This window comes from Leucobacter sp. NPDC015123 (assembly GCF_043080205.1).
GTDB classification, from domain to species: Bacteria; Actinomycetota; Actinomycetes; order Actinomycetales; family Microbacteriaceae; genus Leucobacter; species Leucobacter aridicollis_A.
Map to the genome: position 1 here is coordinate 1 of NZ_JBIBVH010000002.1, position 56,770 is coordinate 56,770.

Here is a 56,770-nt window from a genome sequence, read left to right on the forward strand (position 1 = left end):
GAATTCTTCTGAATACCTCATCGTGTAACTATTCTCCTGTTCCCCACCCGCTCGCACGAAGTGGACAAGAGTCAATCAAACCTTCAGCAGACCCCAGCACCCGGATCCGTACCCGGGTCAGTGCCAGGGTCCGTACCCGGATCAGCGCCAGGGTCCGTACCAGGATCGGTACCCGGATCAGTGCCGGGGTCCGTGCCTGGATCGGTACCCGGCTCCGCACCAGGATCCGTACCCGGATCGGTACCCGGCTCCGCACCAGGATCCGTACCCGGATCGGTACCCGGCTCCGCACCAGGATCCGTACCCGGCTCCGCACCAGGATCCGTACCCGGATCGGTACCCGGATCAGCACCAGGATCTACACCCGGCTCAACACCTGGGTCAGAGCCAGGATCGGTGCCGGGGTCCGTGCCCGGATCAGTACCCGGGTCTGTACCTGGATCAGTACCGGGGTCCGTGCCCGGATCAGTACCCGGGTCTGTACCTGGATCAGTACCGGGGTCAGTACCCGGATCAGTGCCCGGGTCCGTACCCGGATCGGTGCCGGGGTCAGTACCCGGATCAGTACCGGGGTCAGTACCAGGATCAGTACCTGGGTCCGTACCAGGGTCCGCACCCGGATCCGTGCCCGGATCGACGCCCGGATCCGTACCAGGGTCCGTGCCCGGATCCTCAGCGAGCGCCTTCACTGTTGAGGAACCGAGTTGCAGTGCGACAGCACCGTTGGCGCCGACATTCGGGAGGACGCTGACGTTCAGCGCACGAACCGTGAACGATTCGGCTCCGAGGTCGCCGCCAGGCTCGTTAAACGGCGCTTCGGTGGGCTGCTGGTTGATCGTAATATTTGCGACATTGCGGAGTACCGGACCGAGACCGTCCGTCAAGAGGCCCGACACGACCGGAGAAACCGCGCCCATTACGAGTGGCTGCAGGTTGTCAACCACTCCGTCGATGACGCCGCCAAGAACGCCACCGATGCTCGTCACTGCGCCGTTGAGGGCGTTGATGATCGGCTGAAGGACCGTCCCGACGGGGATCCCAGCGACATTGATCTGGCTGGTGTCGACGATGGGAGCCGCGTGGCCAGGCTGCTGTACGAACCCGCCGAGTGAACCGCTGATGGTCACGGGCGCGTCTACCAACGCACCAACGATCGGCAGGCTAATATCCGCCTGGATCGAGACGTTGAGTGCGAGATCGTAGACGCCCTCTCTCACGGTATCTACGATCTTCGAGATAGCAGATTCGGGACCGTTGCCCGTGAGCGCATCCGTCACGCCGTCGAGGATCGCGTTGACAGTGTCGCCGTGCAGCACCTCAGTGTTGGTCGGGAGCGAGCTCAGGCTTGCGCCGCCACTCCTATCGATCACGAGCGAGGCGAGGTCAACGCGAATTGATCCCGTGCTGAGATCTACGACGACGCTGTTGTCGGTGTTCGCCAACGGCTCCGCAAGGAGTTCAGTGCGTACGCGGTCAAGTAGCGGCGCGATGTCGATCGAAGCACTGTTCAGGCTCGCATTCGTGAGCGGCAGTGCGTCGATGGTGTTCACCACACCGCTCAAAATCGTCTCGATGCCGCCACCGGCACCAAGCAGGTCTTGGATGGGCTTAAGCGCGACTCCGAGGGTCGTGTTAACTGAGTCAACGAGACCTTCAACCGCCGGGCTGTGTACGTCGAGCTTGAGGTCCGTCAGCATGTACTCGCTGCCGACAGTGCCAGCGTTCGAGCTTGCTCGCGATCCCAGCGCTCCGATTTGGATCGAGGCCTCATCAAGCAGCGCGTTGACGGCGTCGGCGCCGATGATTTGGGTCAGAAGCTGGCTTGCGTCAAGTTTTGCGAACCCGTACCCGCCGTTAGCCGCGGCGTCGACGTTGAGTGAGCCATCGGAATTGATGAGGCCTGAAGACGCCACTGACTCCGTGACGGAGGGTGAAGCACTATAGCTCGAGATCGCTCCCAGGTTGCCAAGCTCGAGCAGGCCGAGGCCGCCCGGCGCGGGCTTGATGAGCGGGAGTGAGAGGGTACCGAGTTGGATACTCCCAAGCCCGTTCAGCACGCTGAGGTTTAGCGGGTCGGCGACCGGGCCGACCGTGTCAGGGAAGGACGACTGAGTGTATGCCGCCCCAACGACATCCAGTCCGAGTCCTTCAAGCGCGATCCAGTGCCCGTGAGCTGCCGAATCCTCCGTGGCCTCCCGTGTGTCTGCGAATGCAGCCGAGCTGCTAAAGAGCACCGGCCCGGCGACCATGGCCGCGGCGGTGATGAGAGCTAACGGTCTCGCGCGCGACGGACCTCTCCCAACGACTTGTGGTGGTTTCATGCTTGGCGCCCCTTCTTTCTTCTTCAACGAAGGAGGTCGATGGCACATACATGACGCTGCGCTGTGTCACGCACCGCCAACAACCTCAGGTGTCGCGAGCCTATGACGCCGCAGGGTGCGTCTCCACGAATCTCCGCAGTACTGAGGTTTTGTGCACGAACTACTGAGGTGTGAGTTCTGGAACGCACATTGGGGGTGTTGCGGACACCCACTCATTGGATAGTGTCAGCACAAGTCGCGCTGCGTCTCTTGATAAGTAGTTCTGAGCTCAACAGGGAGTTTTCTAGGACATGCACCATAAGACCGTGTTCCACTCGGAACAGCTCGAGATTGCCTCCGAGCTGTTGAACCGCGGTGAGCTCGTTATCATCTCGGCTCCAACAGGCAGCGGGCGAACTCATTTCCTTGCCGGCCTCCAATCCCGCATCGCCTCGCAGCAGTCCTTCATCGTAAGCACGACACTCCCCCACGCTGCCGAGCAGCTACGCGCAGTCCCTCCGTCGGCGACGATCCTCATCGATGCACTCGAACACGCGGACGCAGACTTCCTCGAAGCGTGGGGCGAGCGCGTCCAATCCGCAGAGTCCAGCGCCGCGGTGATCGACCCTACTGGTTTTGACAGCTCGTTCCGTGGTCTGCTCTCTGGGTCAGCCAAGCTCTTCGACACTGTCGATACGGTGATGGACGGCGCAACGAGCATTGGTCTCCCCCGTCTTGCCGATGACGCACTCGCCAGACTGCTTCACGAACACAGCACCGACGTACTCGATTCCGGCATGCTGCACGCAATTACGCGGCTTGCAGACGGCCGCCCGAAGTGGGCGCTCGCCTTGCTCGAGCTCGCAAAGGTCGGCGGAGTCGCTGCGTTTCCTCGGCCCGAGATCCTGACCTCCCAACCCACCGGTCTAGCAGCTTCTGCGCTCAGGAGCGTCGCACGAACAGTGAGAGATCTCCCGCCCGAGTCCGTCGCGGCCGCGGTCCTACTGTCGCGGTTTGACCCACTGGATCTGAAGGGTATCGAGGATCTGGTCGGTAGTCACCACACCGAGCTCTTGCTTCGGCAAGGCATTCTCGCGTCAGTCGGCACGCGTTCGCTCTATTACGTGCCACCGTTCGTAGCATCCGCGATTCGCGACCTAGCACCGACAGATGCCCTCACCGTCTTCGAAGACACGGCGCAAGAACGGCTGCTTGCAAAGTACTCGCTCGGATTTCCACTCTCGGTGAGCGACGCCGTGTTTTGTAGCCGCCCGTTTACCGCAGCAAGACCGCAGGTGGCCGAGAAGTACTCGTCGCTACGAAGCTCACTGATCGAGAAGACAATTGTCGAGCTCATTGACTTCGGCGAGGAACAGCTCGCAAGATCGCTACTGCTCCGCAGCACCGACACGCAAGTGCTGTTGAGCCCAACGCTCCGCGCCGCTGTCATCGGGGCACTTGTCGGCCCCGAAGCGGGCCTCTCCCACATTGGGCCGCCGCCAGAGCACGATTCAAACGCCTTTGTCGGCTGGCTGGGCGTGCACTCGAGGCTGAGCGAGCTCGCCCTCACCCCGTCGGCACCTGAAGACATCTTCCCAGCTGACCGAGCAGAACATGATCTCGAACGGGTCGTGTGGCTCTTCAACCGCTCAGCAATGCTCACCTCCGAACAAGTCGCGTTCCTTGAGCAATGTGGCCGCAGCCACGCTGACACGACCACGGGGATGCTTGCAGACACACTTGTGAATCTCGACGCAGCTACAAAAGGGGAGCTCTCCCCCGGTTCGTGGATCGAGCGCGCGGGCCCCGTCCCTCGCACATCGTCACAAACGCTCACCGAACTCCCGCATACATCTGGAATGGTGCTGCTTTCCCAGGCGCTGACCTGTTTTGTGCTCGGCAAAGGACCCGTGTTCGCTCCCGAGTTCGTCGACATTGCCCGCCGAAGCCCACTCTATGAATTCCACGCACGATGGCTTCGCCACTACGAAGCGTCGGCTACGGCGCTCGCCTGCGGAGACCTCATCCGGGCACACCGCGAATGGGGACTCCTGATTGGCACCGCCCCTCACCTCATCCCGTTGCGAGTCGAGGCGCAGCTGAACTCGATCCATTCGGGTCTTGGTCACGCCGCTTCGCCTGTCGCAGCCCTCGACACACCCGACGTGGCGGCTAATGATTCAGAAGCACAGCTGAGGCTCTTCATGTATTTTGCGGGCAAGCACGCAACTCTTGCGCAGCATCACTCGATCCCGTTGGCCGGCGACCGAACCGCACCACTCATGTCTCTCATGCGCGCACATCTCACCGCTGCCGCAGCCGAGAATCCCCGCGAGTTGGCCCGTATCGCGGAGGTGTTGCGGCAGCGTCGAGCATGGGCCCCAGCCCTCTACGCTTTGGGCCAAGCGCGGGAGATTTTCCTAAGCCGGAGATCTGGCGTTGCCGCAACCGAGTGCGCAGAACAAATTGATGAGCTGGAGCGGGAGATTGCGCACACCGTGCCAAGCTACCTGCGACGTAGCACCCTCACAAGCGACTATTTGCACCTCACCGCGCGCGAGCGTGAGGTTGCGGCGCTCGCCGCTGAGGGACTCGCGAACAAAGCGATTGCGGCCCGGCTGCACTGCAGCATTCGTACCGTGGAGTCACATATTGCCCAGGCACGCGCGAAGCTCGGGGCTGCGTCGAGAAAAGACCTCGCGAACTATCGGTCGCTGTTCGAAGCCTAACGCACCTTCGTGAGGCGCCCGGATTGACCAGCGGGACGAGGGCTGTACGCGCCTCTACGCCGCCCCTGCGAAACCCTGCTGGCGCCACGCCTCGTAGCTCGCGATGGCCGCACAGTTTGCGAGGTTCATCGAGCGCGGGCCAGGGAGCATCGGAATCCGGAGGCGGTCAGTAATCGCCGGGTGGTCCAGGATTTCCTGGGGCAGCCCGGTGGGTTCTGGCCCGAAGAGCAGCACGTCGGTCGGCTCATACGCAACGTCAGTGTACGGCCGAGTTGTTCGAGCTGTGAACGCGAAGACCCGTGCGGGCGCGAGCGCTTCAAGCGCTGCCTCGAACGAATCGTGCAGGTGAACGACGGCGAGATCGTGGTAGTCGAGCCCTGCGCGCTTCAGTTTCGAATCCTCGAAATCAAAGAGCGGGTTCACGATGTGGAGCTCAGCCCCAGTGCCTGCCGCGAGGCGAATCGTGTTGCCGGTGTTGCCAGCAATGCGGGGCTCAAAGAAGAGGATACGAGTCACCCAGACAGAATACTCCTCGTGCGCGAAACAGCATCCCGCCGCGCAGCCCGAGATAGACACAGCACTAGAATCTGATCATGAGTCGCAGCACCGCAGAGACTGTCCGAGGGTTCCTCACCGAGGTGCGTAGCGGGGCGTCACCTGAACGCGCCGCGCACTACATGGCAACTACCGTGCTCGCCCATCAGGTGCGCGCCGGGGCGCGCACGACGCTTGAGCGCGGCGCCGCCAACTACACCGAGCACGTCGAAGAAATGCTCGAGATGTTTGGCCCATTCGAACTCGTCGTCGACGAACTGCTTGTCGACGGCGACCGCGCCTACGCAAGGTGGATCCAACGGGGCCATCACGTTGGCGACATCGACGGCCACGCGCCGACAGGCAGGCCGATCGAGACTATCGGGAGCGCCGTGTATCGCGTCGAGGGCGGCTACATCGTCGAGTACTGGATTCAACAGGACGCCGCGGGGCTCGCCGCCCAGCTTGCAGCTGCCGGGGCCTAAAGGGCCATCCAGCAGTACAGCCCAGCGCCCTCCTCGGCTGCCCGCCGCGCCAGATCGCGCCAGTCCCGCAGCATCGGAAGCAGCTGTTCAGGATCGCCGCTCCCCCAGAATTCCTCGGTCTGCGACCAGGGACCGACAACCTGAGCAAGCTCGTCGTCTGATGCGGAGGCGAGCGCTTCGGTGAAAGCATCAGGCATAGAGACGACCCACGCGCTCTCGTCATCGGGGTCGCTGACGAGTCTTGCCCAGGACTTCTCGGCCACGATCTCGTCGTAGTCTCGCCCGGTGAGGAGGGCCAGCAGCGTTCCAGCCTGCACCGTGGCATCGACTGCGTCGACGGCGGGGAGCCCAGCTGGTCCCTCGCCAACGGCCGCAGCCGCGGCCTCGTGTGAGTCGGCGATGAAGTACGTGTTGATCACTCCCATGAGAAGCCTCTCGTCAAATATTGTCCGCGACGACTGCGCCGTCGGGTGATTCGATACGCCAGATCAGGCCGTCGTCCTGAGCGGGGAGGAGCGGCCGCAGCCAGGTGGCTACGGCCGCTACCAGTGCATCTTCGAGGTCATCACGCGACCACCCAGCTGGTCGGCCTGGCACCTCGGGCACCCAGCCAAGTTCCCCCCAGAGGACTCCAAACAGCTGGCGTTCGTCGTCGAAGCGGCGATCGAGAGCGAACCCGTCGCGCCCTTCGAAGCGTGCCCACACGTCAAAGGGCCCTTCGCCGTCTTGATCGACGAAGACATTAATGACGATTGCATCGGCGCTGGCCGTTCCGCCTGCGCCGTCACCTGCTGAGGAGGTTGCGGCGCTGGCGAAGCGTTCGAGCCTTGCTCTCACAGTGTCAGAGCGTACTTCGAGCAGCGGGTACAGAGCAGTCTCGTAGTCGCGCTGGTCCATGCTGCCAGCGTAGCGCGGCGGCTACCTGCCCGCCACGAGCATGTCGGCGAAGCCCGCGACCTTCAACCGCAGCGTGTCGATGCGCTGCGCCCGAGCCCTAGCGACGTCAAAGCCCTCGTATGCGGGCGGCGGATCGTTGCGCACATTGCGGGAGCATTGGAACTCACGGCACAGCAAGATTCCCACAGTGCTGCCCTTTCGGCCGGCCTCGCCGGCTCGCTTCGCGGCCCAGAACACGACCTCGTTCGGTAGCCGAACGTCTTGGCACCAGTTGCACATGGCCCGCGAGCGCGGTGTCGCCTCTGCCTGGGTGAAGGTCACGCCAACAGGGTCCCCGCCGAATGTCGGCAGCACTGCATAGGCGCGGCGCACATACTTCGGGTCGCGCCAGCCGTAGAAGTCGAGCTCGGCCCAGTCGGCGTCCGTCAGTGTTTCGAAGCTCGCCGGCAATGAGAGCTCCTTCGTCTCTCTGCGCGATGCGTTGACGAACGATGAACGAATGAATGATTCTGTGAGGGGTTGCATGAGTCAGCCTTTCGGGTACCAACCGCACGAGCGCGGAAAAGTCCCCAGAGTAATGAGAAATGGGTGCACTAAACCCGCGGCGGGTGAGCGCTCAGCGCTCCCGCCGCGGGGGCAGTGTAGTCACTCACCGTCAGCAAGGGCTTCGCTGACGACCTCCTGACGCTGCGAATACAGCTCTCGGTAGCTCATGAGTTCGAGTGTACTCTCGCGGGCTACTCCACGCTCTCAGCTTCCTGCTCGTTTGCCTTTGCTGCACGGACGCGAGCGAGACGCCGGCGCACTGCCGGCCAGAACACCGCGAGTACCGCGACCGATACGAGGCTTGTCCAGACCTGCGTTCGGGTACCGTCGCCACTCACGACCATGATGACGACAATGCCGATCACGGCAAGGATGACGAGGATTCCCAGCCACGGGTGAAGCCACATTTTCAGTTCTAGGCCCGCGACCTCCTCTTTTGACATTCGCTGCCGCATGCGAATCTGAGTCGCCGCGATGAAGGCATACACGAACAGTGCAACCAGACCGGCCGAGTTCATGATGAAGTCGAAAATGCCAGACTCGGGTGCGGCGAAGTTCACGATGACCGCCGCATAGCCTCCGAGCGTCGACGCGATGACTGCTGCGATCGGCACGCCATTGCGCGAGCGCTTTGCAACAATCGCAGGTGCATAGCCCTGCTCTGCGAGCGCTGCAAACATGCGCGCTGCCGAGTAGAGGCCCGAATTCAGCACCGAGCAGACAGCCGTTAGTGTGACTGCGCTCATGATCGCGCCAGCAGCCGGGATGCCGTAGAGGGTGAAGACGTGCACGAAGGGGCCTTCGACCTGCGGGTCGGGCAACTCGTTCCACGGGACGATGACGACGATGAGGAACACCGCGCCGACGAAAAACAGCAGGATTCGCCACACGACAGTCGTCGTTGCTTGCCGCACGCCCTTCGCTGGGTTCTCTGATTCAGCTGCCGCCATCACAGCGATCTCAGTGCCGAAGTACGAGAAGATCACGATCGCGACGCCAGCGATGACTGGCCAGATTCCGTTCGGCGCGAAGCCACCGTGCTCCCACAGGTTCGGCAGTGAAAACGTCCCACCAGGCCAGAGCCCAAAGGCGAAAAGTACGCCGACTCCGAGGAAGACGACGATTGCGACGACCTTGATACTCGCAAGCCAGAACTCCACCTCGCCGAATGATCGAACGGAGACAACGTTTGTCACCGTGAAGATGAGCATCATCGCGATCGAGAACACCCACTCGGGAACTCCGGGCATCCAGCTGTGGAGGATCGCCCCGCTCACGACCGCTTCGAACGCGATGACGCCGACCCAGAAGTACCAGTACAGCCAGCCGACGAAGTAGGCTGCCCAGTCGCCGAGGCCAACCCTGGCGTACTCCATGAAAGACCCTGTGGTTGGGCGAGCCGCCGCCATCTCGCCGAGCATGCGCATCGCCAGGAAGACAAGCACTCCACCGATCAAGTAGGAGACGAGTGCGGCAGGGCCCACCGATCGGATGACGTTGCCGGAGCCGACGAACAAACTCGCGCCGATGATTCCGCCAAGCGTGATCATCGTAATGTGGCGCGAAGCCAGCTTCCTGGACTTAGCGGTGCCCTTGCCAGGCACCACCTGTGCTACTGAGGTCGCTGGTGAAACCGGCTTGTCGTAATTCGCTCGCATACCTGCCCTATCGTCGCGTCTCTGCGGATGCACACAGGCTACGCAGCGCACCGATTCGCGCTAAACGTAGTTCTGCACAGTTCTGCGGTCAATGTCGTGCAAACCCATCTTCGCTGCGAATTCCCTTGCCTGGTGCTTCGCTGCCAACCGAATCCGATGTGCCATGGCACAAGGACGGCGGTTTCCGGGTACGAGATTTCCCCTATTTCGGGGGGGGTCAAGCCCTCCCACGGCCCGTGAACTGCGGAGCGGGCCCCGCCCAGCCAGTGTTGGCCGCGCGGAGCCCGCCCCTCAGATCGCAGGTCTCCTACTGAGTGCGCCGCATGCGCATCAGTACTAGCGCACCGCCCGCGAGGAGGGCGAGCATGGCCGCGCCAGCGCTCAATCCCAAGGCCAGCGGGCTCGCACCTGAGTGAACGAGTGGGTCGCCGGGCTTCTGGTCCGGGGTCTCAGTGGAACCGTCGCCGGGGCCTGGCTTGGGGTTGGGACCACCGTCAACACCGGGCTCGGTCTCCTTTTCGTAGGTCACAGTTCCGACTGCTGATCCTCGATCACCAATTACTGCGTGCGCAGTCGGCTCTGAAAGTGTGAGGGTCAACGATCGTTCCCGGACATCAGATGTCATCTTTGTCGTCGAGATGGTGACTACCTTGTTCGTGGCATCTCCCGCAGACCACGTCACCACCTCATCGACCGCCTCAAAGTGTTCGCCAGCAACCGCCGTACCATCAACGGACCTAACCCGAACGCTCGCTTCACCCGTCCACGGGTCCAACTCCGCGTCGGTGCGCGACAGCGTAAAGGTGAGCGCATCACCCGAGGCGACGCGGGCGTCGCCTCCAAACGCAACCACCGTAGTATTCGGAACCGCCGATTCGAGCGTGACCGTGGCCGAACTCCGATCGGCGACCACGTTGAATGCGCTCGGCTCTGGCTGCAAGAGCTCAACCTCGAAGATTCGCTCTGGGTCGCCCGCCGGCACCGCGAATGACTCGATCGTCACAGTTTTCGGTGCCGCATCGCCAGTGGCCCAGGTGAGCCGTTCTGAGTAAGCAGCGTAGTGGATCCCCGCGAGCGCCGAGCCATCCTTCGTCGCAACAAGCACGCTCGCCTCCCCCGTCCATGGGTTCACCGCGGCGTCGTTCCGGCTGACCTCGAACGAGAAGTCAGTGCCTGCGCGCCCACGCTGATCTGCGCCGATTGTAAAGGACGTCGCGTCTGGCTGGGGATAGGTGATCGTCAAGCCGCTCACAGCGCGTGGGGCAGGCTTCGCATATGGCTCAGGCGGGTCCGCGGCTACCACCCGAAGTGCCAGGACGCGGTTCGAGTCGCCAGCGCTGCCAGGAGTCACCGTAATTGTGAACTCCTTTGCCGCAGCGTCACCCCGTTTCCACGTGAGGGGCACAGTCGCCGAGTAGTCGTCGCCATCCGTCGCCATCGGGTCGTAGATCTTCACCGCAACCTTGGCGTCGCCCGTCCATGGGTGGTGCATGCTGTCGGTCCTGGTAACTGTGAAGGTGACGTCCTGCTCGCCGTCGCCCGGAACGTGCCCGGGCTGCTTGGCTGCCGCCCGAACAAGCTGTGGCTTGCTGATAGAGAACTCTGAGGGCTCAGGCTGCGGATAGCTGATCGTCAGATCAGTGGTGAAGCCCCCGCCCAGTTCAGTTACGTTTGCGGGTGTGGGATCAGAGAGTTCGACTGAGAGCGCGGCCTCGTCGGTTCCAGCCTCACCGCCGAGAACTCTCACGCGCACGGATTTCTCCGTCGCAGTTTCACCCGGCGCCCAGGAGACCGTCGTATCGAGTGCCTCATAATGTGTGCCGGCCTTCGCGGTTCCGTCCACGGTCCGAACGCGGACACTTGCTTCACCCGTGTACGGGTTTTCTGCTGCGTCGGTGCGCGTGACGCTGAACTCAACTTCGACGTCGCCATCAGCGACAACGTCTTGGTCCTCGCTGATCTCAAAGAAACTCGTGTTCGGTTGCGGCACGGTGATGTCAAACCGCTGCGTCATGGCGTTTCCAAGCGCGTCCGCGACCCGAATTTCGAAGGTCCAATCTCCCGACACGTCGGGCGTTCCAGTCAGCGTGACGCCATCTACAGTCAGCCACGCGGGAACGTCGCCGGAAAGCGTCATCTCGGCCATTGGGAAGCCATCAGTAAACGTTACGTCGCGATACCACGCCTCGCCGAGCGGAACCGTCGCACTGTCCTCGCTCGTGATCGAGCTCCACACAATCGGCATCGCAACCGTACCGGTGAAGCGATCGTTCTTCTTGCTTTCCTCAGCGAACGTGTACTCGAGGTCGGGCCAGGCCTTGATCACCTCGATCTGCATGAGCGGTAGTTCAGGGTCAGGGATCGGCGCGAGGTTACCCCCGGGGGCAGGGAATGAGCCATCGCGCTTCGCAAGCTGTCCGGTTGCATCGTGACGGAACATCTTTGCGCCCCTCGGCACATACTTCGCTTCGCCCGTGACCTGCTGCGCGGTCACCGCGAACGCTCCTGTCGCGGCCGCCTCGGGAGCCTCTTGGAATCCTTCGAGCGACGAGATCGCATTGCCCAGAGCCTGCAGACTTGTGAGGCCTGTGAGGCCGAAGAGCGGTTCAAGTGAGGTCGCACCGATCGCATTCATGTGAAGCCGCGTGAGCTCGGGTTTGTTTCCCAATGCACCGAGGTCGTCACCAATATCGGAGTTGTAGTTCACCTCAAGGGTGCGCAGGCTTGCCATCCCTTCGATTCCGTCGAGACTCTGTAGCTTTGCGTAGTCGAAGCTCAGGTTGCGCATCTGAGTAAGTTTCGAGATGGGCTCGAGCGTCGTGATATTCGTATACCCGGCACTGATGTTCGTGATCTTCACCAGGTCTGACAGCGGCTCAAGCGTCTCGACGGCAGTTTTGTAGACGCTGACTGACGTCAGTGACGTGAGCTCGCGAAGGGGTGAGAGATCGACGAGCAGCGGGTTCTGCGACGCCGTAAAGTCGCGCAGTGTCGTGAGGCCGCGAAGCGGTGACAGGTCAGCGAGCGTTACGTTTCGTGAGACGTCGAGTTTGTTCAGTTTGGCAAGCGCGCCAAGCGGTGCTAGATCAGAGAGATCTGGGTTCCCGGTGAGGCTCAACGTCGTGAGTCCCGTGATGTTCCCGACGTCGGCGAGTGAGGCGTTCGTGACATGCGCGTCTGTAAGTGTCAGGTTGTTTAGTTTCGGCATCGCTGCCGCAGCCGCGAGCGAGCCAGCCGCAGAGAAGTCGTGCGCTCCGCCAGCAAAGAACATATTGGTGATCTTCTGGGCGTGCTCAATGCCGCCAAGTGATGTCACCGCAAACTTGCTGCTACATGAAAGCCCAAAGATCGTGTTGAGCTCCTCATAGCTGACGGGCTCACTCGGAGTTCGACCGCCTCCGAGTTTCTCGTTGACACAGGCGAGCAGTTGGTCGTCCGCAAACTGCACGAAGTCACTTTGAGTATCCCCGTCGTCGGCGAGCGCGGGCGATGCGCCCAGAACTGCGACGCCGCCAACCATAGCGAACGCCGAAATACCTGCGAGCAGTCTCAGAACCCTCGCTCGACGTTTCATTGGTCCTGGATCTGCCAGCGCGCGCACTATCGCTCCCCCTTGCTGTCTGTTCACTACGTCATGAATGCGTCGGCCAGCAGCGCGATCGGAAGAGCCCTCGCAAACGCTGGGTTTCGACGACACAGGAGGCCAAATACAGGCGCCAGCCTATCCACAAAAAATGTAGGGGTCTAGTGTTTTGTGTGCGAAAATTAAGCGCTTTCAGGGAATTCACTATGCACATTCCCCGCATCCCGACCGCCATAACCACGGCAGGCTCGCGGCAACGGCGCCCAGGCATTCGAAGAGTCGTGCGCTCCTTCTCGCAGACCGTACAGCTAGGCGAAAATCGCCTCGTAGAACGCACGAAGCCCCGGCTCAGCACCCTCAATGATTTTTGCGCCGGCGCGGCCGTCGGCTCCCCTCGTCTCGGCTGCGCTGCCCCATATGGCATAGAGCGCGTGGCGCCACGCATAGTCATCCGATGGCTCGCCCCGCAGGGTCGCGGCGAGCGCCGGGACGCCACTCGGGCCACTCGCCTCGCCAACTCCGCGGAGGGTGAGAAGCGCGGTCAGGCTGCGCTCATTCGCGACAAGCGCTGGGTAGATCTTGCGGTGCTGCAGCTCTTGGATGTTCCCGGCGCAGGCGAGTAGATAGGCGAGCCCGGTTTCGTCGAAGCCGTGTGCCTCGATGTACCCGGCCAGAAAGTGCCCGTGAAGCGACTGGTGCTCACCGTCGACCTCGCCAAGGTAGTCGAGCACGAGCGGCGTGAATTCAGTACCGCCAGTTGCGGCCTCGGCGATCCCGAGCGCGAACACAGCGAACGTTCCCGGCATCGCGCAATTCTCGCCCTCGAGGTTCGTGTACCAGTCGTACTCACTCATCGCAGCCCGCGCGTAGGCCGCAATCGCTGGCCAGAGTTCGGGGTAGCCGACGGCGCAGGCGAACAGCTGGTTCACTGACTTTCTCGGCAGCTTGTTCACCGGCAGGTATTGCTTTGTCGGTCCGCGGAACTCGAGAGCGTAGGAGCGTGGGAAGTCCGTCGTGTTGAGGAGCCTCGTGAGGTAGCCGAGCACCGCCGCGTAACTTGCGGCGTTCTCATGTTTCACGGCGATCTTGATAGTCGCGAGTGCATCGTTCGCCTTCGCGGTCACGCCCTCGGCTTCGCCAGTCCCGAGGAACGCGGCGAGCTCCTTCGGCAGTTGGCCTGTGCCGTGTTTCTTCAGGCGTGCGGGCAGGCTGCTGCCAAGCTTTGTCACCCAATCGAAGATGCGGTTCGCACTCACAGACGCGTAGCTCGGGCCGTGCTTCAGTTCACCAACGGCGACGTAGCATGCGAACTCGAAGAACGACTCTGGCAGGTGACTCACATCGACGTCGTCGCGCAGCTGCCAGTCAGGGCTCCAGTCGTTACCACGATTACCGAAGTAGGGCGCACAGAGCCGCTGTTCAACCCACTGGGTCAGTGTGAAGGTGATGTCGTGCCACCCGAAGAGTCTCCGCATGCGCTCCGCGAAGGCCTGCGCAGCGGTCGCATCAAACTCGGCGGCGGGTACGAGACCGAGCGCGTACTCAAGCAGCGCGCTGCCAAGGATCTTCTCGCCGTCAGTTTCGAACCCGTGCCCCCTGCTGAGCTCCACCCGCCTCGCGGTGCCATCGTTGACGGCCTGAACCGTGCGCTCAAACACCGCCCGCGCATGCTCATCGCGGAGAGCATCCTCGAAGACCAGGTACTCGATGCCAGCCATATGCACCGCCGCCTTCTTTCATGTGGCGCTCGATGTTTATCTCTCGGGGAGCGCGAGGTGAATGAGTGGGTAGGGACGCCCGTCACCGTCGAGCTCACTGCGTCCAACCTCGGCGAAGCCGCGGCTCACATAGAACCCGTGAGCGCCTGGGTTCTGCTCGTTGACGGCAACGCGGGTCATACCGAGCCGCTCGATCACATGGGCGAGCAGCGCGCTCCCCACCCCGGTGCCTCGTGCTGCGTCGTCGACGAATAGCATCTCAAGGCTGCCCTCGGCTACTCCCGCGAATCCGACTGGCACACCGTCACGCTCGGCAACAGCGAGCGTCACAGCAGGGAAGTAGGCATCCGCAAGGTTTCCCTCGATCCTTGCAAAGTCTTCCTCAGCAAGGAAATCGTGGGTTGCCCGCACGGCGCTCCGCCAGATACTGACTAGCGCCGAGTACTCCTCGGGCCCGCGCGTGGGGCGAATCACCTGACGCGCTTCGCCGTCGTGCACGGTGAGTTCAAGTTCAACGAACGCTGCGATGAGAGCACGGTAGGCGCTCTCGACAACGTCGGGCGACGCTCCGTGCTCGGCTGCCAGCCCGCGGACCTTGTGGATGACCTGTTCGACACGGTCCGGCGCCCGCACCGCCTGCTCATCGGTCTTCATCAGCCCCGCCGCTTCAACCCAGCGTTGTCGCCGCGCAATGAGCTCGACGATTTCGCCGTCAAGCTCGTCGATGGCTGCGCGCACTTCTGCGAGCGTCGGGGTCTCTTGAGTGCTCATCGATCCAGAATATCGCGGCTACTCTGCCGGGGTAGCGCTGACGCTACCCCGAAGCTCGCGCGGGGGCCATCGTCCTGTCGGCAGATTCGGGAGTGAATGGAGGGGTGACGATTTCCCCGCCTCCGGCCGAACTGCACAACCCGACAGTCTCAGTCGTGATCCCTATGCACAACGAGGCCAGAATCATCGCCCGCTGTCTCCGGGCGCTCGCCGGGCAAAGCGAACCAGCCGACGAAATCATCGTTGTCGACAACGCATGCACCGACGGGAGCGACAGGATCGCGGCGCGATTCCCCGGGGTGCGCGTCGTGACTGAGCCCAGGCAGGGAGTGACGTTTGCGCGAACCGCCGGATTCGACGCTGCGCGCTCAGAGGTCATCGCCCGGATCGACGCCGACACCGTCGTGCCGCCAACATGGATCGCGCGCATCCGCGACGACTTTCGCGATCCCACACTCGATGGGCAGGGCGGTGGCGCCGCTATCGCGGAGCTCTCCCCCGGACCACGGCTCTGGTTCGCGTGGTGGTATCGGGGATTTCGGTTGTGGCACCAGCGCAGCATCGGGGTGCGCCCCATGCTGTATGGATTCAACAGCGCGTTTCGTCGGCGGGCCTGGCTCGAGGCCCGCCAGCTCGTCGGGCACGGTGACGACCTGGTGAGCGAAGACGTTGATGTGACGATCGCGTTGCTGCGCACCGGGCACCGGCTGCGGTACGCTCCTGACCTCATCGTGCAGGCGCGCCTGTTTCGCTCGATCGATGGGAAAAAGCTGAGTCGGTACTACGAAACAGACAGCATGACGCTCGCACGGCACCGCTACGGGAACCAGAGGAGATGGGCGGGCCGCGCAACGTGAGTGCGGGCTGGGTGCGCTCCCCCAGGTTCTGGGTCAGCGCGGTCACTGTGCTGCTCGTGGCGATGATCGTCGCAGCTGCTTGGCCGACGCTTGTCGACGCCGCCCGCAGTCTTCCGCTCGTGAACCCTGGAGTGATGGCGCTTCTCGTCCCAGTGCAGCTCGCGAGCTTCGCACTCACCGGCGAGGCACTGTTCTCGTACCTTCGCGCTCGAGGCGAGCTCCACGGGTTGCGCCCGCTCACCGCGATGAGAATGTCACTCGAGTTCAACTTCGCGAATCACATGCTGCCATCGGGCGGCGCTGCCGGCATCACTTACACGAGCTGGAAGCTCGCGAGCCTGGGGGTTCCTGCAGCAAAGGGCACGCTCGCGCAGCTTGCACGCTTCGCAGTGACGTTCCTGTCGTTCTGCATCTTGTTGCTTGCCGCAGCGGCGTGGCTACTCGCCAGCGGCACTGGAACCGCGGCAGTACTCTGGTCGGCCGCGGGCGTCGGCGCACTCGCACTTGGCGCAACGATTGGTGGCGCACTGCTGCTGCAACGGAGGCGCGCACTGCACAGGTTCGCTGGCGTCGTTGTGAAGGTCGCGAACTGGGGCGCAAACATCGTCGGTAGGCCCGCCGGCGTGCAGACGGAAAGTGTTGTGCGTTTCTTCGACGGGCTGCATGTCGAACTGCGGGAGATCCTTCGTGACCCGCGCGCACTCCGCACCCCGTTCACCTTGTCATTTCTCGTGCATGCATGCGATGCCGGGCTGTTCTGGATCGCCCTCGCCGCTTTCGGCCTGCACGCCGACCCGGCGCTCGTGTTTGTCGCCTACGGGCTCGCGACCGTGACGAGCATGGTGGTGACGACCCCCAACGGCGTCGGCGTGTACGAGGTCGTGATGATCGGCATGCTCGTTTCAGGAGGACTCCCCGACTCACTTGTGGTTGCGGCGGTCACGCTTGCACGGGCGATTCTCCTGCTCGGCACGATCATGTTCGGGTGGGCGTTCTACCAGCACAGCGTGGCACGGAGTGGACGGCGAGGGCCCTGAGAAGCTAGTCGTGAACGGAAAGGCGTGCTCGCGGCAATACTAGATATGCGCACTAACGAGAGCACCGACGCGGAGATCACCGACGGGGAGATCATCGCGCGATCCAGAGACCGGCCAGACGAGTTCGCTTTGCTCTACAGGCGCCGCGCGAGAGCAGTCTTCAGCTACGTCGCGTCGAGGCTCAGCGCGGAGGCGGCCGAAGACATTACGAGCGCAACGTTCTTAGTGGCGCTCGAGCGGCTCGATCGCTTCGACGCCACCGTCCCAAATGCGCTCCCCTGGCTCCTCGGAATCGCGACGCGCCTCATTCGCCGACACCGTCGCGATGAGATCGCCACATGGAAGGCGCTCGCGAGGGAGGGTGCCGCTGCAGGGTTCGACGGGAACGGCGATCTGATCGACATCTGGCGGCCCGATGTCGATGCTCATATTGACGCCACGAACGCGGTGCGACGCATTGCTGGGGCCGTCGCTTCCCTGGCGCAGCGTGACCGCGACGTTCTCGCTCTTACCGCCTGGTCGGATCTCGATTCCGCAGGCATCGCCGACGCACTCGGCATTCCAGAGGGCACCGTGCGGTCTCGACTGCATCGCGCCCGTCGAATTCTCCGCGCCCATCTCGACGCGGACAGCACTCGTAACTCGGAGGAAGATCATGGACGAAATCGACGTTCTGCGCTCGATGCGCAGTAGCAGTGGTGAGCCGGAGCCTGAGGCGCTCATACGCGGGCAAGCGCGGCTCGAGAGGGCCATCACGGAACGGGGCATCAAGTCGAAGCCGCCACAGAGACGCGCAGTCGGACGACGCGCACCGAAGTTCGTCCTCGCCGGCGTCGCGGCGGCCGCCGCCATCGGCATCGGGGTCACGGCGCTGTGGCCCTCCCCCAACGCCCCCGCAGCACAGGCCTCTGCGGTCCTCGCTGACGCTGCCGACCAGGTGCGCACGGGCGGCCACACTATTTCCGCGGGAGAGCTGCTACGCATCCAGGAGACTGACGAGACGCTTGGGGAGGTGTATCCCGCCGGGGCGGCCATCGAGACGCCCGGCGAGACGATCAAGTACCGCGCCGTCGAGACCGTCGTGACGCTGGTACCGAGCGATCCAGAGGGCGACTGGATCGTTAGGCGAAGCGGCAGACAACTCGTCGAGATCCTCGACGACCTGGGCAATCCCAACGCCGAAGAGGCCGTGCGCCAAGACCTCGCACACGGCCCCGGCGCGTCCGAGGAGGTGTGGCCGGCTGGGGTGATGCCTGGCGGCGACAGCAGCCCACTTCGCACCGACGCCCCAACCGAGAAGAGTGCGCTGCGCGGCTTCATCCTCTCCGATACCGCCCGCCAGGAATCGGACGAGTCCGACAGGATCTTCGAGTGGCTCCTGCCCGTGCTGAGCAATCCGGCGGCTTCGGTTGAACTGCGCGCCGCAGGGTTTGAGGTGCTCGCCGATCTCGGCACGCTCACGGCGGAGCCGGCCGCACAGAGCCGGGGAAGCCAGGTGGTGAGCTTGTCCACCCCGGATGGCGAAGCGCGGCAGGATCTCGTGTTTAACGACCGCAGCGAACTTGTGCAGGTCCGGACGATACTGACGGGCAAGTCCTCGTGGTTCCCGAGCCTCGCGCCGGGCACGGTGCTCAGCTCGACCACTACCGAAGCGAGCGTCGTGAAGGGCTAAAGCCTCCAGGCGACAAGAAGCCCCTCCGAGGAGGGGCTTCTTGTTGTAGTGCGCGATTGCGGCGGCGCCGAGCCGTATGGCGCGGCGTTAGCGTACGAGCGGCTCCGCTGGCTGCGCTCGCCGCACGTCCTTCGCGAAGAACGGGAAGCAAAGGTTGAGCAGCGCTGTCGCGACAACCATCCCGACGAAGCCGAGAACGTAGTCGCCGGTTGAATCCTTCACGAGTCCCATCACATACGGGTAGACGAATCCGCCAACGATGAAGCCGATTCCGAGCACGAAGCCATTGACTGCGCCAGCCATGCGCGCGGGCACCGACTCGGTTGCGAGCGCCAGGGCGAGAGGCATTCCGGTGTAGACCCCGAGGCCGACGAGCGGGAGGCAGATCGCTGCGAACACGTAGTTGCCTGAGGCAATGCTGACGGTGAGGGCACCCATGAAGAGCGTCATGGCGAGGCCCGCGAGCAGGATCAGGTTCTTTCGCTTGCCGAGGCGGTCCGAGATGAGACCAAAGATGATCGATGTTGCGACACCGGCGAGCACGTAGCAGGAGGCGAAGAAGCCGGCCGCCGTTGTCGACCAGCCTGCGTCCTCGATAAGGATCGTCGGCATCCAGACGGCCACTACTGCGAAGATTCCCCACTCGCCGATAAAGAAGGCAGCTGCGACCAAGACGTTGCGGCTGAACAGCCAGCTGACAGCCGACCGGCCGCTGGCGTCTGCTTCCTGCGCGGCCTCCTCGGCCGGGGCCGGCGGAACGTCCTTCAGGAAGAGCGCGGCGATGACAAGGACAATGATGAGGAAGACGCCGCCGATTGTCGAGCCGGTGCGCCAACCGAACGCGACGAGCACGATCGCGAACAGATAGAGGGCGAAAACCGACCCGATGCCATCGGTCGTGAACATGACGCCGAGCGCAATTCCGCTCTTGCGCTCGCGCTCGAACCAGTTAATTGCCATCGTGTACGGCCCGACGAACAACAGCCCAACTCCGAGGCCGCTGATTGCGCGGCCGAGCATGAGCATGCCGTAGTCAGGCGCAAGCGCGAAGACGAACTGCCCGACGATCGCGGCGACAAGGCCAACGAGGATGATCTTCTTGATTCCGATCCTGTCGCCGATCACTCCGGCGAATGGCAGGATGATGCCGCCGACGAGGGCGGTAATCGAGGCGAGCAGGCCGGCCTGGCTCGCGCTGAGCGACAGCTCTTCGGAGATCTCGAGCAGGCTCGGGGTCCATCCGATGTAGGGGATGAAGCAGGCGATGAGAACCAGGTAGGACAGGCTCAGCATCACCCACTTGGTTGTGGGGCTCGTCTTAGTCATGAAGGCGCACTTTCCATCTCGGCATTGAGAACAAATTCAACAACGAATTTGCATAGAGAACAGCAACCAAACCATTGGCTTGCTGCCAGAGCAAAACAATATAGCTAATCTTGCTCATTCACAAGCCCAAGGTCACGAACACTGGCGCTGGGACCAAAAACGCAGCCCAAACTCCGCGCCAACAGCGCCCATCGCGCAGGTGAACTCGCCCAAAACGCAATGAAGCCCCTCCGAAGAGGGGCTTCATCCAATGGCGACCCTGACGGGACTTGAACCCGCGACCTCCGCCGTGACAGGGCGGCGCGCTAACCAACTGCGCTACAGGGCCATTCATGTTTTTCAATTGTGCCTTGCTCGCCGCACCCCTCGCCCACAAAACGGGCAGGGAACGGGTCTGCAAGAAAAGAACCCCCACGAGTAGAAGCCTCATGAGGGTTCAGCAGCGGTGTAATACTCCGCTACGTGGCTCCGACCGGCATCGATCCGGTGACCTTTCGATTTTCAGTCGAACGCTCTACCAACTGAGCTACAGAGCCAGACGATCGTTCGAACTGGGTGACCAACTCTGGCAATCGCCGTTGGAATGAAGAAACCCTTCCTTAGAAGGGCTCCTCAATCCAGCGACCCTGACGGGACTTGAACCCGCGACCTCCGCCGTGACAGGGCGGCGCGCTAACCAACTGCGCTACAGGGCCATTCATATTCAATTGTGTTCGGTATAGTGACCCCAACGGGATTCGAACCCGTGCTGCCGCCGTGAAAGGGCGGTGTCCTAGGCCGCTAAACGATGGGGCCGAAGCAATTTCTTGCCTTGCTACCGAGATATGAGCTTAGGGCACGAATGCCGCGAGACGCAAATCCCGGCGAGCAACCGGTATCCCTGGCGTGTCGCAGTTGCGCTCCCGCCACCCGGAAAATCTCGCGTCTACCCGCCGAGGGCGCGCTGTACCCGGTTGAGTGAGATGTTTTCGAGCAATTGCACACCGTCACCGGTGCGCTGCTCAAAGTGGTACCCCATCTTTCCCTGGCTGAGCATGCCAATGAGGTACGGCTCGTTCGCATTCCACATGATCCATGTGGGCTGCCCCTGCATGTTCGGGCCGAGGAAAGTGAACTCAATCGCCTGCTGCCCGAACCGCTGAATGTGCGGCATCAACCGATCCGTAGGGAGCGCTAGGACCTTTTCACCTTGCCGTTGCACCTCACTCATGGCCTGATCCTATCGAACAGACATAAGAATTTCGATGAAGAAACGCTCAGCCGCGCACTCGCGTGCGCGGCTGAGCGTCGTTTCGTGAACTCGCAGCTAGGCGCCGGCGTAAAACGCACCGATCGCTCGGGCGAGCCCATGCAGGTCATCGACGTGCGCAAGTTCGCGTGCTGAGTGCATCGACAGCAGCGGAACGCCGACGTCGACGGTACGGATCCCGATCCGTGTCGCCGTGATCGGACCGATCGTCGAGCCGCACGGAACCGTATTGTTCGACACGAATTCCTGAGTTGGTACTCCCGCCGCCTCGCAGGCGCGCTGCCAGAGCGCGGCGCCGTGCGCGTCACTCGCATAGCGTTGATTCGCGTTGATCTTCAGCATCGGCCCCTTACCCGCGAGCGGGCGCACGTTCGGGTCGTGCTTTTCCTGGTAGTTCGGGTGCACCGAATGCCCGGCATCTGCGGACACACACCACGACGCTGCGAGCGCGCGGGCGGCCTCATCCGGCGTCGCACCGAGTCCAGCGCGCAACCTGACGAGAACGTCCTCCAGGAAGGGTCCTGCGGCACCAGAGCGTGTCTCGGAGCCGAGCTCCTCGTGGTCAAACGAGGCGAACACTGAGATCGTGCCGGGCGCTGGCTCAGTTTCGATGAGCGCGACAAGGCCCGCGAACGTTGAACTCAGATTGTCGAGCCGTGGTGATGCGAGAAACTCCGCATTCACTCCGATCCTGCTCGCCGCTTGCGTGTCATATAGCCGCACGTCGGTGCCCGCAATGTCGTCTTCCCCAAGACGGCCCGAATCGAGAGCCAGTTCAGCCGCGCTTGCGCGGTCGAAGGGTTCCCCTGGCTGCGGCAGATTCGCCGCGGCCGCGATCAACTCCATCACCGAGGTGTCGGGCGCGGAAACCGCAAGGATCGGCTGCGTGTGGCGCTGCCGATCGAGCGTCAGGCCCGAGTTCGCGTCGCGGTCGAGGTGGATCGCGAGCTGCGGGATGCGAGCGACGGCCTGCGTGCAGACGAGCCGCTCCTCCCCCGAGCGGGTGACGATGCGCCCCGCGAAGCCGAGGTCTCGGTCGAGCCAGGAGTTGATGAGCGGGCCCCCATACACTTCGACGCCCGCCTGCGACCAGCCTGCGGCCGTGAAGTCAGGCTGCGGCTTCAACACGAAGCCGGGCGAATCAGTGTGCGCTCCGAGCACGCGCACGGGGCTCGTCGCGGAGACGCCCTCACCCGCACGCCAGGCGATGATCGCCCCGTCGCGCACGACGACGCCGCGGGCGCCGGATGAGACCGGCCCCCACGCGTCGTCTTCGGCGAACTCGGTGAACCCCTGGCTCACGAGCATCGCTGCCGAGAATCGCGCCGCGTGGTACGAGCTCGGCGATGATCCTACGAAATCGATGAACTCACTGATGTATCCGTCGCGACTCTCAAGCAGCGTCTCAGCCATTGCACTAGTTCATCTCGCTTGACTGCGGAGCATCGGTCGCTGCGGGCGCAGTGAATGCTGCAGCGAGCTCGGTGAGCAGGCGCGCGCCGAAGCCTGTCGAGCCGGTCGATCGCCACAGGTCGTCGCTCGCGACCTCCATCGTCGGCGCGATGTCGATGTGACCCCACGGCACGTCGGCGACGAACTCATTGAGGAACAGAGCAGCGAGGATCGCGCCACCGTACGGGCCACCGATATTCGACAGATCGGCAACGTTCGACTTCATCTGGTCTGCGTAGCGGTGATCAAGCGGCATCTGCCAGACGCGCTCGTCGGTGAGGTCCGCCGCGGCCGCGAGCTGAGCCGCAACCTCGTCGTTGTTCGCGAATGTCGCCGCGGTGCGGAGCCCGAGAGCCGCCATCGCGTTGCCGGTCAGCGTCGCAATGTCGACGATCGCGTCCGGACGATCAGTCTCCTCGGTTGCGAGCACGAGGCCGTCTGCCATGACGATGCGGCCCTCGGCGTCGGAGTTCTTCACCTCGATGGTCTTGCCGCCGCGGATCGTGAGCACGTCGCCGATCTTCGTCGCGGTGCCAGAGAGCATGTTGTCGGTGCACATGAGCCACCCGGTGACCTTGTTCGTCACCCCGAGCTCGCGCAGGCCGAGCATCGCCGAGAAGACGGCGCCCGCGCCCATCATGTCCATCTTCATGTCGCCCATCGACGTCGGCGGCTTCAGGCTCACGCCGCCCGAGTCAAACATGATGCCCTTGCCGACGAGGCCAAGGTGCGGGGTGTTCGCGGTAGCGCCCTCCGGTGTGTAACGCAGCTTGATCATGCGCGGCTCGTCAACCGAGCCGGCGTTCACGCCGAGCAGGCCGCCGGTGCCGAGCTCGACGAGCGCGTCGCGGTCAAAGATCTCGACCTCCAGGCCGAACTCGGGGCCGAGCTTCGCAGCAATGTCGGCGAACTTCTCGGCTGTAAGGTGCCGCGGCGGTGTGTTGCCGAGGTCACGCGAGAGCGAAGCTGCGCGTGCGAGCACGAGCCCGCGATCTGCACCCTCCCGGGCTGCAGCCTGATCCGCATCGGAAACGCCGAGGGTCAGCGTGCTGAGTGCAACATTCTTCGCCTCGCCCTTCAGCGCCTCAAAGCGGTAGCGAGCGAGCACAGCACCCTCAGTGGCGGCGAGCGCAGCGTCGCGCGCGCTCAGCGTGTCAGAGGTCACGCTGGTGAGGTCGAGGGCGAGCGCCGCGGACTCACTCGCAGCACGGGTGAAGGAAGCGACGGCGTTGCGAAGCTCAGCCGCCGAGGTGATGCCCTTACCTGTGCCGACGAGCACGCAGAGCGTCTTGCCGGGGAGGCGAAGCGTCTGGCCTGCCTTCCCGGTGAATCCGGCGGCCGCAAGTGACTCGCGGGTCTGGCCGTCGAGGTGATCGCATGATGGCAGATCCCCCTCGGCGGCGATCAGGCACGCGCGGACTGGCGCTGCGATGACATCGGCGACGGAGCCGATGACAACGTCAGTTGTCTGCGCGAGCGAAGGAACAGGATCGAAGGATGGGTCAATCACTACACTCATGACCCCAACCCTACTCTCTTGCCTCCTCCCAGAGCCCGACCTCCGGGGCCGCATCGATGCGGGCGACGTCGGGAAGGGTCGGGACCCATGTAGCAAGCGCGTCGGCCCACGCCCCGATGTGCGCCGACGCGAAATGATCGGCGTACCAACCGGCGTAGAGCTGCATCCGCACTTGCACCCCATCGAGCATGATCCGCACCGTGCGCACGCCGTAGCTCGCTCGGTCGGTGAGGATCGCGATCCCCCGCCCCGCCGCAGCGTGCGCCTGCGCGAGGCTCGTGGCTCGCATCTCGGTGATGTTCGCGCGCCCAACGCCTGCGCGGGCCACTGCGGTGTCAAATGAGGTGCGCGCAGTGTGGCTGCGGTCCATGCAGATGAGCGGGTATTCGATCAGCTCGGCGACCTCGACACTGGGCCGGTCGAAGAGAGGGTGCCCGGGTGGGACGTGCGCGGTAATACCGACTTGGGTAATGAGCTGTGAGGCCCAGGTAGCCGGCGGCGCGAAGGTTGAGATGCCGAAGTCTGCGCCGGTTGCCTCCACCCGGTCGAACACCTCGGCGGGGCTTGCGGCGATCGCGTCGACGAGCGGTAGCGCGGCGCCGTGGCTAGCGCTGAAGGCCGCGATCGTGCGTTCAATTGTGGTTGACTGCGCGACGGCGGTGAGCCTGACTTCGGCCGGGTCGGCGAGCGAGGCGACAAGCCGTGCCTCGTCGGCACGACGCAAGAGGTCTCGCGCCATTTCGAGGAAACGCCTGCCTGCGTGGGTGAGCTGGAGCGCGCCGCGGCCGCGTTCGAAGAGCGCCGCTCCCACCTCGCGTTCGAGGGCGGCGAGCTGCCGCGAGACCGCGGGCTGCGAGACGTGCACACGGGAGGCGCCGCCCGTGACCGAGCCCTCCTCGGCCGCCGCGACAAAGTACCGGAGTACGCGCAATTCCACAGTATGCCTCCAATGCATAGAGATCGTGCTTTTTAGATATTAGACGGCATAGCAATTTGGCTCTACATTCGATGAGGTCGCACCTGACATCCCTGACTACAACGGAGAAGCACATGTCAACACCTCGCTCGTCTGTCGAGCTCGAAGCCCACGCGAAGAAGGCGCGGTTCGCCGCTTTTCTCGGCACCACCGTCGAGTGGTACGACTTCTTCATCTACTCCACCGCGGCCGCAATCGCTTTCGGGCCAGTGTTCTTCCCTGACCAAACCGCTGGCACCGCACTGCTGCTCTCGTTTGCCACGTTCTGGGCAGGCTTCCTCGCTCGCCCGATCGGCGGCATCGTCTTCGGCCACCTCGGTGACAAGTTCGGCCGAAAGAACACGCTCGTCGCGACGCTGCTCATCATGGGTATCGCGACCTTCTGCATCGGAATCCTGCCAGGCGCAAACCAGATCGGCGTCTGGGCCCCGATCCTGCTCGTCGCCCTGCGCGCGCTGCAGGGCTTCGCGGTCGGCGGCGAGTGGGGCGGTGCCGTACTCCTCGCTTCCGAGTCGGGCAGCAAGAGTAAGGCGATCCGCGGCGGCATGTTCGTGCAGCAGGGGTCCCCGGCAGGCAACATTCTCGCCACGGCGGCGTTCGCGCTCGCTGCGCTGCTCCCCGCCGAGCAGTTCATCGCGTGGGGCTGGCGCCTCCCGTTCCTCTTTTCGGCAGTGCTCGTGGTCATCGGCCTCGTGATCCGCGCGCGCCTCGACGAGTCCCCCGAGTTTCTCGCGCAGCAGGCGAGCCGCGAGGAGATCAAGGTGCCGATCGCCGAGCTCTTCAAGCACCACTGGAGGCAGGTCATTGCCGGCGTGTTCGCGAGCGCAATCGGCATCGGCATGGCGTACTTTGTGAGCGCGTTCATGCTCGCATACACCACAACCTCGCTCGGCATCGACCGCGGCATCATGCTCAACGTGCTGCTCATCAACGCCATCGCACAGTTCATCTGGCAGCCCATCGCGACCCGCATCGCTGAGAAGGTCGGAAGCGCGAAGTTCATGGCGTGGGCCCTTGCTGCGCAGGCGATCCTCGTCATCCCGATGTTCCTGCTCGTAAACACAGGCAACGTCGTCGCAATCGCGGCCGGCATCATCGCCTCGACGATTGCTGGCTCCGGCTACTACGCCGTGCTCGCTGGCTTCCTTGCGCAGGCATTCCCCGTCGAGGTCCGCTACACGGGCGTCTCGTTCGCTTACCAGGCGTCCTCCACCCTCATCGGAGGTACGACGCCGCTGCTTGCGCAGTCATTCCTCGTTTCGATGGGATGGCAGGGGGTCGCGGGCTTCAACATCGTGCTCGTCGGTCTCACGATCGCCGGTGTTCTCGCGCTCGCGTCGCTCACCGGGTTCACCGCAGCTCGCGAGCGCGAGCAGCGCGCAGCCGACGCCTGACCCTGTGGGGTGCGGGGCCGCTTCAGTCAGCTCCGCGCCCATCCCCTCCGCCGCGCCCAGGCCCCGGGGCCCGCCCCGCTGGGTTCGCTCAGCCCCACCCGTTCGCACTCGCAGCCAAGGAGCATCATGCGCATCGATACCATCCTCGAGAACGCACGCATCACCACAGTCGACGCCCACCGTCCGCACGCAAGCCGTATCGGAATCTGGAATGGCCGCATCGTCGGCGTTGACGAGGAACTCGACGGGCTCACCGCCGACACCCGCGTCGACCTCGGCGGCGCCCCAGTAGTGCCGGGATTCAATGACGCACACTTCCACTTCTCCATGCTCGGGCTCGAAATGACGCAGCTCGACCTGTCCCCCGAGCGGGCGCCCACGCTCGATGCGCTCTACGCGCGAATCGAAGAGTACGCGGCGACGCGGCCAGCGGGCGCGTGGGTCCGAGGTCAGGGGTACGACCAAAACAAGCTTGGCGGCCAGCACCCCGACATCTCGGTGCTCGATAGGATCGCCGGCGGCCGCCCTGTGTACCTGCAGCACAACTCGCATCACATGGCCGTGGCCAACACCGCCGCGTTCGCGCGCGCCGGGCATTCGGACGTCACCAGACTCTCCGCGCCCATCGGTGGCAGCCTCGGCATCGATGAGTCCGGCAGGTTCACTGGCTTGATCCAAGAACAGGCAATGTCGCTCGTCGCACACCTGTTCCGCCCGGTGCCGCAAGAAGACCTCGTGGAAGCACTCGGAGCCGCGTCGCAGTGGGCACTCAGGCACGGGATTACGAGCGCGACTGAGCCGGGCATCGGCGGGACGACGATCGGGCACGGCCCCGCAGACATTCGCGCGTTTCAGACCGCATCCGAGCGCGGCATGCTCCGCACTCGGCTCACGCTCATGCCATACATCGACGCCCTACACGGGCTCGGCCCGATCGGCGGCGGCGATGGTTGGGGCATCGACCTCGGCATTCGCAGTGGGCTCGGCGATGAGTGGCTGCGGGTCGGACCCGTGAAGGTACTCAGCGACGGTTCCCTTATCGGCCGCACGGCAGCGATGTGCTGCGACTACAGTGACACCCCTGGTAACGCTGGCTACCTGCAATGGGAGCAACAGGACCTGCACGACAAGATCGTCGCGGCGCACGTGAACGGCTGGCAGGTCGCGGCACATGCAATCGGCGACCGTGCGCTCGACGTCGTGCTCGATGCGTTCGAGGCCGGGCAGCAACAGGTCCCGCGGACCAACACCAGGCATCGCATCGAGCACGTTGCCGTCGCCTCCGACGCCCAGGTCGCGCGGATCGCGGCCGGCGGTCACATCCCCGTGCCGCAGGGCAGGTTCATCTCCGAGCTCGGCGACGGCTTCAGAGCGGCCCTCGGCGCCGACAGAGTCGAGCTCGCGTACAGGATGCGCAGCTTTGTCGAGGCGGGAGTCGAGCTCCCTGGCTCCACAGACGCCCCTGTGGTGCCAGGCGAACCGATCCTCAGCCTGCACGACATGGTGAATCGTCGGTCTGGGTCGGGCGCCCCGATTGGGCTCGGCGAGGCGCTCAGCCCCGCCCAGGCCATCCGCGCATACACGTACGGCTCGGCGTACGCGGTACACGAGGAGCAGCGAAAGGGTGCCCTCTCGCGCGGCAAGGTTGCTGACCTCGTCGTCCTCTCCGACGATCCGGCCGCGGTCGCGGCAGAGCGAATTCGCGACATCGAGGTGCGCGCGACGATGGTCGGCGGCGAGTTCGGCTTCGATGCCGCGGGCGAACTCGCGGCATCGTAGACGCCCGTCCCGCGGCGCAATACTGGCCCCCACGAGTAAGTCGTGGGGGCCAGTATTGTTGTGCGGCGGCAGCCTGCTGCAAGAGCCACAAACCGAGTCCGGCTGAGCGAGAGCTACGCGACCGAGAGCGCGGTCACCGGTGACACCCGCACCGCGCGCCGCGCGGGGGCGGCAGCCGCGACAAGTGCGAGCGCGACCCCGAAGAGCACGACGCCGGCGATCACCAGCCACGGCACGCTCGGTGCGGCAAACCCGATCTCGGAGCCGATCAGCGACTGCGCAGCCACCCAGCCGTAGAACACGCCAAGCAGGATCCCGAAGCCGAGCGCCGCTACTGTCATCTGCGCACTCTCCGCGATGACCATGCGTCGCACCTGTGCCCCTGTGAAGCCGAGTGCGCGGAGCAGCCCGAGTTCACGAGTGCGCTGCAGCACGCTGAGCGACAGCGTGTTCACGAGGCCGACCGCAGCAATGATCGCCGAGAAGCCGACGAGGCCTGTGAAGATCGCTGTCGTGATCGACAGTGTCTCGGTGAGCATCGCCGCCATGGCCGGGTCGTTGTCGAATGCGATAAGCGTCATCGAGCGGTAGCTGTCGAGCGCGACTGCGAACATGATGACAAGCGTCACGCCGATCACGAGACCGATCGTTGAGCGCGCGCTGCGCTCGGGGAAGCGCACGGCGTTCGCAGCGGCAAGCGACCCCGTCGGGCCGCGGTCGATGAGCTTGCCTGTGAGCTTCAGCACTGGCGGCATGATGAAGTGTGCGCCGACGGCGATGCCTGTGAACGAGAATAGGCCACCGAAGAACGACACCATGAGGGCCATCGGGGAGAGCACGCTGAGCGCGATGCCTCCCGCGAGTAGTGCGGCACCGATCACAATCAGGATCCAGGCCCACACAGTGCGGGCGCGCCTCCCGCGCGACTCCTCGGGACGCAACTCGACCGACGCACCAGTCGCGGCAATCGGCGACACCGATCCGACGCGACGCGATCCTGCCCACGCGGCCGCCCACGTCGTGAGAACGACGACGGCGACAGCGAGAATCGTGAGCGGGTCAAACAACGGATAGTTGGGCCCCTCTGGCAGCCATCCCCACCCCGGACCGAAGAACACCACACCAGCGATGAGCGCCTCAGCGACAACGAAGCCAATGATCGCGCCAATCGCGCCCATGACGAGGCCCTCGACTGCGACGCGGGAACGGATCCGCTTCGACGTCGACCCGATGAGGCGGTATAGCGCGATTGTGCGCGTGCGGCCAGCGATGATCGTCGCGAACGTATTCGCTGTCACGATCGCGCCGACATACAGGGCGATGATGATGAAGATCGCCGAGACCATGAGCAACGTCATGCGGAACGTGTCAGACCCCTCGACGAGGTCTGGGTTCAGTGCGGCGCCCATCACGCCAGTGGTGAGAATCAGGGCGACCGCAAACAGCGTACTCAGCCCAGAAACAACGACGGTCGCTGCGTGTTCACGCAGCGCCGATCCCTGTGCGGCGCTCATGCGGTGTGCCCCTCAAGGTTCAGCATTGTCGCCGAGATCTCCTCAGCGGTCATTGGGCCACGATCGGCGACGATGCGACCGTCACCGAGAAACACAATGCGGTCTGCGTAGCTCGCCGCGATCGGATCGTGCGTGACCATGACGATGCTCTGGCCCGAGTTCGTGACGGCGGAGCGCAGCAGCTTCAGCACCTCGCGCCCTGTGCGGGAGTCGAGGGCGCCCGTCGGCTCGTCAGCGAAAATAACGTCAGGCTTCGTCGCGAGGGCGCGAGCGATCGCCACACGCTGCTGCTGCCCACCGGACAACTCATGCGGGCGATGGTCGAGGCGGCTCGAGAGGCCAAGCTGGTTCAGCAGGGCGTCGATCCAGGCCATCTCCTGCAGGCTCGGCTTCTTCCCATCGAGCTGGAAGGGAAGCATGATGTTGCCGCGCACATCGAGTGTCGGAACGAGGTTGAATGCCTGGAAGATGAAGCCGATGCGGCGGCGACGCAGCTTCGTGAGCTCGGCATCACCGAGGCCTGAGATTTCGTCGCCGCCGAGCCACACCTTGCCCTCGCTTGGGGTATCGAGGCCGGCCATGACGTGCATGAGCGTCGACTTACCTGAGCCAGACGGGCCCATGATTGCGGTGAACTGGCCGCGGCCGACTGCGACAGAGACGTCGTGGAGCGCGACGACCCGCTGCTCCCCCGCCCCGTAGTACTTGCCGAGGTTCGCGACCCCGGCGACGGCTTCGATTGTTGCTGCTTGTGCGTTCATACCTCGAAGGTACGTCGGCCGACGGTACCGGCGGATCGCCCTGCGGTGCCGCTCGGGTGGTACCCCGGTACCGGATCGCGATACACGCGGCCCCCGCAGCTGACAGCCTCATCTGCCGGCCCCGCCGCCCACAGTCAGACCTAGTGCTCCGCTCCAACTTGCTGCTGCTTCGGCACGAAGAACGCGAGCACAATCGCGAGCACCGAGCTCGCGGCGGCGACCACGAACGCCACGTGGATTCCCTGACTGGTCGCGGCCACCGCGTCGTCTCCAGCAGTCACCGCGTTCGAGGTTCCGACGGCCATGAGCGTCACGAACATCGCCGTTCCGACAGCGCCTGCGAGCTGCTGCACAGTTGAGAAGATGGCGCTGCCGTGACTGTAGAGTTCGGGCGCGAGTGAGCCGAGTGACGATGTCATCAGCGGCGTCATCATGAACGCGATGCCAAGGTTCAGCACAAGCATCGCGACGACCACGAGCCAGACCGGGCTCGCTGCTCCGAGCTGCATGAACAGCACGAGCGCGATCGAGACGACGAAGGCGCCTGGGACCACGAGCGGCCGCGCCCCAACCTTGTCAAAGAGCGCCCCGACAAACGGCGCCGCGAGGCCCATCAGAAGTCCGCCGGGGAGCACGGCGAGTCCGGTGGCGAGCGGTGTGAGCCCGAGCACGTTCTGCATGTAGATCGGGAGCAAAATCAGCGACCCGAACATTGAGAGCATCACCACGGAGATGAGCACGATGCCGATCCAGAAAGGCCGGTTCGTGAACGGGCGAAGGTCGAGAAACGCGGTTCCCCTGCGCTGCAGCACGAGTTGGCGCCAGATGAAGAACGCGAGTCCGACCGCTCCCGCCGCGATCGGGATCGCTGGGGAGAGTGGCGCGTTGCCGTCGACTGCCTGGCCGATGCTTCCAAGACCGTATACAAGACCGCCGAACGCGACGACTGACAGCAGTGCCGATGGCACGTCGAATTTGCCGGCCGAGCCCTTCTCGCTTGGCCCGATGAGGAGTCCACCGATCACGAGCACGAGTACCGCGATCGGGAGGACTGCGATGAAGACCGCCCGCCACCCGATCGCCGTGATGAGGAGCCCAGAGAATGTTGGGCCGAGCGCGGGCGCAGCAGACATCACGATCGCGATGAGCCCCATCATCCGCCCCCGCCGCTCGGCCGGGATGCGCGTCAGGATGGTCGTGGTGAGCAGTGGCATCATGACGGCGGTGCCTGCGGCCTGCGCGATGCGCGCGACGACAAGGATCGCGAACGCCGGGGCGAATGCGGCTGCCGCGGTTCCGAGGGTGAAGAGGCCGAGCGCCGCCACAAAGATTGCGCGCGGTGTGAAGCGCTGCAGGAGGAATCCTGACATCGGGATCAGTACTGCCATGACGAGCATGTACGCGGTCGTCAGCCACTGCCCAGCGGATGCAGTGACCCCGAATTCGCGCATGAGCGGGGGCAGGGCGACGCCCATCACCGTCTCGTTGAGCACCATCACGAAGGCTCCTGCAAGCAGGATCCAGATGAGCGCTGTGCCGCGCCCGCCTGGTGTTTCTGGCGGGCTGACCTGTGTCGGCGCAGTTGGGGAGCTTTGGCTCACGTTTCCTCCGGGAATAACAAAATGACATTGACTGACAGAAATGTCAGCCTATGACATTTTCGCGCTGTTAACCTGTGAGCATGCCGAAGCCAACGCTCCGCGAGCTCTCCAGACAGGCCTCCCGCCAGCGCATCGCCGACGTCGCGCTCGAGCTGTTCACGCAGCACGGCTACGACGCGACAACCGTCGAGGAGATCGCCGCGGCCGCCGGCATCTCGGAGCGAACGTTCTTCAGATACTTCGCAACGAAAGACGAGGCATTCTTCGCAAACACCGCAGAAGAGACAGCGGCTGTCGTTGCCCTCGTCGAGTCCCGTCCGCCGGGCGAAGCTCCCTGGGATGCACTGCAGCACGCTGTCGAGCACACGCTGTCAAAGCTCGACCAACAAGCCGAATACGAGCGCGGTCGCAGGTTCCAGCAGATCCTCGCGGGGTCAGCGGACCTCAGCGCTCACCAATACGCCCGCATGTCTGAGTCCCAAGACCTCATTGGCGAGGTGCTCTGGCGCAGGTGGGCAGCCGCACAACAACGAGCCATCCCTGAGTCAGAGGAGGCCGACATGCGCCTGGTGCTTCGCGCCCTTGTCGGCTCAATGCTCGGCGTACTCTCCGAGATCCTGATGCGCGCGGAAGACCGCACTCCCGAGGCCCGCATGGCCCTCGTTCGCGCCACACTTGACGCGATCAGGCCCGGGCGCGGGGACATTGGCGGCGCGCGCGACTAGCAGCGTCCGCACCACCCCGGTATAGCGGGGCCCTGAGCCTACCCCCCGCCTCTCCTGAGCGCCGACGGCGGCTCACCGAACGCGCGCGCGAACGCGAATGAGAACGCGGCCGGCGATGCATACCCGAGCACCCCCGAGACCTCAGCAACAGTCTGGTGCTGCAACAGCGGGATGGCGGCGAGCAGCCGGGCGCGCGCCCGCCACGCCCCGGGACTCATTCCCGTCGCCGCGCGGAACTCGCGGTTCAGGGTGCGTTCGGCGACGTTGGCGGCCGCCGCCCAGTCGGCGTTCGTGAGAGCAACATCGGGCGCCGAGATGTACGCGCGACAGATCCCAGCGAGCGGCGGCGCGGCGGGCAGCGGGAGATTCAGCGGCGCCTCCCGCACCTGTTCGAGCTCGATCAAGATCAGCGCGAGCAGCGCCTCGGCTCGCTCCTCGCCGCGCTCCGCTTCCCAACGGTGCTCACCCTCCGAGCGGTGCTCACCCTCCAAGCGCCCGAGATCTGCCGCGGCTCTGAGGAGCTCACGAAGGAGTGGGGGCACGTCGACGGCGCGACAGGTCACCGGCCACCACGGAACCACACCCGGCTCAATATAGAGACTGTTCGTCTGGACGTCGAGCATGCGCACCCTGTGCGGAGTGAGCGGCGGAATGAGTACGGCGCGCTCCCCCGGAATCGTCCAGGCTCCGTCCGCCGTCTCAACAAGCATCGTGCCTGCCGCTGCGTAGAGCAGTTGCGCCCGCCGATGCTCGTGCCAGTCAAGGAGGTGCCCCGGCGGATAGTCGGTCGCAATTGGCAGTATGGTTCGGGCCGAGCCGTCGAGCGCCGCTAGAGAGACATTGCGCATGGACCCAGCATAGGCCGAAACTCGAAGGCAGTCGGCCAATCTTCGATTATCCGCCACCGCTAGAAGGCGCTGGGATTGATCGAGTGAGCATTCTTCTTCTCGTTTTCATTGGTGTCATCACTGGCACAACAACTGTCCTTTTCGGCTTCGGCGGCGGGTTCGTGACGGTGCCCGTCCTTCTCTGGGTCGGCGCATCCGCCGGGGCTGACGCCGCCGTGACCGCGGTCGCAACGTCAGCGGTGGTGATGGCAGTGAACGCTGCGGTCGCAACGGCCGCCACGCCTCCTGCGATCCTTGCGGAACTGCGCGGCACGAGCCGGCTTCTCGGACTCCTCGGGCTCGGCGGCGCATTCGGCGCGATCGCGGCGGCGAACGCTCCGGCCGCGCTCATCATGTGGGGGCTCGTCGCCTACCTCGCCGTCACGATCCTCGACACCGTGGCGCGGTCGGGCTTTCTGCGCCCCCGGCGCATGACGGCGAACCGAAGCGGCAGTGACGCCGACGCCCAGCGCTTCGCGATCCCGGCAACGCTCGGGGCGCCGATCGGCGCGCTCGCGTCGTTCCTCGGCGTCGGCGGCAGCGTCATGACAGTGCCGCTGCTGCGGCGGGCCGGCATGCCGATGATGACCGCGGCGGCCCTCGCAAACCCCCTCACCCTGTGCGTCTCAGTGCCCGCGCTCGCGGTGTTCTTGCTCACGCCGCACGCCGCGGGCAGTGGCGGGGTGCTCACCTTCGGCGCCGTAGATGTTGGAGCCGCGGCGCTCATGCTCGCCGGGTCGATCCCCGTCGTCGTGATTTGGCGGAGGCGGCCACCGCGGCTTCCCGACCGCCTGCATGCGTGGGGGTACGTCGGCCTCCTTGGGCTCGTCCTTGCCGCCGTATTGACCCGGGCGGTATGACCCTCGGCGATCCTGAACACCGCTATGGCCCGCATCGCCGCCTTCCGCGCAACACGCGAACTATATGCGCGGGAATGTAAATTGCGGGCGCGCGTTACACCGAGCATGAGATCATTCGGATTCCTCTCTTTCGGCCACTACGGCCCCGTCCCCGGGTCGCGCGTGCGCACCGCCGGCGACATGCTCAAGCAGACAATCGAGCTAGCCGAGGGCGCCGACGAGATCGGCGTCAACGGCGCCTACGTGCGAGTGCATCACTTCGCACGCCAGGCTGCGTCACCGATCCCGCTCCTCACCGCGATGGCGGCTCGCACGAGCCGCATCGAGGTCGGCACCGGCGTCATCGACCTGCGCTACGAAAACCCGCTCTATCTTGCTGAGGAGGCCGCGGCACTCGACCTCATCTCCGACGGCAGACTCGCGCTCGGCGTGAGCCGGGGATCCCCCGAGACAGCGCTCCGTGGCTACGAGGCGTTCGGGTACACGGGCTCGCAGGATCCACGCGGGGCCGACCTTGCGCGACCGAAGTTCGACCTGTTCCTCCGCGCGATCGAGGGCGAGGCGCTTGTCGAGGCCGACCCGAAGATGTCGCCTCCTGGCAGACTCGCCCTCGAGCCCCACTCGCCGGGCCTGCGGGAGCGCGTCTGGTGGGGCGCCGGCTCGACCGACACTGCTATCAACGCAGGCAAGATGGGCGTGAACCTGATGAGCTCGACCCTTGTCACCGAGGCAACGGGCGAACCCCTCGGGATTCTGCAACGCAAGCAGATCGACGCGTTCCGTGAGGCCTACCGGGAAGCCGGCCACACCGGGAAACCGCGCGTCTCTGTGAGCCGAAGCGTGTTCCCGATCGTTACCGAGCAAGACGAACTCTATTTCGGGCTCCGTGGGGGCGGACCCGGGTCGGAGTCGCAGGACCAGATCGGTGTCATCGACGGGTTCCGCTCGACATTCGGCAAGACCTATGCCGATACGCCAGATCGGCTCATCGAGCAGCTCAAGGCAGACGAGGCCGTGATGGCAGCTGACACGCTCATGCTGACAATTCCGAACCAGCTCGGGCCCGAGTACAACCTGCACATTCTCGACTCGTTCGCGAAGCATGTTGCGCCAGCGCTCGGCTGGAAGCCGAACACCGAGGGGCGCGCGGAGGGCGACGCGGTCTAGCAACTAGAGTCGCGCGAGGGAACGTCCTCGCGCGACTCTGGCTGTATGCCCTCGCATTCCCCGATCTACAAGCACCGCGGCCCGCGGTAGGCTCGCTGCGGGTCAACGGGAGAGGCTGAGGGGGCGCAATGAGCGACGTACGCACGGGCGGACTGGGCTTTCAGTTCTACGCAGATGCGGCCGATGTAGCCAAAGCTGCAGGTGCCGCCCAACGACTCAGGCGCCCGCTTCGCGTGATCGGGCATCTTCATAGCCCCGAAGAGTTCCTCGTTGCCGAGGATGCAGCCGATGGCTCAGTCTGGGTGCTCGCGGCCGACCACTCAGCCGAATGGCCGCTCAACGTATCCCGTTCCGCTCTCGACGCATGCCTCACAGCGTTCGGGCGCTACCTCGACTCTGGATCCAAGGCTTCCGGCCCTGCTGTCTACTCTGCCGACGAGATGCGGGAACGACTGGAGCGCTTCGCGAGAGGCGAGGTGGTCTCCCGAGCTCCGCAGAAGCCGCCGGCACCCCACCGGGCTCGGCTCAAGCGACTCCATCGCGAGCTGAAAGCGGCCGACCGGTCCGTGTTCGCCCGCAATTTCTGGTGGTCAGGCGTGTTGGAGGACGCGAAGAACAACCTGCTCTAAAGTGCACCGTCGACGAGTTATCGCCGGGCTCACACCGGACTGTGGCCGCCCGCAATGACATCGCGGATCATCGATCTCGCGGCTTCAGCATTCGCAACTGACAGGTAGAGCCTGTCGAACGGGCTCCCGCCTCGAATGTGAACAACGAGCGCGGCACCAGGCCCAGAGACGTTCCAATACGTGCGCTCGCCAGGCGGGTGGAAGGTGCCGCTCAGCTTCGTACCGGTGTCGAGCCCCGGGCCGCGCCAGCCCGTTGCGACACGGTGCGGGTGCTCTTCAACCTCGACACCGGCGATGTCTGCAAGCCGAACCACAATCCTCCGCCGGAAGCCCCAGACTTTATCCAGTCCCCTCGGAACAATCACGAGCTCATCGCCGATGATGTCAACGTCATTGCGGCTAGCCATCTCACCTCCGGCGCGTCATGTTCAGAAAAGGCACGCAGCCCCGAAAGCAGATTACCGCCTGCTCCACCAGGTCGCCGCTGCACCTCTGGGACAATACGCATATGGCAGCCCGACTCACCGCAATCCCGCCGCACGACTTCCCGGCCTGGCTGAGCGCATCGCGGGCCGAGTACGAAGCCGACCTCGTCGCTACAGGCTCGACTCCCGAGACCGCAGCGCGGCAGGCTGCGAAGAGTCTGGCCTCCGCGTTCCCCGACGGTGAGCCCTCACCGACCAACGCCGTGTTCAACATCGTCGACGAGGCCGACAGGACGGTTGGATACCTGTGGGTGGGGCGTGACAACTCAGACGATCCGACAGCGTGGTGGGTCTGGGACATTGTTGTCGATCCAGTGTTCCGCGGTCGCGGACTCGGCCGCGAGGGCATGCGTCTGGCTGAGGAGTACGCACGTTCGCAGGGCGCTGCGACCCTCGGCCTCAACGTCTTTGGGTTTAACACGACCGCCCGGGGCCTCTACGAGTCGTTGGGCTACGAGACGACGAGCGTCAAGATGCGCAAGAAACTCACCGAAGGCTGAGGACCACCTTCGGTGTTGCCTGTGTTTCACACGCGCACACGGGATCACGCGCGCCAGCTTCCGTTCGCGTAAGGACACTGGCTGGTGCACGCGCCGGATGGGTAGCCTGGAGCAATGACCCCCGTACCCACCGATTGGATTGAGCACCGTCGCGGCGACAACGAACTGATCGGATGGATCGTTCCCGAAGGCGAGGACTTCGCGACGATCGATCTACTCGGACGCCGCTCAGAGCCCGTCGACTGGCTCAGCGCGGAGGAGCGGCTCGAGGAGCTCGGAATCGGTTACCTCGCCGAGCGCTACGCCTACTCGGAGACACCAGACGTATGGACGCGGGTGAAAATCATCGAAGTCTCCCCCGACGGAATCACCGTGCAGGAGGATGACTACGGTGACGCCATCGGCGGGGTACCGCTCCCCTCGCACCGGCTCGACTGGCCGATGCCGAAAGAACTCGTGCTGCTCGCCGATGTCGCGGGATAGGAGCCGTACTGCACGAGCAGAGATGCGGCGAGCGCTTTTCAGGGTCATACGCATACGCTCCGTGGAATATGCGCATGTACACCCCGAATGCCCAGCAGGTGCGTGACTACACCGAGACCGAACGTCGAGCCCGCGAGGCGGGGGCGCGAGAGCTCACTGCCAATGTGAACATCACGGCGCGGCCGGTGTTCGAGCGCTGCGGCTTCGTAGCGACGCACACACAGCAGGTTGCTCGGGGCGACGTCACGCTCGCAAACTTCCGCATGGGCAAGGTAGTCGATACTAGGTCGCGCACCGCCTGAAGGTGCAAGTCCTAGCGGCACAGACGCCAGGGACCAGTAGCCCTACGCAATACACTCTGAGCATGGAATTCAACCCGCAGCAGCATCGCGTCAACCTCTCCGACGGTCGGGTACTCGCGGGAACGAGTTTCGGCCCGGTCGACGGGCGGCCCGTGTTGTTCGTCGCGGGCGCCGCGACGGGCAAGTCGATGGTGTTTGGTGAGGATGCGCTCGGAGACACCGGCGTCCGGCTGATCACGATGGACCGGCCCGGCATCGGTGACTCGTCGCCCACCGACGCACGTACGATCGAGTCGACTGCGTCCGACTACCGCGCGTTCTTGGCCGGGGTGCTTGGTGCCGGTGCCACCTCGATCCCCATCGTCGCGAACTCGCAGGGAGTAATCTTTGGGCTCGCCCTGGCGCTCGCTGGCGGCGCCGAGCGGCTCCTGCTCGTCTCTCCGGCAGACGAGTTCCAGCACCGTGGCGTCCACGCGCTCCTGCCCGCAGAAGCGACCGCACTCTCCGATCTTGCTGAAACGAGTCCTGGGGAGGCTGCCGCCATACTCGCTGGTTTCAGCGCGCAGGCGATGGAGGAAATGGTGCTTAGCGGGTCCCACGAAAGCGACGGAGAGTTCTATACCTCACCCACGTTTCTGCCGCGATACCGCGCAGCTCTCGCGGAGGGGTTCGCGAACGCGGGCGCTGGCTACGTACAAGACACAATGCTCGCGATGCGCTCTTGGGGCCTCGATCTCGAACGGATCGCATGCCCCGTGCAGGTGTGGTTCGGGAGGCACGACCGCAGCCACTCCCCCGACCACGGCGAGATCCTGACCGCGCGCATCCCAGGTGCGACGCGTGAAATTCGCGACGACGCGGGCGGAGCGCTGCTCTGGACGCACGCGCGCGAAGTGCTCGCGGCCGTGCTCCCCCGCTAGCGGACCGGCAAGATCAGGATCGCCGCAGCTTGAATGGCTTCCTGAGCTCTGCCGCACGAGCGGCCGAGGTGGCTAGGCTCTTAGGGTGATTGCAGAGACCCGCGGAGACGGAATACCACTGGTTGCGGTGCACGGCTTTGGGGTCGACCACCGCATCATGCTGCCTGTCGACGAGATGATCGACACCGAGGGCTGGCGGCGCGTCTACATCGACTTGCCATGTGCCGAAGGCGCGACCGACACGGGGGCCAAGACGCCGAAGGAGGTCGCCGACGCCGTGCTGGCCGAGGTGCGCGAGCTCGCTGGCGGCGGCCCGTTTGCGATCATAGGGAACTCGTTTGGCGCGATGGTCGCCCGCCACGTCGCGCACGCACTCGCGCCACAGTGCCTGGGCCTCGCGACGCTCGCGGGCGCATTCGAACTTGATCGCGCCCTGCGCGAGCTTCCCCCGCGCGAGGTCATGATTCACGATCACAGGATCCTCGAACTCGCGGGGGCAGCCCGTTCGGACTTTGAGGAGATGGCTGTGATCCACACCGAGCAAGCCCTTCGCGGGTTCGAACGCTACGTGTTGCCTGGCATTCGCGGCGCACAACTGCGGGTGCTCGCGCGACTCAACGCGACCTACACCGACGCATACGCGCCAGAGACTGAGCACCATGAGCCGTTCACTGCGCCAGCGCTGCACGTCTTCGGTAGGCAGGACCACGTCGTCGGGTTCGCCGACGGGCTCGCCGCAGCACGTCACTACCCGCGCGGCACGTTCACTGTGCTCGACGGCGCAGGTCACAACGTACACATCGAGCAGCCTGAGGTCGTCGGTGCGCTCGTACGCGACTGGCTGTCGCGCGCGGGCAGACACAAGCTACGCTGAAACGCACACTCACTGGGGCAGGAGAACCCAACATGTTTGACAAGGTGCTTTCTCGCGATGAAGCCCCGGCTGTGCTGGCCTACGTTCGGTCGCTGCTCGCTGCCGAGCGCTTTCACGGGCGGGTCCTCTACCAGTCGCTCGATCGGGTCAAGCAGTGGCACCTCGAGGTCGACAGAACAGTGCCAGCATGGTTCGCGGTGTCCGAAGATGGCGACTCGATTGAACTTCGTGATGGCGCTCTCCTCTTCGACGGAGAAGCCATGCCCCACGGCACGGAGGATCGGGTGCCCATCGTCGAACCGGCGTCACTCGGGTTCCCTGAGAGCCGCTACCTGTGGGGCGGATCCGCAGACGTCGACTGGCCAGTACTGCTGCAGCGGGTTGGGAAACGGTCGGTGCTCATCACGTTCGAACACGGCCGTGACCCATCGATGCGAAGCACAATGGTGATCGACACCGAGCTCGGCGTTGTCACGAGAATCCTGAACGTCTGCGAGCCTTTTCTGCTGCTCGTCGACATCGAGATCGGGCGGGGCATCGAACGGCTACGCCCGGATGCGTACCCAGAGCTTGAGGTCATCTACCCGGAATTCTGATCGTACGGGACGTCCCTCGCCGGCTAGGTCAAGTGAGGACCCCCGAAAGAAGGTCTTCTCCCCCGTAGTTCGCGTCGCTCAACTGGAAATCGCGCGATCATCCCGTACGGTTAAGTGAAGGCGCCGGGCGCCCGCCTGGCGGTTGGGGTAGCGACATGAGACGCATACGCGCGAACGCAGCGATCACTGGAGTGCTCGCTGGCGTGATGCTCGCGAGCGCGGCGGCGCTCACCGCGTGCACCGCGGCGTCGCCGCAACCGACGAGCACTGCGGAGGTCACGCCCACCCAGCCAGGCGACGTCGAATCAGGATCGGCTCCCGCAGTCATCCCCGAGTGCGACTCGGTCAATCCGGCAGCCCAGGCCGAGCAGACGAAGTTCCTCACGTCCTTCGGCAGGGAGCGCATCACTGCTCAGTTCGGTGAGACAGACCGGGCACTCTTCAACGAGTTCGCGAGCCCGAGCGCGCTCACTGCAGTGAAATCTGTCACGCAGGAGCGCAACTGCAACTGGGTCATTTACCTCGACAGCGTCTACCTCTACCAGCTCACTGCCGAGCTTCCGCAGAGCGCAATGAAGCCGCTCATCGCCGACCTGCGCACATCGGATTTCACGGAGTCATCGAGGGGGCCTGCGACTGTGTTCACGCAGGCGATCCAAACCGGCGACATGCGCGGCACGATCGGCATCTCACACTCGTTCATCGGCGACGTCTGGATAGTCCTGATCGAGAATTCGACAGCATTCTACGAGCAGTCTGCAATTGATGCGATCCTCACCGCGAATCCATCGCTCAAGCGCGCAACGACGACGTCGTGCGCCGAGCACGTGCCACGGCCCGCGATTACACGTGCCGCTGCGGATATCGCGTCGCGAACAGGCGAGCCTGACAGATGGGACGTGGAGCGCGCGATCGAACTGGCAGGCGAAACATTCGACGCATGCATGCCCCTCTCCTGGGCAGTTTTGCCGTCTGCCGGATCGGGAACCTCTTCCCCCACCCCCATCATGTTCTTCCACTACGGCGACTTCGTCGGCACTGATGCAGACAGTGGAATCGGGGTGTCCCCGCGGGTATCCCGAGTATCGAAATACTCGCTCGGCGTCGAGTACCGCTGGCAGCAGGACGGCGAACTCACGGCGCCGGGTAGCGCGGTCTCGACGTACACATGGGATGTTCCGACGAAGTCGATCATTCGAGACGGCCAGTTGCCGCCCGACTCATAGCCAAGTCAATCGCCGTGTGTGAGGTTCGGCCGGCGGTCCCTGCGGTGGCACCCGCGAGCAGGCTACGAACCGTAGACGAGCCGGAATCGCTCGCACAGTACCGGCATGTCGGGTTCGTACCCCTTCGGGCTCTCCGAGTGAAGCCGCCAATAGCGTTCGTGGATGGTTCGCCACGACGCGAGGGTGCGGTCGTCCTCCCCCTCCGCCCGGGCATGCTCCTCGGTCACCTCGTCGAAGGGCACGATCTCCACGCTCGTGGTGACAATGACCGCTCTCGGCTCACCGGCACCGTCGAGAATGATGCTGTATTCGCCAACCTGCGGCAGCGACTCTCCGGTGAACTCGTAGTCCCATACCGACGAGGCCGTGCCTGTCTTTGTCCCATCAAGCACGAGTTGGAGCAGGCTATCCGCGTGCTCCTTCGTCGCTCCAAACGCCCAGGCTTCCGGGATCTCCGCGGGCAGTGTAGGGTCACTCGCTCGACGCGTCTCCCAGAACTCGCCAACCGTGGTCGCTGCCGTCATACGGTGCGCCCCTCAGACGGGTCAGTCTTCGTCGTCCGCATCTTCCGCGTCATCGGCGGCGGCGTGAGCGTCGTCTGTATCGTTTTCATCGTCGTCGTCATCATCTTCGTCGTTGTCGAGGTCGTCGCCATCCTCGTCGCCGTCGTCGTCATCAACGTCGTCATCATCGTCGTCATCGTCGTCGTCATCGTCGTCGTCAGCGTCGTCGTGGCCGTCCTCGTCGTCGCCCTCGCCGAGGTCGACGCCGTCAAGATCGTCTTCGTAGTCCGCGTAGTCGTTCTCGAGCGCGTCCTCGTCGGCGTCATCGAGGTCGGCAAGTTCCGCTGCTGCCTGCTCCGCCGCGGCGTGCTCGGCGGCTGCCTCCTTCGACTGGCGCGACTGCGCGTCTCGATATTGCGCGAGCCGCTCAGACCACGGCACCCATTCGGGGGCGAGCATCGACCCCTCGCCCGGCAGCAGCTCCACCTCAAGTACCGTCACCGGCGCGTCCTCGTCGACTCGGGCAATCGCCGCAGCCCACCGCCATCCGGGGTAACCGGCGAGCAAGCTCTCGAAGAACACCGTGACCGTGCGCTCGTCGTTCACCTCGTAACCAGCGTCACCGCCAATCGACTTGGCATCGGTGATCTCTTCAAGCGCTGCGCGCGCCTGCGCACGAGACTCTCGGGTGAGGAGCACCGCGTCTGGTTCGATTGGTGTGCGCGCCTCGGTCGTCTCATCAGGCTGGGCTGACCCGTCGATGGCTGACTGTTCGGCGTTCTGCTCAGACATCGAAATCATCCGCCACTCGTCGCAGCATCGTGGCGACCTGGCGCGAAGCCTGCCGCTCTGGATACTGCCCGCCCTTGAGCTTGCCGCCAACAGCGTCGAGCAGCTTGACGAGGTCTTCAATGATCACTGCCATCTCGTCGGCCGATCTACGGCTCCTCTTCGCGAGCAGTGGCGTGTCGATCACTCGCACTGACAGTGCTTGGGGGCCGCGACGCCCCTCGCCGACGCTGTACTCGAGCCGACTTCCGGCACGCACCTCGGCGCCATCCGGGATCACCGACGCGTGCAGGTAGACCTGCTGTCCGTCTTCGCCCTGGATGAAGCCAAAGCCCTTGTCCTCGTCGTAGAACCTGACCTTGCCGTTCGGCATGTCTCGCCCTTCCCTTCGCGGCATCTGCCGCAGTGGCCTCTCGGCCAAACGTTTTCGTGCCCGGCCGTATGGCCGTGCGTTGACTAGCAGTCTAGCCGTTCGGCCGTTTAGAACTGTGCGAAACCACAGCACAGAGGGACTGTGCACAAGCGCGCGCTAAACTCGGTGGAATGAGCACCGAAGAAACCAGCACCCCGTCGCTGTTCGAGCGGATTCTCGCCTACGCGACGGTCTCGATCATTGTCGTCGCACTCGGGTCGTTCTTTGCGACGCTCATCGTTGGTATGAGTAACCGCCAGGCTGTCGCCGAAGGCTTCTGGCCGGTGGTCTACGGGATCTCGCTGTTCGCGCTTCCGATCGGGTTTGCGTTGCTCGTCGTCCTGCTGATCGTCGCGCAACGCCGCCGCAGCCGGGATGCCCGCCGCGGAACCGTCTAGCGAGGTTCGCCCGTTGAGTGGCACTCTCGCGCTCTCGTCCCTGATCGCCTCGCTCGACAGGGCAAGCCTGGATGCGCTCGTGCGCTCGCGCCGCGTGGCCGTCCCAGCTTCGGTCAACGACTCGCTCGATCTCGCAAGCGAGCTACTGAAGCCCGAGTCGATCTCCCAGGCGCTCACGCTGCTTCCTAGGAACCAGCTCACACGTCTCGCGCAAGCCGCCGACAGTGAAGGTGCTGGCGCGCCGAAGTCGATACAGATCGACGACCCTGTTGACGATGATGCAGCTAGGCAGCTTCGGGCGCGGGGATTGCTCGGTGCTGGCAACGCGGAGCTGCCTGAAGTCACCGCCGCCCTCGAGGCGTTGCTCGCCCTCCGTGGGCTGAGCGCCGCAGCGCTGCTCGAAGGCCCGTCACACGCATCCCCACGCGCTGACGTCGAGGCGGCAGACACATCATCCTGGTTCGCCTCCGCGCTCACGTCCACGGGACAGGCCGCATGGCTGCTGCGGGAACTCGGGCGCGCACCAGCGAAGCTCAACAGAAACGGCGACGTCGCCTCCGCCTGGCTGCGCACGGTTGAAGATCGGCTCGCGATTCCCCATGCCGGCGAACTCGTCATCTTGTTGCGCGCTGCGGATCTCGCGCACGCGTCTGACGGCCTGTGCACCTCGAACGGGGAAGACTGGCTCGGCGCGAGCCACGACGACAGGTGGATCGCTCTCGCAACGGCCGCGGTTGAGCTCATGCCGAGCGAGCTGCGCGGCCTCCTCACGAGAGCGACGGTGGGGTCGCCACTTCGTCCGGTCGTCGAGCATTTCCCCGAGCAGTTCCCGCTCGTGACTGACTCAACGCTCACCGCGATCGACAGGGCCGCAGGGCTGTGGGAACGCATCGGTCTGACAGTGTCGGGCAGCTTCAGCGAGCCCGGAATTGCCGTGCTTCGCGGCGAGCTGGGTCTCGACAGCAGGCCACGGCCACTCGGATTTCCCGAGCATGCCCCCGGCATCTACATTCAGCCCGACCTTTCAGTGATCGTCCCAGGCCCGCTTGGCGCCACAGAGGAGGAGGCGCTCGCGGCACTCGCCCTGCCCGAGCAGCTGGGGGTCGCGTCAACCCTGCGAATCTCTGAGGCCACGCTCTCCGACGCCTTCCACCGCGGCTTCGATGGCTCCGAGATTCGCAAGCTGCTCGAGAACCTCGCGCTCACCGGCATCCCGCAACCCGTTGACTACCTCATCACGACGCTGAGCGAGCGCGCCGGGAGTATCGTCGTGAGCCCCTTTCTCGGGGAGCAGTGGCGGAGTCGGATCGAGTTTGCGCGCCCCGAGCTTCGCTCCACGGTGCTCGTCGACCGTCGGCTTGCCCACCTGCAACTCCACGAACCTGAGCCCGAGGCGTTAGACCCGCTTGATGCGTTCACGGTCGCCGCACCAGTGCTCTACTCGCGGCTTCGAGCCGATCACGTGCTTGCCGCACTATTGGATGCCCGCTACCCAGCACGCGGCGCCGACGGTCTCGTTGCGGCAAAGGACGGCCGAGAGCGCACAGTATCTCCCAAGGCTTCCGCCCCCACGGTCGCTACCGACGCTTCCGAGCGCCGAGGATCTGCCGCTGAGGCACTCGTCGAACGGGTACTCGAGTCGGCGAGCGATGGGCCCACAGACACGAGCAGGCTCATCACGCTCGCGATCCGCGACCGCACTCGACTGAGCGTCAGTGTCGAGATCCGGGGCGAAGCACGAACATTCGCGATCGTGCCTGTGTCACTCGCTGGTGGCCGCATGCGCGCACTGGACGAGACCGCCGGCGTCGAGCGGACGTTGCCACTCGAGGCGATAACCGAGATTACGCAGCTCAATTAGCGAGAGCGATGCGCCGTTCGTGCGCCCCTGTCGCAGTGTTTGTCGTCACACCCCTCCGGGCTACACTGGCAAAGTCTATGTAGTTTGATGGGGGTTTCAATGTTGAGAATAACTGGCGCGCTCCTCGCCTCCGCTCTTGTCTTTGGCGCGACAGTTTCGGCAGACGCGCCCGCCGCGATCGCCGCTACTCAAGCGCTCCCCCAGACAACGTCGACCCCGGCGCAGCAGCTCGAGCCAGAGTCTCCTGGCGGCGTCGAAGGCCCCGAGCTACCTGAGGCCCCCGCTCCCGTCGGAGCCCCGACAACGCCCCCAGAGATCGTCGGGGGTAGCGCAGTTGTCGGCACCGCTGTGGCGGCAAGCCTCGGCGTCTGGCCGGATGCCGAGCTCGAGTTCGAACTGAGCTGGCAGCGTGACGGTGTCGACATTGGCGGCGCGCTCGGCGCGAGCTACACGCCGCAGCCAGACGACCTCGGCGCCGCCCTTCGCGCCGCGATCACCGCGACCGCGCGAAACGGCGAGTCCCTCACAGTCTTCACCGAGCCAGTCATTGTCGGGCCAGGTTCGATGAGTCTCGCGGCTGTGAGCCTCACAGGCACCCCAGCCGTCGGAAGCACGTTGCAGGCATCGCTCGCAGAGCCAGCACCCGGCGACGCCATGCTCACGTTCCGCTGGAACCGCAACGGCGTAACGATTCCGGGTGCAACCGCGGCCAGCTACACGCTCACCGCCGCCGACCTTGGCAAGGCGATCACTGCAACTGTTGAAGCTTCGCGCTACGGTTACAGCGGGGCCGTCTGGTCCTCGGCGCCAACGCGCGCAGTCGTTGCCGGTGCACTCGCGTCGAAGAAGCCCACGATCTCGGGCACCGCCGCCGTCGGCTACACGCTGACTGGCGCTCCCGGCGCCTGGGGTCCCAAGCCCGTCAAGCTGCAGTACCAGTGGCTGCGAAACGGTGCCGCCATTCCCAAGGCGACGGGTGCGACCTACAAGCTCGCCGCTGCCGATATCGGCAAACGAATCACCTTCCGTGTCACCGGAACACTGGGCGGGTACGGGACAGTGTCGCAGACCTCCGGCGCTAGCGCGGCCGTCCTGCGATCGCTCGCCACTGCTCCCGCCCCGGCCGTTTCGGGCACCGTGAAGGTCGGGCAGACCCTCTCCGCGAAGCCGGGAGCTTGGAAGCCTGCCCCGGTCTCCCTGTCGTACCAGTGGCTTCGCAACGGATCGGCCATCAAGGGCGCGACGAAGAGCACCTACAAGCTGACCTCCGCCGACGGTGGCGCGAAGATCAGCGTCAGGGTGACCGGTAAGAAATCGGGCTACCTCACGGTCGCCAAGACCTCAGCGGCCAAAGCTGTGCCCCGCGTCCTTGGCACAGCGAAACCAGCGATCTCGGGCACGAAACTCGTCGGCTCGAAGCTCACCGTGAATCGCGGCAAGTGGACCGCAGGGGCCTCGCTCAAAACTCAGTGGCTCCGCAACGGGGCAGCTATCACGGGCGCGACGGGCACCACGTACTCGCTCACCGCGGCGGACGCGGGCAAACGAATCTCGGTTCGCGTTACCGGGAGTAAGTCGGGGTACACCGCCGCGTCGCAGACCTCGGCAGCGACCGGAAACATTGGCTACCCATCGCGCACCAAGCCCGCGAGCTCCTGGAACTGCCCGGCCTGGGCTCCGATCAAGGGTAATGCGAACTCGATGATTTACCACGTCAAGGGCGGCCAGTACTATTCCAGGACCAAACCTGAGGAGTGCTTCACAACGGCTGCCGCTGCGCAGCGCGCCGGATACCGCGCGTCGAAGCGCTAGCAGGCGACAGGTGAGGCAGACTTTTCTCGTCTGCCTCACCCTTCTCTGGTCGCGCGTCTAGATGACCCTGTCGTTGCCACCGTCGACGCTCAGGTGCGCGCCTGTCGTAGCGGGGAACTGCTCGCAGAAGGCGACGACTGCCTCAGCTACCGTGACGCTTCGCACCTCCGTTCGGAGAAGGTTGCGGGTGCGGTATTCCTCCACGCTCAGTCCGTAGTTCGCCGCGCGAGCAGCGAGGAGTTCCGGCGTCCAGATCGCAGTGTCAAAGACGGCGTCTGGCTCAACCTGGTTGACCCGGATACCGTCGGCGGCCCATTCGAGCGCAGCGACCCTGGCGAGCTGTGCCGCAGCGGTCTTGCTCGCCGAGTAGGCAGCGACGCCCGGCCCAGGCGCTGCAACATTCTTTGTCGAGACGAGCACAACGCGTCCGCCGTTTGGCGCGAGCGAGAGCACCGGGTGCACTGCGCGGAACAGCCGCGCCACGGCCGTGACGTTGACGCGAAATGCGCGGTCCCACACCTCATCGTCGAGCTCCGCGAGCACCTGGCTCGTCGGGAAAATGCCTGCCGCGACCACGACAATGTCGACGCCACCGAACTCGCGGACCGCAGTCTCCATCGCTGCGTCGATAATCTCGGGCGCGCTCACATCCCCTGTCACACCGCGCCACGAGTCACTGTCGCTCAGCGTTGCGACCTCGGGGTTCAGATCAATCCCCACGACAGCTGCGCCCTGCGCCAAGAGTAGTTCGGCGATGGCCTTGCCAATGCCCGACGCCGCACCCGTGACGATCGCCACCTCGCCACCGAGGGGCTTCGTCTTCTTCCGTGAGAGCTTCGCCTGCTCAAGCGACCAGTACTCGATATCGAACGATTCTGCTTCCGAGATCGATCCGTACGTGCCGACAGCGTCGGCAGCGTCGATGACGTCGAGTGTGTGAAGCGCGACATCTCCCGCCACTTTCAGGTCCTTGGTCGTCGCGCCTGTCACAAGCAACCCGAGCTCCGGATCGAGCACGACGCGCGGGGCCGGGTGCAGCTCAGAGACGTCCGCAGTCGCGCGGGCGGCATTTCGGGCGAAGTATTCGCGGTAGGTGGCCGCATAGGCCTCGACGTCACGGCCAACCATCGGCGTGCGCTTCGTGTGGATCACGTGCTCGGGTGTCGCAGTGCCCCGGCTCGTGAGCTCGGCTGCCTCGGGCCGGGCGGCGAACTCCGCCCCGCGCGCGGAGCGCGTCTGCCGAACAAGCATCGGAGCCCCAGCCGCGCGCGACACGTCTCTGCGGAGCGTCGCGAGCTCAACCGCAGTGCCAGACGCAGGCGTGAGCTCGCCCGGCTCGCCCCACGAGTCGACTCCAAGGTGGGCCTCCGCGAGCGCCACGAGCTCGCGGTGTCGCGCGAGCGCCGCGTCGGCGTCGTCGGCGAACGTGAAGAGGCCGTGGTTTCGCAACACCACGGCGTCAACCCCCGAGACATCACTGTCGGCGACGAGCCGCGCGAGTGGGAAGCCTGGCATGACGTAGGGCAACACGAGCACTCGCTCGCCGAGCACGGCGACAAGATCGGCGTCTGAGAACCCACTGTTTGTGAGCGTGACAATTGCGTTGGCGTGGGAGTGCAGCACGGCTTTGCCGGGCAGATACGCGTGGAGCAGCGCCTCGATCGATGCCGTCGGTGCCGCGGCATCGAGCGACGCCTGGCGCAGCTCGTTCACCATTGTGACGTCGTCGAGCTCGGCGAGAGTGAGGAGCTCAGCGAGCCTGTCGCGCCGCAGCGGGGCAAAGCCAGGCGCCTCAATTGTGCCGAGGTCCCACCCGCTCCCCTTCACGAGCACAAGGTCGACAGGGGCGCCCGTGACGTCGACGCCGACGGTCTTGATCGACGTGTTGCCACCGCCGTGGAGCACGAGCGACGGGTCGCCACCGAGCTCTCGACTGACCCGGACGATGTCTTCGAGGTCGCGCTGCAGATCGGTTGTCACTTGTATTCCTCCCAGACGGGTCCCATTGCGGTGATGATGCGGTCGAACATCGCCGCCTGTGCGGCGTACTGCGTTTGCTCGGGCCCCGGCTCCACGACGAGGTCAGGATCGGGTTCGACCCGCCACGCAGCCATGTCGCAGCCGATGCCCGTCGCTGCGAGCGAGGCCACACCGCGGGCTCCGAGCTCTGTACCAAGCTGCCTACGCATGGGGTGCCCGACGACGTCTGCGAACATCTGCGCCCACTGCGGGTTCTTCGCGCCGCCGCCCGCGAGGGTCCACGGCGCCTCGCTGAGTTTGGCCTCGCTACTCGTCACCTTCTCGATCTGCACGCGGTGGTACTGCGTGATACCTTCGGCCACCGCCCTGGCAACGTGGGCGTACCCGTGGCTGCCCTTGATACCAAGAAGCGTGCCCGAAGCCCCCAGGTGCTCTGGGGCGCCGTGGATGAACGGGAGGAAGATGAGCCCATCGGCGAGCGGTGGTACATCCCCCGCAGCTTCAAGTAGCTCCCGGGGAGAGACAGGGTGCTCGGCGCGATCACCGAGCACGTTCGCCGCCCACTCGATGCTCGCCGCCGATGTGGGGGCGACCTCCATAGCGAGCATGAAGCGCGGATCCGGGAGGAGCGCATTGATCGTGACTCGCGGCGGCTCAGCGTCTGCTGGCACGACAACGCTGTTGATCGCCCAGGTGCCAACGATGACTGTGACGTCGCCGCTCTCTGTCGATCCTGCTCCGAGCGGGCTCGCCACGCAGTCCATGCAGCCCGCGACAACGGGCACGCCAACGGGCAGGCCCGTCAGCGCGGCGGCTTCAGCTGTCACCGCCCCGACTACCTCGTCAGACGGGTGCAGCTTGGGCAACAACCGCATGAGGTCTCGAGGAACTCCGAGCATGTCGAATACCGCCGGCTCGTACTCGCGCGAGCGGAGGTTCACGAGCCCGCAGCCCGACGAGTCTGACAAGTCAGCGCTCGGCGCGCCCGTGAGGCAGACGGTAATCCAGTCTTTGCAGGTGAGCGCCCAGGCTGCCGTGTCGAGGGTCTCTGGTTCGTTGTCGTGCAGCCAGCGCAACAGCACGCCGGGCTGCGCGGCCCACGGCATCGAGCCGCTCAACTGGCGTACCGACTCGACAACCGCAGGGTCGAGCCCTGCGACGATCCGCTCCGCGCGGCTATCCGTCGAGGCAATCGCGGTGCGCACTGGCGCAAGCGCTTCGTCGACGAGATACAGCCCGTTGCCGTGGCCTGTGGCCCCGATCCCGCGCACGATCCAGCCGTCGCGCACGAGCCCATCGTGGAGCTCGCGCAGCACGCCTGCGACGACGTCCCAGAGCGCACGCATGTCGATCTCCTGGCGTTCGCGCGAGACTGCGACGCGGGGGTTCGGGGCCGAGACAGTCGCGATCTCGTGACCGGCCTCGTCAAACGCCGCAGCTTTCGCGCTCGTGAGCCCCACATCGATTCCGATGACACACGTCTTCATCGTCTTCCCTACCCCTGTTCTGTCTGCAGCGCGCGCGGCGCAAACCGCCGCACGGCCTGCCTGTAGCGCGCGAGTTCCTCAGCCGCGAGGTCGTGCGTCCAGCCAACGTGTTCGGTGAGCACTGCGGCGGCCCGTGGCGCCGCAGTGAGCCCGACATCGCTATTCAACGCGATAGTCGTGCGGCGAAGCAATACGTCCTCAAGCGTGACGGCGCCCTCCTCGCGCACGGCGTAGACGAGTTCAGCGGCAATCGCTCCAGTCTCGTCGTCAACGACCTCAGTCAGCGCAGGAGCGCCTGCGGCGAGCGCCGCGATCTCCCAGGCAAGCTCGCCGTAGACCGTTGCGAGTCGCTCCGCGGTGCGCGACGGGAGGGAACTCGCGGCCACGAACCTGGAGCTGAACTCGTCGATGTCGACCGCGGGTGCGCCGGGGAACGGCAGCTTGTCGGTCTGTGAGCGACGGTGCGGCACACCGAGCGCCTTCTCGATCACCTTCAGCGCCTGCACGCCGAGCGCGCGGTGCGTCGTGTACTTGCCGCCGATGAGCGTGAAGAGCCCCTGCGACTCCCCAGTATGCGCGACAATCTCGCTATCGCGCGTCACCGACGACGGGTCGGTGAGGTCCGCGACGTACGGGAGCGGGCGGACACCTGAGTACGACCACAGCACATCGGTGCTCGTGAGCTGCGCGCCAGGCAGGATCGTGTTGACAGCCCGCAACAGGTACTCTGTCTCGTCGCCGTCAGCAATGATTTCGTCGATCGAGTCGTCGTACGGCAGATCTGTCGTGCCAAGCATGTACTTGCCGTTGTGCCACGGCAACACGAACATCGGTCGGTTGTCGTCGGGAGACTCGAAGAAGATGCACTTGTCGGGCGCGGTCGGGAAGGCATCGACGATGAGGTGGCTGCCCTTCGTCGGCCCGATCCTGCGCTCGTGTGCGCCGTCGAGGTCAAGCACTGAATCCACCCACGGGCCCGCGGCGTTGATCACCACTGGAGCGCGCAGCGACCGCTGCTCGCCAGTCTCGCGATCCCGATACACCACCCCGGCGACCCGACCGCCCTCGTGGATGAGCGACAGCACCGGCGTGTGGGTAAGGATCGTCGCGCCATTGCGCGCAGCGTCGATCGCGATCTCCACCGCGAACCGCTCGGTGACGGGCACATGTGCGTCTTGGAACAGCCCGCCCCACTTCACGCCGCCGGCTGCGATGCCCGGGAAGTCGCGCTTCAGTCCGCGCGAGAACACGATGCGGTTGAACGGCAGCTTCTTGCCGAGCGAGAGCACGTCGTGGAAGATGAGGCCGCACGAGAGCAGCCAGCCGGGGCGCGACCCCGTCTTCGTGAAGGGAATAAGCATCGGGTACGGGTGCACGAGGTGCGGCGCCGTGCGCAGCAGGATATTGCGTTCCCGGATCGATTCGAAGACAAGCGGAATCTCGAACCGCTCAAGGTACTTCAGGCCACCGTGAATGAGGCGGGAGGAGATCGCCGAGGTGCGAGCGGCGATGTCGTCCTGATCAATCATCACGACGTTCAGGCCGCGCCTGGCCGCCTCGCGAGTAATCGCGAGACCGTTAATTCCAGCGCCGATGACGACGACATCAGCTGCGCTCGGTTCGGCGTAGGTACGGAGGGTAGGCAATGCAGGGGTCCCTTCAAACCGATGGGCGCCCGGTGGGCGCCCATCGAGGTGGTATCAGTTCGCGAGTGTCTGGTAGAGGTCGAATGCCTCTTCTGGGGTGAGCCCGTCATGGACGACGCCACGAACGGCCGAGAGCATGGCTGCCGGGTGCTCTGACTGGAACACGTTGCGCCCCATGTCAACGCCTGCAGCGCCCTCCTGCATCGCGCGGTAGGCGACGCGCAGCGCCTCCGGCTCGGAGACCTTCTTGCCGCCAGCGATAACAATCGGAACCGGGCACGCGCTCGTGATTGTTTCGAAGCCCTCTTCGACGTAGTAGGTCTTCACGAAGGCAGCGCCAAGCTCTGCGCTCATGCGGGTCGCGAGCCTGAAGTAGCGTGCGTCGCGAACCATGTCCTTGCCGACTGCGGTCACGGCGAGCACCGGGATGCCCGCTGCCTGGCCCTTGTCGACGAGCGTCGTCATGTTCTTGATTGACTTTGTCTCGTTCTCGGCGCCGACAAAGACCTGCACCGCGAGTGCGGCCGCGTCGAGGCGAACGGCGTCATCGATCGAAACGGCGATCTCCTCGTTCGATAGGTCGGTGAGCACGCTCGAGCCGCCAGAGGCGCGGAGCACGATGCCCTTGCCGTTGTCGGCGGGGATCGTCGTGCGCAGCGCACCCCGAGTGCACATGAGCGCGTCGGCCTGCGGCACGAGCGGAACGATCGAGCGGTCGAGCCGCTCGAGACCCGAGGTGGGGCCCTGGAAGTAGCCGTGATCGAAGGCAAGCATCACTGTGTTGCCGTCGCGGGGGTCAAAGATACGCGAGAGACGCGCCTTCGTTCCCCAGTCCTGGCCAGCCTGGCCCTTGAGGTGGAAGCCCTCACGCGCGGCGGTGCCGCCGGTGAAGTCGGTACCTTCGCGGAGGTCGTCGAGGTCAGCCATTGGTGTTCTCCTTTTGTTGTGAAACGGAAGCTGTGGGCTCAGTCTCAGCGGCAGGCGCACGCGTGACTGATGCCTTGAATCGTGAGAGGGTCGAGCGGCCTGTCCCTGTCGCGAGCGACGCAACGATGACGACGAGCACGACGAGCACACCCTTGAGCACGTTCTGCGCGCCGACAGACCAACCGACGAGATTGAGGAGCCCAGAGAGCAGCACGAAGAAGAGCGCTCCAGTCCAGGCGCCGATGGGCACCGGGCGTCCGCCCGAGATGAGGGTGCCGCCGATCACCACGACCGCGATCGAGTCGAGCATGTACGAGGTGCCAAGTACCGTGCTCGGCGAGATGAAGGCCGCGAGCAGGGCGCCAACGAGGCCTGCGAAGCCTGCGCAGAGAATGTAGGCGGATGCGGTGACGAGCGTGACGGGGAGACCCGCGCGCTCAGCCGCCTTCGCGCTCTGGCCGACAGCGATCACCGAGTGCCCGAAGCGGGTGCGGCGCAGCACGAACCAGATGACGATCGTCACGGCGAGCACGAACACCGCGATCAGCGGGACGCCGAGGAGTTTCGCGGTGACGAGCTCGCGCAGTGACTGGGGAGCGCTACCGCGAGCCGATCCTGCAAGCAGCAGGGTCGCGCTCGTGACGATGAGGCTCGTGGCGAGCGTCGCGATGATGGGAGGAACGCGCAAGAGCAGGATCGCTGCGGTACTCACGAGGCCAGCTGCGAGGCCAGCGACGACGCCAGCAAGCACGCCCGCGAGCGCGCCAGCCGAGGATGCGACAAGCACTGACACGTACGACGACATCGAGATGATGGTGCCGACCGATACATCAATGTTGCCTGGTCCGAGGGTGATGACGAGCATCTGACCGAGCGCGACGAGTACGAGGAACGGTGCGAGGGACAGCGCTTGCGTGAGCGGGTCAAGGGGAGATCCAGGACGGACGGAGATGATGATTCCCCAGACGACGAGCACTCCGATAAGCGACCAGCCCCAGGCGGGCCAGACAAAACCCCGGCGCGGGGTGCGATCAGGATGTAGCTGCGTGTTCATCGCGCGATCCTCTCCGTGATGATTCGACCCGCGAGCACAGCGAGCACAATGATTCCCTGCGCTGCAGACTGCAGACTTGAAGGCAGGTTAATGAGGCTGAGGAGGACCGTGATGAGGCCAAGCGTGACGGCGCCGATCGTGACGCCGATGGGCAAGGCACGACCGCCAGAGAACGTTCCGCCGCCAAGAATCACCGCTGCAATCGTCATGAGCGTGAACTCACTTGCCGAGTTGATGTCGCCCGACCAAGTCTGGGAAGCGAGCAGCAGGCCCGCGAGCACAAGCATTCCGGCGGCAATCACGTAGGCGCTGACGCGCGTACCGATAAGCGAGATGCCTGCCTTCTCGAGCGTTGGCGCCTGCGAGCCCAGCGCGCGGATGCGCATGCCGACCTTCGCTCGACGCGAGATGAACCAGCCGAGCAGCGTGGCGAGCGCGATGAGCACGATCGGCGCCGGGAACGCTGTCGGCCGCCACTGCGAGATCGCGGAGAGCCAGGCAGGCGTCTCACCGCCGGGCGTCGGGCTAATCTGCAGGCCGATACCGAGCCAGACAAACGACATGCCGAGGGTGACAATGATCGAGGGCACCCCGTGCCGCTGCACGACGTAGGCGAGCACCGCGTACACCGCGAGGATGCCAGCGATGAGGAGCACTGCGATGCCCGGCGATCCCCCGAGCAGCCGCGCAGAGATCACAGTGACGAGCCCGACAAGGTAGCCGACACTCAGGTCGATGTCGCCGACGCTCATCATGATCATCTGGGCCTGCGCAGCAAGCACAAGCGGCACCGACGACATGAGCATGAGGGTGAGGCCCGGAACGCTGAGAATTCCAGGCTGCAAGAACGCGGTGATCGCAAAGATCACGGCGAGCGCGACGAACGAGAGCAGCGCTGGCGATCCGTTCTGGGCCCCGGCGCGCAAGCGCTCGCGGGCGCTCGGCGCAGACGAAATGGTTGTGCTCATCAGTTCTCCTCCGTCAGCCGGGGGTCTACTCCGAAGGAGTCGGCGATGATCCGATCCTCGGAAATCTCTTGGTTCGCGAGCTCACTCACGATTCGGCCCGAGCGGAACACGTAGACGCGGTCGCAGTGGGCCATCTCGCCGTTCTCAGTCGAGTACCAGACGATCGATCGCCCGCGGGAAGCCTCAATACGCATGAGCGCGTAGAGTTCGTTCTTCGTTTTCACGTCGACGCCGCGGAAGGGGTCGTCGAGGAGCACGAGGGGCGCATCCGTCGCGAAGGCTCGAGCGACGAGCACCTTCTGCTGGTTTCCACCTGAGAGCGACGTGATCGGGGCCTTCGCACCGCCCTTCACGTTGAGTCGCTGCACCCACTCGGCAGCGAGCACGCGCTCACGTGCTGCGGAAATCACACCGCCGACGGAGAGCTGGCGGGCGGCTGAGACCGTGAGGTTCTCCGCGACAGACCAGAGCGGGAAGATTCCGCTTGTCTGGCGGTCGCCAGGCACGTATGCCCTGCGCCCTCGCACGTCCACGCCGCGCGAGCCAGACCACAGGCGCTGCAGCAGCTGCTCCTGGCCGTGCCCCGCAAGGCCCGCAAGGCCGATGATCTCGCCGCTGCGCACGGCGAACGTTTCGTCGCCGGCGGCGATCTGGGCGACAGTCTCCCCCACCGCGGCGACGGGAGAATCGTCGATCGCTTCGACGTTCTGCATCACCGCAGTGTCGGCGTGGACGCCGCCGCCCATGATTGAGAGAAGTTGGTCTTCGTCGGTCTCGGTCGCGGGCAAGATCTCGACAACTTTGCCGTCTTTCATCACCGCGATGCGGTCGGCGTTCGCGAGCACCTCCTGCATGCGGTGGGAGATGAGGACCATGCCGACGCCACGCTCCGCGAGCTCACCGAGCGCCGCGTACATCTGC

General features: G+C 64.8%; 51 protein-coding genes and 4 tRNA genes (1 of these 55 cut by a window edge). 22 read left to right on the forward strand and 33 right to left on the reverse strand.

Annotated features, from left to right (window positions below; translation table 11 throughout):
* Positions 1-83 precede the first annotated feature (83 nt).
* Positions 84-2,321: a choice-of-anchor G family protein gene (locus ACF07D_RS03715; protein WP_391503946.1), complete on the reverse strand. Its 2,238-nt coding sequence runs from the start codon at positions 2,319-2,321 to the stop codon at positions 84-86.
* A 290-nt stretch (positions 2,322-2,611) separates the two neighbouring features.
* On the opposite strand from ACF07D_RS03715, the gene ACF07D_RS03720 reads away from it, so the two are divergent.
* Positions 2,612-5,029, forward strand: coding sequence for a LuxR C-terminal-related transcriptional regulator (locus ACF07D_RS03720; protein ID WP_391503947.1), 2,418 nt, complete (start codon positions 2,612-2,614; stop codon positions 5,027-5,029).
* Positions 5,030-5,083: 54 nt separating this feature from the next.
* On the opposite strand, the gene ACF07D_RS03725 is transcribed toward ACF07D_RS03720, so the two are convergent.
* Positions 5,084-5,545: a tRNA (cytidine(34)-2'-O)-methyltransferase gene (locus tag ACF07D_RS03725; protein WP_119284835.1), complete on the reverse strand. Its 462-nt coding sequence runs from the start codon at positions 5,543-5,545 to the stop codon at positions 5,084-5,086.
* A gap of 77 nt (positions 5,546-5,622) precedes the next feature.
* Here ACF07D_RS03725 and ACF07D_RS03730 point away from each other — a divergent pair, with 77 nt between their 5' ends.
* Positions 5,623-6,048, forward strand: coding sequence for an ester cyclase (locus ACF07D_RS03730; protein WP_255808306.1), 426 nt, complete (start codon positions 5,623-5,625; stop codon positions 6,046-6,048).
* On the opposite strand, the gene ACF07D_RS03735 is transcribed toward ACF07D_RS03730, so the two are convergent.
* From ACF07D_RS03735 to ACF07D_RS03765, 7 genes are all read right to left on the reverse strand, one after another.
* Positions 6,045-6,473 carry a hypothetical protein gene (locus tag ACF07D_RS03735; protein ID WP_119284837.1) on the reverse strand — a complete coding sequence of 143 codons (429 nt, stop codon included), beginning with the start codon at positions 6,471-6,473 and terminating at the stop codon, positions 6,045-6,047. The genes ACF07D_RS03730 and ACF07D_RS03735 overlap by 4 nt on opposite strands.
* Before the next feature lie 13 nt (positions 6,474-6,486).
* A complete protein-coding gene (locus ACF07D_RS03740) occupies positions 6,487-6,945 on the reverse strand; it encodes a DUF6389 family protein (protein WP_119284838.1) in 459 nt (152 codons plus the stop codon).
* A 21-nt stretch (positions 6,946-6,966) separates the two neighbouring features.
* Positions 6,967-7,470 carry an FBP domain-containing protein gene (locus tag ACF07D_RS03745; protein ID WP_119284839.1) on the reverse strand — a complete coding sequence of 168 codons (504 nt, stop codon included), beginning with the start codon at positions 7,468-7,470 and terminating at the stop codon, positions 6,967-6,969.
* 212 nt (positions 7,471-7,682) lie between these two features.
* Positions 7,683-9,149: an amino acid permease gene (locus ACF07D_RS03750; protein ID WP_391503948.1), complete on the reverse strand. Its 1,467-nt coding sequence runs from the start codon at positions 9,147-9,149 to the stop codon at positions 7,683-7,685.
* Between the two features lie 307 nt (positions 9,150-9,456).
* The gene (locus ACF07D_RS03755; RefSeq protein WP_391503949.1) at positions 9,457-12,723 is read right to left on the reverse strand and encodes a Calx-beta domain-containing protein; all 3,267 of its coding nucleotides are present in this window, start codon (positions 12,721-12,723) and stop codon (positions 9,457-9,459) included.
* A gap of 317 nt (positions 12,724-13,040) precedes the next feature.
* Positions 13,041-14,450 (reverse strand): DUF6138 family protein, encoded by a 1,410-nt coding sequence (locus ACF07D_RS03760; RefSeq protein ID WP_391503950.1) that lies wholly within the window; start codon positions 14,448-14,450, stop codon positions 13,041-13,043.
* Positions 14,451-14,486: 36 nt separating this feature from the next.
* Positions 14,487-15,221, reverse strand: coding sequence for a GNAT family N-acetyltransferase (locus ACF07D_RS03765; RefSeq protein WP_391503951.1), 735 nt, complete (start codon positions 15,219-15,221; stop codon positions 14,487-14,489).
* A 104-nt stretch (positions 15,222-15,325) separates the two neighbouring features.
* Here ACF07D_RS03765 and ACF07D_RS03770 point away from each other — a divergent pair, with 104 nt between their 5' ends.
* From ACF07D_RS03770 to ACF07D_RS03785, 4 genes are read left to right on the forward strand one after another with little or no spacing between them, the layout of a single operon-like run.
* On the forward strand, positions 15,326-16,078 hold the full coding sequence (locus tag ACF07D_RS03770; RefSeq protein WP_255808312.1) for a glycosyltransferase family 2 protein: 753 nt from the start codon (positions 15,326-15,328) through the stop codon (positions 16,076-16,078).
* Complete coding sequence (locus ACF07D_RS03775; RefSeq protein ID WP_391503952.1) at positions 16,057-17,115, forward strand: YbhN family protein; 1,059 nt, start codon at positions 16,057-16,059, stop codon at positions 17,113-17,115. Before ACF07D_RS03770 ends, ACF07D_RS03775 begins: the two co-directional genes overlap by 22 nt.
* A gap of 45 nt (positions 17,116-17,160) precedes the next feature.
* On the forward strand, positions 17,161-17,808 hold the full coding sequence (locus tag ACF07D_RS03780) for an RNA polymerase sigma factor (RefSeq protein ID WP_391503953.1): 648 nt from the start codon (positions 17,161-17,163) through the stop codon (positions 17,806-17,808).
* Positions 17,771-18,787 carry a hypothetical protein gene (locus tag ACF07D_RS03785; RefSeq protein ID WP_391503954.1) on the forward strand — a complete coding sequence of 339 codons (1,017 nt, stop codon included), beginning with the start codon at positions 17,771-17,773 and terminating at the stop codon, positions 18,785-18,787. Before ACF07D_RS03780 ends, ACF07D_RS03785 begins: the two co-directional genes overlap by 38 nt.
* 87 nt (positions 18,788-18,874) lie before the next feature.
* Here the strand turns inward: ACF07D_RS03785 and ACF07D_RS03790 are convergent, their stop codons facing one another.
* The 9 genes from ACF07D_RS03790 to ACF07D_RS03830 form a co-directional block, all read right to left on the reverse strand.
* Entirely contained in the window at positions 18,875-20,113 is a 1,239-nt protein-coding gene (locus ACF07D_RS03790; RefSeq protein ID WP_391503955.1) for a nitrate/nitrite transporter, read from the reverse strand.
* Between the two features lie 251 nt (positions 20,114-20,364).
* Positions 20,365-20,441: transfer RNA gene (locus ACF07D_RS03795), tRNA-Asp, on the reverse strand.
* 135 nt (positions 20,442-20,576) lie between these two features.
* Positions 20,577-20,649 (reverse strand) — tRNA-Phe (locus ACF07D_RS03800).
* A gap of 85 nt (positions 20,650-20,734) precedes the next feature.
* Positions 20,735-20,808, reverse strand: a tRNA-Asp gene (locus ACF07D_RS03805).
* Positions 20,809-20,835: 27 nt separating this feature from the next.
* Positions 20,836-20,908 (reverse strand) — tRNA-Glu (locus ACF07D_RS03810).
* Positions 20,909-21,038: 130 nt separating this feature from the next.
* Positions 21,039-21,323: a hypothetical protein gene (locus tag ACF07D_RS03815; RefSeq protein WP_119284861.1), complete on the reverse strand. Its 285-nt coding sequence runs from the start codon at positions 21,321-21,323 to the stop codon at positions 21,039-21,041.
* A 96-nt stretch (positions 21,324-21,419) separates the two neighbouring features.
* Complete coding sequence (locus ACF07D_RS03820; RefSeq protein WP_119284862.1) at positions 21,420-22,775, reverse strand: M18 family aminopeptidase; 1,356 nt, start codon at positions 22,773-22,775, stop codon at positions 21,420-21,422.
* A 4-nt stretch (positions 22,776-22,779) separates the two neighbouring features.
* The gene (locus tag ACF07D_RS03825; protein WP_119284863.1) at positions 22,780-24,333 is read right to left on the reverse strand and encodes a leucyl aminopeptidase family protein; all 1,554 of its coding nucleotides are present in this window, start codon (positions 24,331-24,333) and stop codon (positions 22,780-22,782) included.
* A 10-nt stretch (positions 24,334-24,343) separates the two neighbouring features.
* A complete protein-coding gene (locus ACF07D_RS03830) occupies positions 24,344-25,270 on the reverse strand; it encodes a LysR family transcriptional regulator (protein WP_391503956.1) in 927 nt (308 codons plus the stop codon).
* A gap of 113 nt (positions 25,271-25,383) precedes the next feature.
* Here ACF07D_RS03830 and ACF07D_RS03835 point away from each other — a divergent pair, with 113 nt between their 5' ends.
* Together ACF07D_RS03835 and ACF07D_RS03840 are read left to right on the forward strand one after the other, a co-directional pair.
* The gene (locus tag ACF07D_RS03835; RefSeq protein WP_391503957.1) at positions 25,384-26,703 is read left to right on the forward strand and encodes an MFS transporter; all 1,320 of its coding nucleotides are present in this window, start codon (positions 25,384-25,386) and stop codon (positions 26,701-26,703) included.
* A 126-nt stretch (positions 26,704-26,829) separates the two neighbouring features.
* On the forward strand, positions 26,830-28,482 hold the full coding sequence (locus ACF07D_RS03840) for an amidohydrolase (protein WP_391503958.1): 1,653 nt from the start codon (positions 26,830-26,832) through the stop codon (positions 28,480-28,482).
* Between the two features lie 113 nt (positions 28,483-28,595).
* On the opposite strand, the gene ACF07D_RS03845 is transcribed toward ACF07D_RS03840, so the two are convergent.
* The 3 genes from ACF07D_RS03845 to ACF07D_RS03855 form a co-directional block, all read right to left on the reverse strand.
* The gene (locus ACF07D_RS03845; RefSeq protein ID WP_391503959.1) at positions 28,596-29,996 is read right to left on the reverse strand and encodes an FtsX-like permease family protein; all 1,401 of its coding nucleotides are present in this window, start codon (positions 29,994-29,996) and stop codon (positions 28,596-28,598) included.
* Complete coding sequence (locus ACF07D_RS03850) at positions 29,993-30,757, reverse strand: ABC transporter ATP-binding protein (protein ID WP_119284868.1); 765 nt, start codon at positions 30,755-30,757, stop codon at positions 29,993-29,995. The genes ACF07D_RS03845 and ACF07D_RS03850 overlap by 4 nt, the downstream gene beginning before the upstream one ends.
* 140 nt (positions 30,758-30,897) lie before the next feature.
* Positions 30,898-32,358: an MDR family MFS transporter gene (locus tag ACF07D_RS03855; RefSeq protein WP_391503960.1), complete on the reverse strand. Its 1,461-nt coding sequence runs from the start codon at positions 32,356-32,358 to the stop codon at positions 30,898-30,900.
* An 80-nt stretch (positions 32,359-32,438) separates the two neighbouring features.
* Here ACF07D_RS03855 and ACF07D_RS03860 point away from each other — a divergent pair, with 80 nt between their 5' ends.
* The gene (locus ACF07D_RS03860; RefSeq protein WP_391503961.1) at positions 32,439-33,083 is read left to right on the forward strand and encodes a TetR family transcriptional regulator; all 645 of its coding nucleotides are present in this window, start codon (positions 32,439-32,441) and stop codon (positions 33,081-33,083) included.
* Positions 33,084-33,121: 38 nt separating this feature from the next.
* Here the strand turns inward: ACF07D_RS03860 and ACF07D_RS03865 are convergent, their stop codons facing one another.
* Positions 33,122-33,931 (reverse strand): AraC family transcriptional regulator, encoded by an 810-nt coding sequence (locus tag ACF07D_RS03865; RefSeq protein ID WP_391503962.1) that lies wholly within the window; start codon positions 33,929-33,931, stop codon positions 33,122-33,124.
* 83 nt (positions 33,932-34,014) lie between these two features.
* On the opposite strand from ACF07D_RS03865, the gene ACF07D_RS03870 reads away from it, so the two are divergent.
* The 3 genes from ACF07D_RS03870 (at position 34,015) to ACF07D_RS03880 (ending at position 36,626) form a co-directional block, all read left to right on the forward strand.
* Entirely contained in the window at positions 34,015-34,830 is an 816-nt protein-coding gene (locus tag ACF07D_RS03870; protein WP_391503963.1) for a TSUP family transporter, read from the forward strand.
* A gap of 105 nt (positions 34,831-34,935) precedes the next feature.
* Positions 34,936-35,997 carry an LLM class flavin-dependent oxidoreductase gene (locus tag ACF07D_RS03875; protein WP_255808318.1) on the forward strand — a complete coding sequence of 354 codons (1,062 nt, stop codon included), beginning with the start codon at positions 34,936-34,938 and terminating at the stop codon, positions 35,995-35,997.
* Between the two features lie 128 nt (positions 35,998-36,125).
* Positions 36,126-36,626 (forward strand): hypothetical protein, encoded by a 501-nt coding sequence (locus tag ACF07D_RS03880; RefSeq protein WP_391503964.1) that lies wholly within the window; start codon positions 36,126-36,128, stop codon positions 36,624-36,626.
* Positions 36,627-36,655: 29 nt separating this feature from the next.
* Here the strand turns inward: ACF07D_RS03880 and ACF07D_RS03885 are convergent, their stop codons facing one another.
* A complete protein-coding gene (locus ACF07D_RS03885; RefSeq protein ID WP_391503965.1) occupies positions 36,656-37,033 on the reverse strand; it encodes a hypothetical protein in 378 nt (125 codons plus the stop codon).
* Between the two features lie 101 nt (positions 37,034-37,134).
* Between ACF07D_RS03885 and ACF07D_RS03890 the strand changes: the two genes are divergently transcribed.
* The 7 genes from ACF07D_RS03890 to ACF07D_RS03920 all read left to right on the forward strand — a co-directional run bounded on the left by ACF07D_RS03890 (position 37,135) and on the right by ACF07D_RS03920 (position 42,012).
* A complete protein-coding gene (locus tag ACF07D_RS03890) occupies positions 37,135-37,611 on the forward strand; it encodes an N-acetyltransferase (protein WP_119284875.1) in 477 nt (158 codons plus the stop codon).
* 114 nt (positions 37,612-37,725) lie between these two features.
* Complete coding sequence (locus tag ACF07D_RS03895) at positions 37,726-38,094, forward strand: hypothetical protein (protein WP_391503966.1); 369 nt, start codon at positions 37,726-37,728, stop codon at positions 38,092-38,094.
* Between the two features lie 74 nt (positions 38,095-38,168).
* Positions 38,169-38,396 carry a hypothetical protein gene (locus tag ACF07D_RS03900; RefSeq protein ID WP_391503967.1) on the forward strand — a complete coding sequence of 76 codons (228 nt, stop codon included), beginning with the start codon at positions 38,169-38,171 and terminating at the stop codon, positions 38,394-38,396.
* A gap of 62 nt (positions 38,397-38,458) precedes the next feature.
* Positions 38,459-39,316, forward strand: coding sequence for an alpha/beta fold hydrolase (locus ACF07D_RS03905; RefSeq protein ID WP_391503968.1), 858 nt, complete (start codon positions 38,459-38,461; stop codon positions 39,314-39,316).
* 85 nt (positions 39,317-39,401) lie between these two features.
* Positions 39,402-40,190: an alpha/beta fold hydrolase gene (locus tag ACF07D_RS03910; protein WP_391503969.1), complete on the forward strand. Its 789-nt coding sequence runs from the start codon at positions 39,402-39,404 to the stop codon at positions 40,188-40,190.
* A gap of 32 nt (positions 40,191-40,222) precedes the next feature.
* Entirely contained in the window at positions 40,223-40,786 is a 564-nt protein-coding gene (locus tag ACF07D_RS03915) for a hypothetical protein (protein ID WP_391503970.1), read from the forward strand.
* Between the two features lie 155 nt (positions 40,787-40,941).
* Positions 40,942-42,012, forward strand: a complete 1,071-nt coding sequence (locus tag ACF07D_RS03920) for an LppP/LprE family lipoprotein (protein WP_391503971.1) — start codon at positions 40,942-40,944, stop codon at positions 42,010-42,012.
* A gap of 62 nt (positions 42,013-42,074) precedes the next feature.
* Here ACF07D_RS03920 and ACF07D_RS03925 read toward each other — a convergent pair whose 3' ends face one another.
* The 3 genes from ACF07D_RS03925 to ACF07D_RS03935 are packed head-to-tail and all read right to left on the reverse strand — an operon-like array spanning position 42,075 to position 43,677.
* Positions 42,075-42,536 carry an ASCH domain-containing protein gene (locus ACF07D_RS03925; protein WP_391503972.1) on the reverse strand — a complete coding sequence of 154 codons (462 nt, stop codon included), beginning with the start codon at positions 42,534-42,536 and terminating at the stop codon, positions 42,075-42,077.
* Positions 42,537-42,557: 21 nt separating this feature from the next.
* On the reverse strand, positions 42,558-43,307 hold the full coding sequence (locus ACF07D_RS03930) for a DUF3027 domain-containing protein (RefSeq protein WP_391503973.1): 750 nt from the start codon (positions 43,305-43,307) through the stop codon (positions 42,558-42,560).
* Entirely contained in the window at positions 43,300-43,677 is a 378-nt protein-coding gene (locus ACF07D_RS03935; protein WP_391503974.1) for a cold-shock protein, read from the reverse strand. The genes ACF07D_RS03930 and ACF07D_RS03935 overlap by 8 nt, the downstream gene beginning before the upstream one ends.
* 170 nt (positions 43,678-43,847) lie before the next feature.
* Here ACF07D_RS03935 and ACF07D_RS03940 point away from each other — a divergent pair, with 170 nt between their 5' ends.
* The 3 genes from ACF07D_RS03940 (at position 43,848) to ACF07D_RS03950 (ending at position 47,787) form a co-directional block, all read left to right on the forward strand.
* Positions 43,848-44,114 carry a hypothetical protein gene (locus ACF07D_RS03940; RefSeq protein ID WP_119284885.1) on the forward strand — a complete coding sequence of 89 codons (267 nt, stop codon included), beginning with the start codon at positions 43,848-43,850 and terminating at the stop codon, positions 44,112-44,114.
* 13 nt (positions 44,115-44,127) lie between these two features.
* Positions 44,128-45,975, forward strand: coding sequence for a helicase-associated domain-containing protein (locus tag ACF07D_RS03945; protein ID WP_391503975.1), 1,848 nt, complete (start codon positions 44,128-44,130; stop codon positions 45,973-45,975).
* Positions 45,976-46,074: 99 nt separating this feature from the next.
* The gene (locus ACF07D_RS03950) at positions 46,075-47,787 is read left to right on the forward strand and encodes a hypothetical protein (RefSeq protein ID WP_391503976.1); all 1,713 of its coding nucleotides are present in this window, start codon (positions 46,075-46,077) and stop codon (positions 47,785-47,787) included.
* Between the two features lie 57 nt (positions 47,788-47,844).
* Here ACF07D_RS03950 and ACF07D_RS03955 read toward each other — a convergent pair whose 3' ends face one another.
* The 7 genes in view from ACF07D_RS03955 to ACF07D_RS03985 are tightly spaced (at most 54 nt apart) and all read right to left on the reverse strand, a layout consistent with a single transcriptional unit that may run on beyond the window.
* Positions 47,845-49,767, reverse strand: coding sequence for an SDR family NAD(P)-dependent oxidoreductase (locus ACF07D_RS03955; protein WP_391503977.1), 1,923 nt, complete (start codon positions 49,765-49,767; stop codon positions 47,845-47,847).
* Positions 49,764-51,254, reverse strand: a complete 1,491-nt coding sequence (locus ACF07D_RS03960) for an FGGY-family carbohydrate kinase (protein WP_391503978.1) — start codon at positions 51,252-51,254, stop codon at positions 49,764-49,766. The genes ACF07D_RS03955 and ACF07D_RS03960 overlap by 4 nt, the downstream gene beginning before the upstream one ends.
* Before the next feature lie 8 nt (positions 51,255-51,262).
* Positions 51,263-52,900 (reverse strand): FAD-dependent oxidoreductase, encoded by a 1,638-nt coding sequence (locus ACF07D_RS03965; RefSeq protein WP_391503979.1) that lies wholly within the window; start codon positions 52,898-52,900, stop codon positions 51,263-51,265.
* Between the two features lie 54 nt (positions 52,901-52,954).
* Positions 52,955-53,827 (reverse strand): 3-hydroxy-5-phosphonooxypentane-2,4-dione thiolase, encoded by an 873-nt coding sequence (gene lsrF / locus ACF07D_RS03970; RefSeq protein ID WP_391503980.1) that lies wholly within the window; start codon positions 53,825-53,827, stop codon positions 52,955-52,957.
* Positions 53,820-54,881: an ABC transporter permease gene (locus ACF07D_RS03975; RefSeq protein WP_391503981.1), complete on the reverse strand. Its 1,062-nt coding sequence runs from the start codon at positions 54,879-54,881 to the stop codon at positions 53,820-53,822. The genes lsrF and ACF07D_RS03975 overlap by 8 nt, the downstream gene beginning before the upstream one ends.
* The gene (locus tag ACF07D_RS03980; RefSeq protein ID WP_391503982.1) at positions 54,878-55,849 is read right to left on the reverse strand and encodes an ABC transporter permease; all 972 of its coding nucleotides are present in this window, start codon (positions 55,847-55,849) and stop codon (positions 54,878-54,880) included. Before ACF07D_RS03980 ends, ACF07D_RS03975 begins: the two co-directional genes overlap by 4 nt.
* Positions 55,849-56,770 carry the 3' portion of a sugar ABC transporter ATP-binding protein gene (locus ACF07D_RS03985; protein WP_391503983.1) on the reverse strand. 575 nt of this gene lie beyond the right edge of the window, so 922 of the gene's 1,497 nt are visible here — the last part of the coding sequence; its start codon lies off the right edge, out of view; the stop codon is at positions 55,849-55,851. The genes ACF07D_RS03980 and ACF07D_RS03985 overlap by 1 nt, the downstream gene beginning before the upstream one ends.

Coding starts and splice junctions, on each gene's coding strand:
- ACF07D_RS03785 (WP_391503954.1), top strand. CDS start 17,771: ATGGACGAAATCGACGTTCTGCGCTCGATGCGCAGTAGCAGTGGTGAG.
- ACF07D_RS03885 (WP_391503965.1), bottom strand. CDS start 37,033: ATGGCTAGCCGCAATGACGTTGACATCATCGGCGATGAGCTCGTGATT.
- ACF07D_RS03845 (WP_391503959.1), bottom strand. CDS start 29,996: ATGAGCGCCGCACAGGGATCGGCGCTGCGTGAACACGCAGCGACCGTC.
- ACF07D_RS03925 (WP_391503972.1), bottom strand. CDS start 42,536: ATGACGGCAGCGACCACGGTTGGCGAGTTCTGGGAGACGCGTCGAGCG.
- ACF07D_RS03920 (WP_391503971.1), top strand. CDS start 40,942: ATGAGACGCATACGCGCGAACGCAGCGATCACTGGAGTGCTCGCTGGC.
- ACF07D_RS03815 (WP_119284861.1), bottom strand. CDS start 21,323: ATGAGTGAGGTGCAACGGCAAGGTGAAAAGGTCCTAGCGCTCCCTACG.
- ACF07D_RS03905 (WP_391503968.1), top strand. CDS start 38,459: ATGGAATTCAACCCGCAGCAGCATCGCGTCAACCTCTCCGACGGTCGG.
- ACF07D_RS03775 (WP_391503952.1), top strand. CDS start 16,057: ATGGGCGGGCCGCGCAACGTGAGTGCGGGCTGGGTGCGCTCCCCCAGG.
- ACF07D_RS03740 (WP_119284838.1), bottom strand. CDS start 6,945: ATGGACCAGCGCGACTACGAGACTGCTCTGTACCCGCTGCTCGAAGTA.
- ACF07D_RS03765 (WP_391503951.1), bottom strand. CDS start 15,221: ATGAGCACTCAAGAGACCCCGACGCTCGCAGAAGTGCGCGCAGCCATC.
- ACF07D_RS03895 (WP_391503966.1), top strand. CDS start 37,726: ATGACCCCCGTACCCACCGATTGGATTGAGCACCGTCGCGGCGACAAC.
- ACF07D_RS03950 (WP_391503976.1), top strand. CDS start 46,075: ATGTTGAGAATAACTGGCGCGCTCCTCGCCTCCGCTCTTGTCTTTGGC.
- ACF07D_RS03835 (WP_391503957.1), top strand. CDS start 25,384: ATGTCAACACCTCGCTCGTCTGTCGAGCTCGAAGCCCACGCGAAGAAG.
- ACF07D_RS03735 (WP_119284837.1), bottom strand. CDS start 6,473: ATGGGAGTGATCAACACGTACTTCATCGCCGACTCACACGAGGCCGCG.
- ACF07D_RS03750 (WP_391503948.1), bottom strand. CDS start 9,149: ATGCGAGCGAATTACGACAAGCCGGTTTCACCAGCGACCTCAGTAGCA.
- ACF07D_RS03715 (WP_391503946.1), bottom strand. CDS start 2,321: ATGAAACCACCACAAGTCGTTGGGAGAGGTCCGTCGCGCGCGAGACCG.
- ACF07D_RS03900 (WP_391503967.1), top strand. CDS start 38,169: ATGTACACCCCGAATGCCCAGCAGGTGCGTGACTACACCGAGACCGAA.
- ACF07D_RS03720 (WP_391503947.1), top strand. CDS start 2,612: ATGCACCATAAGACCGTGTTCCACTCGGAACAGCTCGAGATTGCCTCC.
- ACF07D_RS03880 (WP_391503964.1), top strand. CDS start 36,126: ATGAGCGACGTACGCACGGGCGGACTGGGCTTTCAGTTCTACGCAGAT.
- ACF07D_RS03820 (WP_119284862.1), bottom strand. CDS start 22,775: ATGGCTGAGACGCTGCTTGAGAGTCGCGACGGATACATCAGTGAGTTC.
- ACF07D_RS03940 (WP_119284885.1), top strand. CDS start 43,848: ATGAGCACCGAAGAAACCAGCACCCCGTCGCTGTTCGAGCGGATTCTC.
- ACF07D_RS03840 (WP_391503958.1), top strand. CDS start 26,830: ATGCGCATCGATACCATCCTCGAGAACGCACGCATCACCACAGTCGAC.
- ACF07D_RS03865 (WP_391503962.1), bottom strand. CDS start 33,931: ATGCGCAATGTCTCTCTAGCGGCGCTCGACGGCTCGGCCCGAACCATA.
- ACF07D_RS03980 (WP_391503982.1), bottom strand. CDS start 55,849: ATGAGCACAACCATTTCGTCTGCGCCGAGCGCCCGCGAGCGCTTGCGC.
- ACF07D_RS03825 (WP_119284863.1), bottom strand. CDS start 24,333: ATGAGTGTAGTGATTGACCCATCCTTCGATCCTGTTCCTTCGCTCGCG.
- ACF07D_RS03790 (WP_391503955.1), bottom strand. CDS start 20,113: ATGACTAAGACGAGCCCCACAACCAAGTGGGTGATGCTGAGCCTGTCC.
- ACF07D_RS03890 (WP_119284875.1), top strand. CDS start 37,135: ATGGCAGCCCGACTCACCGCAATCCCGCCGCACGACTTCCCGGCCTGG.
- ACF07D_RS03730 (WP_255808306.1), top strand. CDS start 5,623: ATGAGTCGCAGCACCGCAGAGACTGTCCGAGGGTTCCTCACCGAGGTG.
- ACF07D_RS03915 (WP_391503970.1), top strand. CDS start 40,223: ATGTTTGACAAGGTGCTTTCTCGCGATGAAGCCCCGGCTGTGCTGGCC.
- ACF07D_RS03975 (WP_391503981.1), bottom strand. CDS start 54,881: ATGAACACGCAGCTACATCCTGATCGCACCCCGCGCCGGGGTTTTGTC.
- ACF07D_RS03760 (WP_391503950.1), bottom strand. CDS start 14,450: ATGGCTGGCATCGAGTACCTGGTCTTCGAGGATGCTCTCCGCGATGAG.
- ACF07D_RS03850 (WP_119284868.1), bottom strand. CDS start 30,757: ATGAACGCACAAGCAGCAACAATCGAAGCCGTCGCCGGGGTCGCGAAC.
- ACF07D_RS03935 (WP_391503974.1), bottom strand. CDS start 43,677: ATGCCGAACGGCAAGGTCAGGTTCTACGACGAGGACAAGGGCTTTGGC.
- ACF07D_RS03960 (WP_391503978.1), bottom strand. CDS start 51,254: ATGAAGACGTGTGTCATCGGAATCGATGTGGGGCTCACGAGCGCGAAA.
- ACF07D_RS03875 (WP_255808318.1), top strand. CDS start 34,936: ATGAGATCATTCGGATTCCTCTCTTTCGGCCACTACGGCCCCGTCCCC.
- lsrF (WP_391503980.1), bottom strand. CDS start 53,827: ATGGCTGACCTCGACGACCTCCGCGAAGGTACCGACTTCACCGGCGGC.
- ACF07D_RS03780 (WP_391503953.1), top strand. CDS start 17,161: ATGCGCACTAACGAGAGCACCGACGCGGAGATCACCGACGGGGAGATC.
- ACF07D_RS03860 (WP_391503961.1), top strand. CDS start 32,439: ATGCCGAAGCCAACGCTCCGCGAGCTCTCCAGACAGGCCTCCCGCCAG.
- ACF07D_RS03745 (WP_119284839.1), bottom strand. CDS start 7,470: ATGCAACCCCTCACAGAATCATTCATTCGTTCATCGTTCGTCAACGCA.
- ACF07D_RS03755 (WP_391503949.1), bottom strand. CDS start 12,723: ATGAAACGTCGAGCGAGGGTTCTGAGACTGCTCGCAGGTATTTCGGCG.
- ACF07D_RS03930 (WP_391503973.1), bottom strand. CDS start 43,307: ATGTCTGAGCAGAACGCCGAACAGTCAGCCATCGACGGGTCAGCCCAG.